This window comes from Burkholderia aenigmatica (genome assembly GCF_902499175.1).
Taxonomy (GTDB): domain Bacteria; phylum Pseudomonadota; class Gammaproteobacteria; order Burkholderiales; family Burkholderiaceae; genus Burkholderia; species Burkholderia aenigmatica.
The window spans coordinates 1-57,671 of sequence record NZ_CABVQC010000059.1 but is presented as its reverse complement, the minus strand read 5'-3'; the positions used below and the strand labels follow the sequence as shown (position 1 = coordinate 57,671).

Annotated in this window: 48 protein-coding genes and 1 pseudogene (1 of these 49 running past the window's edge); 19 read left to right on the top strand and 30 right to left on the bottom strand. The window is 62.5% G+C overall.

Annotation, left to right across the window (positions count from 1 at the left end; all coding sequences use genetic code 11):
• From BDO18943_RS31945 to BDO18943_RS31935, 3 genes are all read left to right on the top strand, one after another.
• Positions 1–178: the 3' portion of an acyl-CoA synthetase gene (locus BDO18943_RS31945; protein ID WP_321533716.1), read on the top strand. It extends 1,508 nt beyond the left edge of the window; the window shows 178 of its 1,686 coding nt (coding positions 1,509–1,686); the start codon falls outside the window, past its left edge; the stop codon is at positions 176–178.
• Positions 179–662: 484 nt separating this feature from the next.
• Complete coding sequence (locus tag BDO18943_RS31940; protein WP_175025427.1) at positions 663–1,799, top strand: acyl-CoA dehydrogenase family protein; 1,137 nt, start codon at positions 663–665, stop codon at positions 1,797–1,799.
• Positions 1,800–2,065: 266 nt separating this feature from the next.
• Entirely contained in the window at positions 2,066–2,698 is a 633-nt protein-coding gene (locus tag BDO18943_RS31935) for a helix-turn-helix domain-containing protein (protein WP_175025426.1), read from the top strand.
• Positions 2,699–2,841: 143 nt separating this feature from the next.
• Here the strand turns inward: BDO18943_RS31935 and BDO18943_RS31930 are convergent, their stop codons facing one another.
• The 5 genes from BDO18943_RS31930 to fadB form a co-directional block, all read right to left on the bottom strand.
• The gene (locus tag BDO18943_RS31930) at positions 2,842–3,990 is read right to left on the bottom strand and encodes an acyl-CoA dehydrogenase family protein (RefSeq protein ID WP_175025425.1); all 1,149 of its coding nucleotides are present in this window, start codon (positions 3,988–3,990) and stop codon (positions 2,842–2,844) included.
• 62 nt (positions 3,991–4,052) lie between these two features.
• The gene (locus tag BDO18943_RS31925) at positions 4,053–5,054 is read right to left on the bottom strand and encodes an NADPH:quinone oxidoreductase family protein (RefSeq protein WP_175025424.1); all 1,002 of its coding nucleotides are present in this window, start codon (positions 5,052–5,054) and stop codon (positions 4,053–4,055) included.
• Positions 5,048–6,034 (bottom strand): NAD(P)H-dependent flavin oxidoreductase, encoded by a 987-nt coding sequence (locus tag BDO18943_RS31920; RefSeq protein ID WP_175025423.1) that lies wholly within the window; start codon positions 6,032–6,034, stop codon positions 5,048–5,050. The genes BDO18943_RS31925 and BDO18943_RS31920 overlap by 7 nt, the downstream gene beginning before the upstream one ends.
• Before the next feature lie 220 nt (positions 6,035–6,254).
• Positions 6,255–7,502 (bottom strand): acyl-CoA dehydrogenase family protein, encoded by a 1,248-nt coding sequence (locus tag BDO18943_RS31915; RefSeq protein WP_265328611.1) that lies wholly within the window; start codon positions 7,500–7,502, stop codon positions 6,255–6,257.
• A gap of 9 nt (positions 7,503–7,511) precedes the next feature.
• On the bottom strand, positions 7,512–9,674 hold the full coding sequence (gene fadB / locus BDO18943_RS31910) for a fatty acid oxidation complex subunit alpha FadB (RefSeq protein WP_175025422.1): 2,163 nt from the start codon (positions 9,672–9,674) through the stop codon (positions 7,512–7,514).
• A 524-nt stretch (positions 9,675–10,198) separates the two neighbouring features.
• Here fadB and BDO18943_RS31905 point away from each other — a divergent pair.
• Positions 10,199–11,179, top strand: a complete 981-nt coding sequence (locus tag BDO18943_RS31905) for a LysR family transcriptional regulator (RefSeq protein WP_175025421.1) — start codon at positions 10,199–10,201, stop codon at positions 11,177–11,179.
• A 76-nt stretch (positions 11,180–11,255) separates the two neighbouring features.
• On the opposite strand, the gene BDO18943_RS31900 is transcribed toward BDO18943_RS31905, so the two are convergent.
• The 8 genes from BDO18943_RS31900 to BDO18943_RS31865 all read right to left on the bottom strand — a co-directional run bounded on the left by BDO18943_RS31900 (position 11,256) and on the right by BDO18943_RS31865 (position 21,095).
• On the bottom strand, positions 11,256–11,558 hold the full coding sequence (locus tag BDO18943_RS31900; protein WP_175025432.1) for an H-NS histone family protein: 303 nt from the start codon (positions 11,556–11,558) through the stop codon (positions 11,256–11,258).
• 349 nt (positions 11,559–11,907) lie between these two features.
• On the bottom strand, positions 11,908–13,575 hold the full coding sequence (locus BDO18943_RS31895) for a tannase/feruloyl esterase family alpha/beta hydrolase (protein ID WP_175025420.1): 1,668 nt from the start codon (positions 13,573–13,575) through the stop codon (positions 11,908–11,910).
• A 93-nt stretch (positions 13,576–13,668) separates the two neighbouring features.
• Positions 13,669–14,937, bottom strand: coding sequence for an MFS transporter (locus BDO18943_RS31890; protein ID WP_265328610.1), 1,269 nt, complete (start codon positions 14,935–14,937; stop codon positions 13,669–13,671).
• A gap of 367 nt (positions 14,938–15,304) precedes the next feature.
• On the bottom strand, positions 15,305–16,510 hold the full coding sequence (acdA, locus tag BDO18943_RS31885) for a 3-sulfinopropanoyl-CoA desulfinase (protein ID WP_175025418.1): 1,206 nt from the start codon (positions 16,508–16,510) through the stop codon (positions 15,305–15,307).
• A gap of 8 nt (positions 16,511–16,518) precedes the next feature.
• A complete protein-coding gene (locus BDO18943_RS31880) occupies positions 16,519–17,700 on the bottom strand; it encodes a CaiB/BaiF CoA transferase family protein (protein WP_235996243.1) in 1,182 nt (393 codons plus the stop codon).
• A gap of 258 nt (positions 17,701–17,958) precedes the next feature.
• On the bottom strand, positions 17,959–19,200 hold the full coding sequence (locus BDO18943_RS31875) for a MalY/PatB family protein (protein ID WP_235996242.1): 1,242 nt from the start codon (positions 19,198–19,200) through the stop codon (positions 17,959–17,961).
• Between the two features lie 34 nt (positions 19,201–19,234).
• A complete protein-coding gene (locus BDO18943_RS31870) occupies positions 19,235–20,524 on the bottom strand; it encodes an amino acid permease (protein ID WP_175025416.1) in 1,290 nt (429 codons plus the stop codon).
• 121 nt (positions 20,525–20,645) lie between these two features.
• A complete protein-coding gene (locus BDO18943_RS31865; protein ID WP_321533714.1) occupies positions 20,646–21,095 on the bottom strand; it encodes a PaaI family thioesterase in 450 nt (149 codons plus the stop codon).
• 381 nt (positions 21,096–21,476) lie between these two features.
• Between BDO18943_RS31865 and BDO18943_RS31860 the strand changes: the two genes are divergently transcribed.
• Positions 21,477–22,406 (top strand): LysR family transcriptional regulator, encoded by a 930-nt coding sequence (locus BDO18943_RS31860; protein WP_321533712.1) that lies wholly within the window; start codon positions 21,477–21,479, stop codon positions 22,404–22,406.
• 183 nt (positions 22,407–22,589) lie between these two features.
• Complete coding sequence (locus BDO18943_RS31855; protein ID WP_175025414.1) at positions 22,590–23,186, top strand: cysteine dioxygenase family protein; 597 nt, start codon at positions 22,590–22,592, stop codon at positions 23,184–23,186.
• Positions 23,187–23,609: 423 nt separating this feature from the next.
• Here the strand turns inward: BDO18943_RS31855 and BDO18943_RS31850 are convergent, their stop codons facing one another.
• Entirely contained in the window at positions 23,610–24,197 is a 588-nt protein-coding gene (locus BDO18943_RS31850; protein WP_235996244.1) for a TetR/AcrR family transcriptional regulator, read from the bottom strand.
• Between the two features lie 220 nt (positions 24,198–24,417).
• Here BDO18943_RS31850 and BDO18943_RS31845 point away from each other — a divergent pair, with 220 nt between their 5' ends.
• Positions 24,418–25,167 carry an SDR family oxidoreductase gene (locus tag BDO18943_RS31845; RefSeq protein WP_175025412.1) on the top strand — a complete coding sequence of 250 codons (750 nt, stop codon included), beginning with the start codon at positions 24,418–24,420 and terminating at the stop codon, positions 25,165–25,167.
• 229 nt (positions 25,168–25,396) lie between these two features.
• On the opposite strand, the gene BDO18943_RS31840 is transcribed toward BDO18943_RS31845, so the two are convergent.
• Positions 25,397–26,764 (bottom strand): tyrosine-type recombinase/integrase, encoded by a 1,368-nt coding sequence (locus BDO18943_RS31840; protein ID WP_175025411.1) that lies wholly within the window; start codon positions 26,762–26,764, stop codon positions 25,397–25,399.
• Between the two features lie 302 nt (positions 26,765–27,066).
• On the opposite strand from BDO18943_RS31840, the gene msrB reads away from it, so the two are divergent.
• From msrB to BDO18943_RS31820, 4 genes are all read left to right on the top strand, one after another.
• Entirely contained in the window at positions 27,067–27,597 is a 531-nt protein-coding gene (gene msrB, locus BDO18943_RS31835; protein ID WP_122950303.1) for a peptide-methionine (R)-S-oxide reductase MsrB, read from the top strand.
• 35 nt (positions 27,598–27,632) lie between these two features.
• On the top strand, positions 27,633–29,504 hold the full coding sequence (locus BDO18943_RS31830) for a cytochrome c biogenesis protein DipZ (RefSeq protein WP_175025410.1): 1,872 nt from the start codon (positions 27,633–27,635) through the stop codon (positions 29,502–29,504).
• Positions 29,505–29,561: 57 nt separating this feature from the next.
• Positions 29,562–30,305: a peptide-methionine (S)-S-oxide reductase MsrA gene (msrA, locus tag BDO18943_RS31825; protein ID WP_175025409.1), complete on the top strand. Its 744-nt coding sequence runs from the start codon at positions 29,562–29,564 to the stop codon at positions 30,303–30,305.
• A gap of 239 nt (positions 30,306–30,544) precedes the next feature.
• Positions 30,545–31,660, top strand: a complete 1,116-nt coding sequence (locus tag BDO18943_RS31820) for an aromatic ring-hydroxylating oxygenase subunit alpha (RefSeq protein WP_175025408.1) — start codon at positions 30,545–30,547, stop codon at positions 31,658–31,660.
• A 34-nt stretch (positions 31,661–31,694) separates the two neighbouring features.
• Here BDO18943_RS31820 and BDO18943_RS31815 read toward each other — a convergent pair whose 3' ends face one another.
• The 8 genes from BDO18943_RS31815 to BDO18943_RS31780 form a co-directional block, all read right to left on the bottom strand.
• A complete protein-coding gene (locus BDO18943_RS31815; protein ID WP_175025407.1) occupies positions 31,695–32,132 on the bottom strand; it encodes a cytidine deaminase in 438 nt (145 codons plus the stop codon).
• A 60-nt stretch (positions 32,133–32,192) separates the two neighbouring features.
• Positions 32,193–33,509: a thymidine phosphorylase gene (deoA, locus tag BDO18943_RS31810; RefSeq protein WP_175025406.1), complete on the bottom strand. Its 1,317-nt coding sequence runs from the start codon at positions 33,507–33,509 to the stop codon at positions 32,193–32,195.
• A gap of 39 nt (positions 33,510–33,548) precedes the next feature.
• Positions 33,549–34,823, bottom strand: a complete 1,275-nt coding sequence (locus BDO18943_RS31805; RefSeq protein ID WP_175025405.1) for a NupC/NupG family nucleoside CNT transporter — start codon at positions 34,821–34,823, stop codon at positions 33,549–33,551.
• A 355-nt stretch (positions 34,824–35,178) separates the two neighbouring features.
• Positions 35,179–36,636 carry a dihydropyrimidinase gene (hydA, locus tag BDO18943_RS31800; RefSeq protein ID WP_175025404.1) on the bottom strand — a complete coding sequence of 486 codons (1,458 nt, stop codon included), beginning with the start codon at positions 36,634–36,636 and terminating at the stop codon, positions 35,179–35,181.
• A 61-nt stretch (positions 36,637–36,697) separates the two neighbouring features.
• The gene (locus BDO18943_RS31795) at positions 36,698–38,206 is read right to left on the bottom strand and encodes an NCS1 family nucleobase:cation symporter-1 (protein WP_175025403.1); all 1,509 of its coding nucleotides are present in this window, start codon (positions 38,204–38,206) and stop codon (positions 36,698–36,700) included.
• A gap of 102 nt (positions 38,207–38,308) precedes the next feature.
• Positions 38,309–39,628, bottom strand: coding sequence for an NAD-dependent dihydropyrimidine dehydrogenase subunit PreA (gene preA / locus BDO18943_RS31790; RefSeq protein ID WP_175025402.1), 1,320 nt, complete (start codon positions 39,626–39,628; stop codon positions 38,309–38,311).
• A gap of 64 nt (positions 39,629–39,692) precedes the next feature.
• Entirely contained in the window at positions 39,693–41,030 is a 1,338-nt protein-coding gene (locus BDO18943_RS31785) for an NAD(P)-dependent oxidoreductase (RefSeq protein ID WP_175025401.1), read from the bottom strand.
• A 135-nt stretch (positions 41,031–41,165) separates the two neighbouring features.
• Positions 41,166–42,446: a Zn-dependent hydrolase gene (locus BDO18943_RS31780; protein WP_175025400.1), complete on the bottom strand. Its 1,281-nt coding sequence runs from the start codon at positions 42,444–42,446 to the stop codon at positions 41,166–41,168.
• Positions 42,447–42,802: 356 nt separating this feature from the next.
• On the opposite strand from BDO18943_RS31780, the gene BDO18943_RS31775 reads away from it, so the two are divergent.
• A complete protein-coding gene (locus tag BDO18943_RS31775) occupies positions 42,803–43,495 on the top strand; it encodes a TetR/AcrR family transcriptional regulator (RefSeq protein ID WP_175025399.1) in 693 nt (230 codons plus the stop codon).
• Between the two features lie 101 nt (positions 43,496–43,596).
• Here the strand turns inward: BDO18943_RS31775 and BDO18943_RS31770 are convergent, their stop codons facing one another.
• From BDO18943_RS31770 to BDO18943_RS31760, 3 genes are read right to left on the bottom strand one after another with little or no spacing between them, the layout of a single operon-like run.
• Positions 43,597–44,787, bottom strand: a complete 1,191-nt coding sequence (locus BDO18943_RS31770; RefSeq protein WP_175025398.1) for an acetyl-CoA C-acetyltransferase — start codon at positions 44,785–44,787, stop codon at positions 43,597–43,599.
• Positions 44,788–44,805: 18 nt separating this feature from the next.
• Positions 44,806–45,573 carry a 3-hydroxyacyl-CoA dehydrogenase gene (locus BDO18943_RS31765; protein WP_175025397.1) on the bottom strand — a complete coding sequence of 256 codons (768 nt, stop codon included), beginning with the start codon at positions 45,571–45,573 and terminating at the stop codon, positions 44,806–44,808.
• A gap of 22 nt (positions 45,574–45,595) precedes the next feature.
• Positions 45,596–47,263 carry an acyl-CoA synthetase gene (locus BDO18943_RS31760; protein WP_175025396.1) on the bottom strand — a complete coding sequence of 556 codons (1,668 nt, stop codon included), beginning with the start codon at positions 47,261–47,263 and terminating at the stop codon, positions 45,596–45,598.
• Positions 47,264–47,407: 144 nt separating this feature from the next.
• Here BDO18943_RS31760 and BDO18943_RS31755 point away from each other — a divergent pair, with 144 nt between their 5' ends.
• Both BDO18943_RS31755 and BDO18943_RS31750 read left to right on the top strand, forming a co-directional pair.
• A complete protein-coding gene (locus BDO18943_RS31755; RefSeq protein WP_175025395.1) occupies positions 47,408–48,427 on the top strand; it encodes an AraC family transcriptional regulator in 1,020 nt (339 codons plus the stop codon).
• 140 nt (positions 48,428–48,567) lie between these two features.
• Positions 48,568–49,821: an SMI1/KNR4 family protein gene (locus tag BDO18943_RS31750; RefSeq protein WP_175025394.1), complete on the top strand. Its 1,254-nt coding sequence runs from the start codon at positions 48,568–48,570 to the stop codon at positions 49,819–49,821.
• Positions 49,822–49,833: 12 nt separating this feature from the next.
• Here BDO18943_RS31750 and BDO18943_RS31745 read toward each other — a convergent pair whose 3' ends face one another.
• From BDO18943_RS31745 to BDO18943_RS31730, 4 genes and pseudogenes are all read right to left on the bottom strand, one after another.
• The gene (locus BDO18943_RS31745; protein WP_175025393.1) at positions 49,834–51,243 is read right to left on the bottom strand and encodes a purine-cytosine permease family protein; all 1,410 of its coding nucleotides are present in this window, start codon (positions 51,241–51,243) and stop codon (positions 49,834–49,836) included.
• Between the two features lie 304 nt (positions 51,244–51,547).
• Positions 51,548–52,939, bottom strand: a pseudogene (locus BDO18943_RS31740) (aspartate aminotransferase family protein).
• Positions 52,940–53,020: 81 nt separating this feature from the next.
• A complete protein-coding gene (locus BDO18943_RS31735; RefSeq protein ID WP_175025392.1) occupies positions 53,021–54,526 on the bottom strand; it encodes an aldehyde dehydrogenase in 1,506 nt (501 codons plus the stop codon).
• Positions 54,523–54,900: a hypothetical protein gene (locus tag BDO18943_RS31730; RefSeq protein WP_175025391.1), complete on the bottom strand. Its 378-nt coding sequence runs from the start codon at positions 54,898–54,900 to the stop codon at positions 54,523–54,525. Before BDO18943_RS31730 ends, BDO18943_RS31735 begins: the two co-directional genes overlap by 4 nt.
• Before the next feature lie 10 nt (positions 54,901–54,910).
• Here BDO18943_RS31730 and BDO18943_RS31725 point away from each other — a divergent pair, with 10 nt between their 5' ends.
• The 5 genes from BDO18943_RS31725 (at position 54,911) to BDO18943_RS31705 (ending at position 57,542) form a co-directional block, all read left to right on the top strand.
• A complete protein-coding gene (locus tag BDO18943_RS31725; RefSeq protein WP_175025390.1) occupies positions 54,911–55,510 on the top strand; it encodes a hypothetical protein in 600 nt (199 codons plus the stop codon).
• An 89-nt stretch (positions 55,511–55,599) separates the two neighbouring features.
• Positions 55,600–55,971: a nuclear transport factor 2 family protein gene (locus BDO18943_RS31720; RefSeq protein ID WP_175025429.1), complete on the top strand. Its 372-nt coding sequence runs from the start codon at positions 55,600–55,602 to the stop codon at positions 55,969–55,971.
• A 108-nt stretch (positions 55,972–56,079) separates the two neighbouring features.
• Positions 56,080–56,544: a GNAT family N-acetyltransferase gene (locus BDO18943_RS31715; RefSeq protein WP_175025389.1), complete on the top strand. Its 465-nt coding sequence runs from the start codon at positions 56,080–56,082 to the stop codon at positions 56,542–56,544.
• A 55-nt stretch (positions 56,545–56,599) separates the two neighbouring features.
• Positions 56,600–57,064 carry a DUF6714 family protein gene (locus BDO18943_RS31710; RefSeq protein ID WP_175025387.1) on the top strand — a complete coding sequence of 155 codons (465 nt, stop codon included), beginning with the start codon at positions 56,600–56,602 and terminating at the stop codon, positions 57,062–57,064.
• A gap of 76 nt (positions 57,065–57,140) precedes the next feature.
• Positions 57,141–57,542 carry an ankyrin repeat domain-containing protein gene (locus BDO18943_RS31705; RefSeq protein ID WP_175025388.1) on the top strand — a complete coding sequence of 134 codons (402 nt, stop codon included), beginning with the start codon at positions 57,141–57,143 and terminating at the stop codon, positions 57,540–57,542.
• Positions 57,543–57,671 lie beyond the last annotated feature (129 nt).

The following is a 57,671-nucleotide window of genomic DNA, read 5'->3' as shown; positions in this document are numbered from 1 at the left end:
AGGCTATGCAGGAACGACGGAGCTCGAGAAGGAGATCATAGACTTCGCGAAGTCACGAATTGCCTCGTACAAGGCACCCAAGAGTGTTGACTTCGTCGATGCATTGCCGCGGACCCCAACCGGAAAACTGCAGAAGGGCGAATTGCGAAAGCAGTATCTTGCTCGCGAAAACTCCTGATGTACCAGACACGCCCGCAACCTCTTCCCGATTTTTTTCGAGTGGTAATGGGACGAATTCCAAGGAAGAGATTGGTGATCAAATGAGTACAGGAGCGAAATCCCTGCATGCGCTTGTCGAGCATTGGCTGGGACAGCCCTCAGCCACGCAAACCAGAGTGGTTCGCGTGGCCGGGCGCGGCAGTCGACGATGCGTGTACGTCGAGCTCACCAGTCCGGGGCAACTCTTGAGGATGTACTTTTTCCGCCACCCCGATCGGGTGTGGCGGGTATTCCCGCCTTCGCTCAAACGGCCAGCCATGCGCGTTTGATGAAGCGCGCGTGAGCTTGCGCCGCCGCTACCCCGTTCACCCGAAATCGCCAATCAAACATCGGTCATTACATTAGTAATCCGATGTGATTTTTCGGATGTGAAATCTGCCACGCAGACGTGGGTCGTAGAACGTCTGCCCAAATTAAAATTCGACTAAAACACGGAGCCAGGAATGATGCTGAATGATGAGCAGGAGATGATTCGCGACTCCATGCATGCTTATGCCCAAGAGAGGCTTGCGCCGAATGCGGCAGAGTGGAGTCGCAACCACACGTTTCCGTCCAATGCACTGAAGGAACTTGGCGAACTCGGTGCACTGGGCGTCGTGGTCCCCGAAGAATGGGGTGGCACCGGTCTGGACTATCTTTCCCTGGCCGTCGCGCTGGAGGAAATCGCAGCAGGCGATGGCGCTACATCCACAATCGTAAGCGTTCAAAACTCACTCGTATGTGGCATCACGCTCAAGTACGGTTCGACGCAGCAGAAAGAAGAATGGCTGCCCGCGTTGGCGCAAGGGAAGTCCTTGGGGTGCTTCTGCCTGACAGAACCACACGCGGGATCAGACGCGGCAGCAATCCGAACGACCGCAGTACGCGACGGCGACGACTGGGTTATCAACGGCGTGAAGCAGTTCATTACGACGGGAAAGAACGCTGACGTAGCGATCGTGTTTGCTGTAACCGACAAAGGAGCCGGCAGGCACGGCATATCCTGCTTTCTGGTGCCGACGCATACGAAGGGCTACATCGTTGGCCGAATCGAGGAAAAGATGGGGCAGCATGCCTCCGATACCGCGCAAATTCTGTTTGAAGATTGCCGGGTTCCCGCATCCGCCTTGATGGGGAACGCGGGTGACGGTTACCGCATCGCATTGTCCAATCTGGAGGCTGGAAGAATCGGCATCGCTGCGCAGTCGGTCGGGATGGCGCGCGCTGCATTCGAGGCAGCGTTGAACTACGCAAAAGAGCGAGAGGCCTTCGGCAAGCCCATCATCGAACAGCAGGCAGTTTCATTCCGGCTTGCCGACATGGCAACGTCACTCGACGCAGCCCGCTTGATGGTATGGCGTGCGGCGAAGCTGAAGGATGGCGGTTTGCCATGCCTCAAAGAAGCATCGATGGCCAAGATGTTCGCGTCCGAGGCGGCCGAAAGCATTTGTTCGAATGCGATTCAGATCCATGGTGGCTACGGCTACGTGTCGGATTTTCCGGTCGAACGAATCTATCGCGATGTCAGAGTCTGCCAGATTTACGAAGGGGCCAACGACATCCAGCGCCTGGTTATCGGCCGGGCGCTCGCAGAGGAGTAACCTCGATCGGCTCTCCCGGAAAATTCTGCTGGTCAGGCTTGGCCAGCAGAATATGACTATCGGTACGTTGCCACCTCGAGCATTCTGCAAATCGGACACGCAGAATCCTTGCAGGATCTTTATAGCGCTCCGCCCCGCCGGACCAGAGGCGTGACGGACGACGCAACGCTCGTCGATCTTCCAACATGATTCACACCGCTCATTCGCCGACAGTGGTTGATGCGAACTCGCCCCCCGTCCGAGGACTGCCCACGCGTGGCGGTCGCTTGCTGCGCCTCTACAACCTGCGTCTGCCGTTTCCCATCCATTTGAGCGCTCGGCGTGGACATCACCTGCTCGCCGGTGAGCGGCGCCGTGGTGTACTGACACAGGGGCGGTCAGCCGTCCTCGGGCCGTATCGTACCCTTCACTACGAAGGCGCAACCGCTATTGATCCGAGAATCGGCTACGAGTTACATCTCACCATTGACAGGCACGTCGAGCACGTTGCGGCAGACTCGTGGGACACGACCGCGGCGCCCGTCCTCGCAGTCCGAGTAGCCCGTGCGGTATTCAGTGATCCTGCCTTGGAGTGGTCGGTTCCGTTCACGGCGGAACGGATGCAGATGAGCCCTCGAGATCTGACCGGACAACTGTTCCGTGAAAATAACGCACTCACAGCGATCGTCCGTGAACAACGCTTGATGCGTGCACTACTGGCATTGCTGGAGTACCCGAAGACATGCGATGACTTGCACGCACTTGCATACCAGCTCGGCTTCGCATCGGCGGCACGTCTGAACGACACATTCGATGAGCATTTCGGCAGCAGCGCGACGCGCGTCGCCACGCTCGCATGGTATCCGGCACTGACATGGTCATTTGGGGGCCGGCCACGTTCGCGCGACTCGGTTGGCTGACGGGTTCGTGGAGGATCATACTCAGCCGAGCCGTCATCGCGAGCTCGAGTCGGAAACACAAAAGGCCCTACGAACTTGACCAGTTCCCAGGGCCTCGCTTGCAGTTCGTACGCCGTGCACGATGCTCGGCGCAACATGCACGATCACAATGCGCGTGCGATCACTTCCTTCATGATTTCGCTCGTGCCACCGTAGATGCGTTGAACGCGGGCATCCGTGTACATCCTCGCTATCGTGTACTCGTTCATATAGCCGTAGCCGCCGAACAACTGCAAGCACGCATCAACCACTCTACCCTGAGTCTCCGATCCCCAGAGCTTCGCCATCGAAGCTGTTGCGGTATCCAAACGACCAACCAGCAAGTCCTGCACGCAGCGATCAATGAAGGCGCGCCCGACCTGGATCTCCGTGGCAATCTCGGCAAGCTTGAATCTGGTGTTCTGGAAAGCGGAAATTGCCTGTCCGAATGCCTGCCGATCACGCACATAGGCCAGTGTTTCCTCATACGCACCCTCCATCGCTGCCAGGGCCATCACGCCGATGAGCAACCGTTCGTAGGGAAGATCCGCCATCAGTTGGTAAAACCCCTGTCCAGGCAGTCCGCCGAGGATCTGGTCCTCACCGACAAGCACGTCGTCGAAAAACAGCTCGGCGGTGTCTTGCGCCTTCATGCCGATCTTGTCCAGCAACCGTCCGACCCGGAAGCCGGCGCAATCGGCTGTCTCCAGGAGGAAGATCGAAATGCCGCGAGCACCCTCACCCGACTCCGTCTTCGCCACCACCAGGACAAGGCCAGCGAGAAGGCCGTTCGAAATGAACGTCTTGGCGCCATTGATGCACCATCCGTCCTGCCCGCGCTGGGCCCGAGTACGAATACCCTTCAGATCCGATCCGGCGCCCGGTTCAGTCATTGCAATCGCGCCGACCAGTTCGCCCGATATCAGACGCGGCAGGTAGCGACGTTTCTGCGCTTCGGTGCCATGGTTCAAGAGATAGTGAGCCACGATCGCGTGCACGGAGGCATTCATGCCCGAGAGTGCTCGTCGAGCCATCTCTTCATGGAATACGGCTTCGTGACGGAAGTCGCCCCCTGCACCGCCCCACTCCTCCGGGAGATCGGCGCACAGGATCCCAAGTGCTCCAGCTTTCCGCCACAAGTCATGCCCGACGTGTCCGCGATGGCGAGCCGCCTCGTCGTGCGGAAGCATTTCCTCTTCGATGAACCGTACGACGGTGTCGCGATACTGCTCGAGATCGGGATCACTCCACGAGCGGTTGAATTGAATCGTCATAGATGTGATTTTCCTAGTAGAACGCCAGCTAGCCAGCCAATTCGCCGCGGTCCTCGCTGCGGTCAGTCTTGAGCCTTCTGCAGATTCGCGCCCCAATCCAGAACGACTCGGCCCACTGTCGAAACATCCTGTGCTTGCCTGATCGCTTTTGCCCAATCGAGAGCGGGATAAACCTGCGCCACGCGCGGTCGAAGCTGACCGGCCGCCAGCATCGCAACCGCTTCGGCCAGATTGGCTCGCGCACGCTCAGGCTCGCGCTCCCGGAACTGGCGAATGTCCACCCCGACAAGCGAGGCCCCCTTGAGCAGCGGCAAGTTGGAGCGGATTGCGGGAATATTGCCACCGGCAAAACCAATGACCAGATGACGGCCACCCCATCGAAGGGTGCGAAATGCCGTCTCCGTGTACGAATCGCCAATCGTGTCGACCACGACGTCGACCCCTTCGGGCACGGCTGCCTGCACTGCAGTGCGCCATTCGGCCTGGCCAACGTCGACGACGTGATCCGCCCCTTCTTGCCGGGCAATGTTCATTTTTTCGTCGCCGGTCACACCGGCGACGACAGTCGCACCAAGCGCCTTCGCGACTTGCACGCAAGCCAGGCCGACACCTCCTGCCGCACCCAATACGAAAACGGTCTCCCCGACTTGAAGGGCTCCGCGGTGCTTCAACGCATACAGTGCCGTCGCATACGTAACGGGCAATGCCGATGCCGCGTGCATGTCCACATGTGGGGGCAAGACCTCCAGGGCACTCGCAGGGACATTGGTGCGCTCAGCCCACGCTCCGCCAACAGTCATTCCCACGACGTGCTGCCCGACTTGCAACCCGCCCTCGACGCCGGGACCAAGGGCCGCAACGACACCGGTGAACTCGGTGCCGGGCACCAGCGGCAGCGGCGGCTTTACCTGGTAGCCTCCTCGCGCAAAGAGCAAATCCACATACGAAATCGCGTTTGCCAGAACGCTGACCTGGACTTCACCGACACCGGGCGAAACTTCCGGTGCCTGCTCGAGCACCCACTGATGAAGACCGTCAAATCCGTGTACGCGCAGCGCTAGCATGATGCAGCTCCACTTGCCCGGCCGGATGCGCTCGCGAGTGCGGCCCGGCAATCGGCCACCATCCGCTCCAGTAATTCACCACAGGTCGGAATATCCTTGACCAACCCGACAGTCTGTCCTGCCCATACGAGGCCGGCGTCGACCTGGCCACTTTGCAACGCGGCGCGCCCCCGCTGACCAGAGACCAGAGGCTGGATGTCCTTGAACTCGCATCCGCCCGGACGGCGTTCGATCGAGACCACCTCGTCGGACACCTGGTTGCGCAGAACCCGACCGGTATTGTGCAGGGTACGGAAGATCAAGTTAGTCTCTCGCTCATTCGCGCACACCAGTGCACATTTGATGTCTTCGTGGATCGGTGCTTCGACGGTCGCGCAGAAGCGCGTTCCCATGTTTACACCCTCCGCCCCCAAGGCCAATGCTGCAGCTAGCCCACGGCCATCAGCGATGCCACCGGAGGCAATCACCGGGATACTCAGCGCCTGTGCCGCAAGCGGAATGAGCACCAATCCACCGACATCATCTTCTCCCGGGTGACCAGCACATTCGAAGCCGTCGATGCTGACAACGTCGACACCATTGCGTTCAGCCGAGAGTGCGTGGCGAATACTCGTGCACTTGTGGATCACCCGAACGCCCGCGGCCTTCAAGCGCGCGGTGAACTCCTTAGGGCTGCTGCCAGCTGTCTCGACCACCGGAATGCCCTTCGCGATCACCACGTCGAGGTACTCGTCATACGGAGGCGGCTTGACCGTGGGCAGAATGGTCAGGTTAACGCCGAACGGGCGGGCGGTCATCGTCCTGCAGCGGTCAATCTCGGCGCCCAATGCGTCCGGTGTCGGCTGAGTGAGTGCCGTGAGAATGCCCAACCCGCCTGCATTTGACACCGCGGAAGCCATTTCGGCGGTGCCAACCCATTGCATTCCGCCCTGAATGATCGGGTAGCGGATGTCGAACATCTCAGTGATACGAGTCTTCATCGTTCAACTTCCTTGAAAGCTGGTGTTACGTTTGATGAGGAAGGCATTCGAACCCCCTCAAAATCAGCGGCAATGCCGCGTACCTAAGCGACAGTGTTGGCCGTACCGACGAACACATCGGTACAGCCGGCCCGGGCTAGTCCCGAGGAATGATGTTTTCTCGCTCCATCACAGCCAGACCGTTGCCCGGGATGGCATGGACGCGACACACGGCGAGCCTTCAATGGTGGCGGTAGTACGGCGCCGTTGACCCGAGCTGTTCCTTGGCCTTCGCCAACTCGGCGCGAGCGATGGCGCGAAGGTGAACTTCGTCGGGGCCATCAAAGAAGCGCATTGCCCGCCCCCAGGACCAGAGGTAAGCCAGCGGCGTATCGGGTGTGATACCCATCGCACCAAATACCTGAATCGCTCGATCAACGACGCGTGTCTGAAGCTGTGCCGCCACGAGCTTGATGGCCGAAACATCCAGGTGTGCGGACTTGTTGCCGTAGGTATCCATCTTCCAGGCCGCCTGCAGAACGAACAGGCGGGCTTGATCGATTTCGACGCGCGAATATGCAATCCAGTCCTGAATGTTGGCGAAGTCCGACAAGGTCTTGCCAAACGCGCGACGAGAGAGCGCTCGCTCGCACATCAAGTCCAGCGCGACTTCACACTGACCAATCGTTCGCATGCAATGGTGGACTCGCCCCGGTCCCAAGCGGGCTTGCGCCAATGCGAACCCGCTATGCTCTTCGCCAAGCAAGTTGGACACCGGCACGCGCACGTTCTCGAACGCGATTTCGCAGTGCCCCTCTGGCAGATGGTGGCTCATGATCGGCACGTTGCGGACGATGCGCAAACCCGGGGTGTCCATCGGAACAAGCACCATCGAATGTCGGCGATGCTTGGCCGCGTCCGGATCGAAGTCGGTCACCCCCATCACGATAGCCAACTTGCAATTGGGGTGCATCGCGCCCGTGGTGAACCATTTCCGTCCGTTGATGACGTACTCGTCGCCCTCTCGCCTGATCGAGGTCTGGATGTTCGTCGCATCTGACGAAGCTACATCCGGTTCAGTCATGGCGAAGCAGGAGCGGATGGTCCCCTCGAGAAGCGGAACCAGCCATCGATCCCGCTGCGTTGGATTCGCGAAGAGGTGCAGCAGCTCCATGTTGCCGGTGTCCGGGGCGTTACAGTTGAACACCTCGGATGCCCACGGAACACGACCCATGATCTCGGCAAGCGGCGCGTATTGCATGTTGGTCAAGCGAGTACCTGGCTCGTTGTCGAGCAGACCCGGAAGAAACAAATTCCAGAGACCTGCGTCGCGCGCCTGCTGCTTGAGCGGTTCGACGATCTCCGTCGGAAAACAGCCGGAGTCCGCAATGCGCTGATACTCGTTGTCGAGAGGGAGTATCCGCTCATCCATGAACCGGCGCAGCGTTTGCTGCATTTGCTGAACGTCTTCGGGAAGCTGGAAGTGCACGTCAAGCCCTCATTGAGTAATCGAATAGAAGCGCTCGTTTGCCGACGCCATCGCGCGGAGTTGCTGGCTGGGCTCGTAGGCCGGCCCCAGTGCGCTCAGCTCGTCACAACGGCGCACCACTTCGGCAAGGCCCAGCCAGTCGGCATACTTGAGCGGGCCACCGGCATAGGCAGGGAAACCGAGACCAAGCCGCATCGCCAGGTCTACTTCCGCCGCGGTTCCGACCACACCTTCGTGCAACGTTCGCGCTGCCTCGAGCACCATCGGGAGCATCATGCGGTCGACGATCTGTTCGCGAGTAAATTCCCGGCGCCCCTCGGATTGCAGCTGCGCAAGCAACGCGTGTGCGTCCGTTGAAGATGTACGTCGCGGCTTGCCGCCGGCCGCACTCGCCTCGTAGTGGTAAAAACCCAGCCCGTTCTTTTGACCAAACCGACCATTACGCACCATCACTCGCAGCGCGTCGTCAGCGAACTCGGGCATGCGGTCCGCATAGCCGGCTGAAATGAGATTGTTGACATGGCTACCCGTGTCCATACCAACCACATCTTCCAGATAGGCCGGCCCCATCGGCCAGCCGAAGGACTCCATAACCGTGTCGACCTGCTCGAAGTCCGCGCCGTCCGCAACCAGCTTCAGGAAGCCCCGCATGTATGCGGTCAGCACCCGATTGACGAGAAACCCGGGGCAATCGCGTACGACAATGGCAGTTTTGCCCAGGGCAGTTGCGTAGGCCACTGCGGTCGCCACGGCCTGATCGGAGGTACGCGTGCCGCGCACGATTTCCACGAGCGACATCATCGGCACTGGATTGAAGAAATGCATGCCGACAAACCGGTCAGGACGCTTGAGCGGAGCCGCAATCTCGTCGATGCGGAGACTTGACGTGTTGGACGCCAGGATCGCCCCTTCTTTGAGCGCCGGCTCCAGATCCGCCAGAACCTTGCGCTTGATGTCCAGATTCTCGACAATCGCCTCGACCACGGCATCCGCCTCGCCGATTCCGGCAAGATCCAGCTGAGGCTGGACAGCCGACAGAATCTCGAGGCTTGCGGACTCGCTCAGGCGCCCGGTCTTGACCTGACGACCGACTTGCTTTTGCGCCTCGGCCATGCCTTGATCGAGTGCTCGCTGTTGCAGATCGTACATACGGACCGGGATCTTCCGCAGGGCATTGGTAATCGCTATTCCACCGCCCATGATCCCCGCGCCCAGCACCAGCGCACGAGACACTTTTTCCGCCCCTTTGGCGTAGTTTCGCGCGATCTTCTTGACAGCCTGTTCGCTCAGAAACGTCTGAACCATTGACGACGCAGCTTGAGTACGAGCGATTTCACCGAACACCTGCGCTTCCAAAGCCAGGGCGCCGGCACGGTCAAGGGCTGCCCCCCCAGCCATCATGTCGATTGCAGCCAGTGCAGCGGGTTGGTGTGGCGCGCCACGTTCGCCTGCAATCGCGCGAGCTTGCTCAAAGGCAGCCGCGGCCTGTCCTGCCTCCATCGACAACGGCTTGCGCTTGCGATCCTGTAGCGCCTGCCAGTCGACTTCGTTGGCGATCGCCCGCTCAAGCAAATAGATCGCGCGAGACCGCAGTTCATCCGGCGCTGCAATCTCGTCCACAACGCCGGCGGCAAAGGCCGCAGCCGGCTTGGCAGGTTTGCCGCTGGCAACCCAGTCGCATGCCACCGCAGCCCCTGCAATGCGCACCAACCGGACCGTGCCTCCGAATCCGGGGAACAGGCCTAAATTCACCTCCGGCACACCGATCTGAGCCTCACTCGACATGACTCGCATTGCGCCGGTCAGCGCAAACTCGAGGCCACCGCCCAATGCGAAGCCATTAATTGCCACCACGGAAGGCACCGGCAGGTCTTCGAACTGGACGAATGCTTCGTTGCTTCCCGCCACATCGGCGGCAATAGCCGCCGCAGGCTGAGCGAACTTGGCCCCGAATTCGGTGATATCCGCACCTACGATGAAAACGTCCTTCGCACTGGTTACCAGGACCCCGCGCAGGCTCGCCTGATTCAGCAGGTACTGGTTGGCCTGCCGCAATTCATCGATGGTCCGGCGGTCGAACTTGTTGATGGATTCGCCCTGACGATCGAAGCACAACTCGAAAATGCCGTTATCGCCCAGCGGCGAAACACGCAAGCTTTGCCCTTGAAACACGATGACTCCTACTGGCACCGACCAGAATGCAGTGAAGTCTAGAAGGCCATGCGCGGGGCGCCCATCGTCGGAAGCGACGAATCAATGAGCGCCGGAATCGACGAACGTGCAGTAGTGGCAACGCAGGAGCGTCAAGGAGTTGAGGCCGCCCGGCATCCGTACGCTGGCCGAAAGCAATACCTGGGCGACGCATCCGCCCTCCGCTGGCGTACAAAGCATGTTTTGCCCGAGAGGGAGGGCGACGTGGCTCCCGAACACGACCGACCTGAGCCTCGAGGTCGCGACCAGCGCTTTACATCCGATGAGAGCGAATGAGGACGCAGGTGTCATGGGTATTCGTTGGCAAGCGAATCTCGCCACTATAATTCTTGGCCATCGTGTTCTACATCTGCAAGCCGCCGCTTCACCGCTTCGTTCCTGCATCTCGGTTACACGCGTTAAATTCCAATGCATTCGTTGCGGGTCAGCGAGTTCGCAGATAGCGACGAGCCGTAGAGAACTCGTCTAGCCAAGGAAATGCCCCAATGGACCTCATACATAGCATGCGCGCCTTCGTGCGGGTAATTGAAACCGGCACGTTTACGAGGGCTGCGCAGACGCTGGAGCTGGCTACTGGGGCCGTTTCCCGTTCGGTCACTGAATTGGAGGCTCATCTTGGTGTGCAACTGATGATCCGGAGCACCCGCAAACTCTCGTTGACTGAGGCCGGCGAGCGGTTTCTCCCCCGTGCGCAGAAGATCCTCGCCGAAATTTATTCGGCAAAGCAAGACTTGATAACGGATCACGTCGACATCAATGGCACACTGCACATTCAGAGCTTTGCGAGCATCGCGCAGCACTATATTCTTCCGGCGATCGCAAGCTACAGAGAATCTCATCCGAAGGTCAATTTCGAACTGAGCCTGGCCCAGTCGATGCCGGACTTTTACGACGGTAAGACGGATATGGCAGTGGTGGCTGTACACGCGCTGCCCGATTCAGAGAACTTCGCGACGAAGCTAGGCACGACATTCAGCGTCCTCTGTGCATCGCGATCCTATGTGGAGCGCCACGGTGAGCCGAAAACCCCGGATGAGCTGACGAACTACGATTGCCTTCTGCTCAGCATTCCGACTTTCGCGGAAAACCAGTGGCTGCTCGAGGGTCCGGCTGGCAGAGTCACGAAAGAAGTTCGTGGTGCAGTGAAAGTGAACATCGCGGAATCGATGACCGTCGCGGTCCGTGAGGGGCTGGGAATTGGCATGCTTCCGGCACATTCCGTTCTCGACGGCCTACAGGATGGCTCGCTCGTTCGTATCTTGCCGGACCACGTACTTCAGAGCAAAGAGATATTCGCGGTCTTTCCGTCGCACCGATACATGGACAAGCGAACTCGCAAGTGGCTGGATTTTCTCAAAGTTCGCTTCCAGGACGCTCTAACAGCAGATCATGCTCGCCTGCAGACTCTAACGGGCATCGGTCGTCAGGGGCTTGCTAGCCGGTCGTCAGCATTCGAAATGCGTTAAGCCGTGGAGGCCGCGAGAAATTGGCCGTCTGCTGAGCGATGTCGCTACGCAGCCGGGCACTCGTTGGCACCGAGTCTTACTCCTGAATCAGGAATCGATTGCGATTCTTGGCATCCTTGATCCATGCCGGTGCGCGGCCACGGCCGGACCACGTCGCGCCCGTCTTGGGGTCCCGGTACTTGGCTTCCACTGGCGCCGCTACCTTCTTCGCCGCCACTCTGCCTCGCCGCCCTCCGAAGATGTCCTTTTCGGTAATGCCATATTCCGCAACCTTTGCACGGATATCCTCAACGACGGCTTGAAATTCGGCAGCACGCGCTGCTTCGGCCTTCTCGGCCAAAGCTTCCACTTGAGCTTTCAGCTCTTTGTAAGTCGCCATGTAGTCCTCCACTTGTTGTGTCGAGGACATCATAACTCCTTTGGCGGATTGAACTAACGTAGTCTCGATTCCGTGATTCATATGGACTGGGGATCGCTGTCACGGAATGCACGTGTTGCGCGTGATGTCACTTGGTCAGTCTGGTCCTTTCCAGAATGCTCCATCTGGCAACACATCGACGCTTAATGCCAAAGCAACGTTGCAGAGCATGGCCGCGGCCACAGTTCAATGAAGGAGAATGGCGACACGCCCGAAGCGCTCCCCGGCCGGCAGGTCATGGTTGGTATGCTGCCGCGACGGACGAGGATTGGTAGTTGATTTCATCGGATATCGGGCGACGTTGATTCTCTCAGTCATCGACGCAGACGAAACTCGATGCACTATCTGCATCGTCGATTCCCGTGTACTTCGGAAATTGTGGGTACTCGCACAACGGCCGGGTACGTCCTTTCGTGGCAGCATTGCCATCCTTCACAACCGGATTGATCGGCGCCTGTCCCGATTCGACCCAGACGTCCAGTGCCGTCAAGGAGTCCCATTGCAACGCAAAGGTACCGTTCGCATGACCAAAACCCGGTTGAACGTAGTAACGGACAAAACTTTTGACCGATTCGCCATAACGCGCAGCAACCTGCTTGTAGTACATCGTGGTCTGGGCGGGCGGCACCAGCATATCGGTTGTTCCCTGCACCAGAAGCAGCTTCCCGCCTCTCTTTTGGAACGTATCAAGGTTCGGGTCGGTCGCGTCCAGGAGTCTGGATAGTTGCATCACCCGCGGCTGCCACGTTCGGTAGTCGAAGCCGACGCTCGTGCCGTTCGGGTTTTGCTCGATGAAGTACTTGACGACTGGATTGAACGAATTGAAATAGGCGGTGCGGGCACCTTCAGTTCCAACTGGATCGAAAAGGGTTCCAGCGACATCAGCTCCTTGAAAGACCGGGTATGGACCAATGCTCGTGACTCCGTTGGTCAACGGTAACGCAAACTTCATGGGTGTTGCGGCCGTCATCAACGTCTTGATCTGGGCGTCGGAAAGGCACGTATCTCCGGTGTCCCCTCCGCCTGAGCAGCGCAGATTGGCGATCGAGAATTTCGCCTCGCATGCTGCGTTGTTGCTCACGATTCCGTCCTTCACACCGTCCAACCCATCGCATGCCTCGAGAACCCTGGTTTTGACCAAAGCCTGTTTTGCGGGATTAAGAGCGCCTTCCCTGCTCGAGTACGCGGCATTCCACATGCGGAGCCATGACAGCACCATCGCCTGATTCTGGTTCGCGGGATAGTAGGCGACAATTCCGTCGTAATCGTTGCCATAGCGCTGAGCGGCCACCAAGCTCTCGTGGCCGCCCTTTGACCCGCCGATGTGGTACATCCGATGTGGTGCGGTGTTGTAGAAGGTTTTGATGAGGTAAAGCGCCGCATCGTGAGTGCGCTTAACGCTCTCCCCACCGTAATTCGCCAGAGCCTGCGCATTCAGGCCAAACGCGCCATCGACGGTTGTACCGGCGTCACTGCCGAATGTGACGTAGTTCATGGATATCGGCTGCTGTTCGTCCGATGGCCAATTCGGCACACCGCCGATTAGTCCGCCCAGGCCAGATACCAAGAGGCCGTCAAACCCGGATCCGCCCAACTGCAACGCCTTGAAGTTCCAGGTAGTGGGAAGATTGACTTCGAAAGTAATCGCAGGATCAGCCCGATTGGGGGCAAGCACTTTCCCAAGAACCTTGCAAAAGCTCGGCAATCCAGTGGCTCTGTCGGCTGCAATCAACGACGCCGACGTGACTATGGCGCCCTGCGTAGGCAATGCGATAGCGCTAGCAGGGACGTCGCTACTGGCCATTGACGAGCATGCGTCAGCAACACTCCGTACCTGCATTGTCGTCGGCGTTGTGATGTTGCTGGCCGGACTTCCACAAGCCGCAAGGGCTAAAAGCGTTATGGCGGCAAAAATGCTGATTGCGGCCCCTGCTCTATGGAAACGGCGTGTCACCGTGTATTCCTCGTTCATTTTCATCTGCTGTGCTGAAGTATGCCGGCAGGCATTACGAGCCGCAGCAGACATGTTGCTACGACGCACAGAGGGCCTGCGCTTGTTCAAGCTCGAATCCTACGTACGTTCGAAGTCGCGCTTGTGAACGATGGACGATTGCGATTGATGCGACTCGGCCTCGCTTGACTGGCTACTATTTCGTAATGCTAAGGCAGCAAGAGATGCAATGATCCCGCCCGCAGCGAGCGGCATATACGCCCATCCCCAATGATGGGTCCAATCGAGTGTTGCCCCGAATGTCATGGGCGCGAACGCCCCAACGCCAAACCCGAGAATCGATCTGACGCCCATCACCCGTCCCAGATACGCAGCGGGCACCTCGTCAGTCATGGCGGCCGAAAGTACGCCCGAGTCGGCAAGAATGAAGAAACTGCCGGTTGCGACCAAAGCGATCACCCAGCCAGGTCCCCATTGTTCTGACCAACCCATAAGCATGGAACACAACGCCCCCATTGCGCCAACGCAAATGAGTACGCGTGCTCGCCCCCATCGATCGGACAGCGTACCGACTACTCCCGTGGCGACCATGCCAGACAGGTGTATTGTGCCGGCTACAATCAGGCTCGTCGTCATCGCTCCCAAGTTGCACGCACGAAGTGCGGTCGCCAGCAGGGTTGGGGTCCAGGCCCAACTTCCCAGCAGTTCCCAGCAGTGGGCGACATAACCGACCAGAAGGCACAAGGAGGTCGTGCCAAACACGCTCCGCCACTTGATGGGCTCCGAAGATGCCGACACCTCGATACTGTGTCGTCGATTCTCCACGCCTTTGAGAGCGATCTGGCCAAATACGGCACCAGCCAATGCACCTATCGCGCAAATGGTGAACCCTGCCGCCGCACCGTAAGTAGTCGCGGCCCACATCGAAAGAAACACCGAAAGCAGATAACCCATCGATGCTGCAGCCAGAATCTGTCCCATCCCGCGACCGCGCTCCGCCGCCGGACTCAGTTCCGCAACCAGGAGCAGCACCGGGGCGTAAGCCCCCCCTTGTGTCAGACCAACAAGCACGATCAGGGGCAACGCGGTATGAGGTGAACGGGCGAAAATCGCAAAGATAATCAACGCAGCAGCGCCCGCCCACGTACTGGCCAAGTACACACGTTTAGCGCCCAGACTATCCGAAAGCCACGCGGTAACGAGGAGTGCAAGTGCGTTGGAGAGATTGAACGCGGTCTGGATCGACCCTGCAGTTGCTGCGTCCATGTGCCACGCCGAGCGAAGTATTGGCAATGCTCCGGCAAATGCCATCGTACCCATGCACGTGCCGACACGACTGAGGCACAGAAGGAACTGACGATTCACGCCCACCTCCCTGTAGCGGTACATCCTGGTTGTACAGAGCGATATGCACGATGGCTAAACTGAAAACGAGACACGATAATCGTAAAAATTTTGAATTGCATGACCCATTGCGCATGGACAAGCCCGCGCGTTAACGGTCGTGGGTGATGACATATGCCATCGGAATACTGCTTTGCATTGCAAGCCGTTCGCCGGCTCTCCACCGTCACTTCAGTGAGGTTACCTCCTCGAATTTCGACAACTTGTGATGCACATTCAGTTTGCGTCCCGGGCGGACTCGACACCGAGGTCGATAGTCCGCCCGCACATTCACGAACGCCGAAGCTCGGAGGCAAGATCTTGAGCACACCAGGCTTCGGTTCGCGTCGTTGATAACGTAACGTGTGTCGGTTTAAGCGTTACTGCTTTGAGCCGCTTTCAGAAAACCTTCACGCGTCTGCGGCAGCTTCATGCCCAGCAACGTGGCAGCGACCTGCGTGCGCAGAATCTGCGCGGTGCCACCTGCGATGGTAAACATGCGCGCATCCCGTACGTGCCGCTCCATCGGATTGTGACGACCATACCCGGACGACCCGTAGAACTGCAGCGAGTCATTGGTGACCTTGTTGGCCGTTTCTGCCGCAAAGATCTTCGCCCGCGCTGCCTTGTCGATATCCGGAAAGTCCACACCACTGGCGGCGGCAGAACGCAACAGCAGCCGTGCCGCCTCCAGCTGAGTCGACATATCGGCAAGCATCCACTGCAACCCCTGGAATTCGGCGATCGGTCGGCCAAACTGATGCCTGGATTTGAGGTAAGTCATGCCTTCCTCGAAGGCGCCTTGAGCGATACCCAGGGCAACCGTTCCCGCGCCGACACGCTGGGCGTTGTAGGCTGTCATCAATGACGCGAAACCACGCTTGAGACCACCGGGAGGCATCACAAGCATCGACTTGTGTACCTTGAGGTCACGGAACTCGAGATGAGTTTCCGGAATGCCACGCACGCCCATGGCGTAAAGCCTGCGGCCAACGACGAGTTCGGCGGGTGAGTTGCCGTCTCGCACGCAGATGAATGCACCGATCCCCTGTTCGACACCGTCATCGAATACCCGCGCGAAGATGAGGTGCAGCTTCGAAACTCCGCCCCCGGTAATCCAGTACTTCTCCCCATTCAGGATGTAGTCATCCCCTTTCTTGTCGGCACGCGTCGTCATCTCGCTGGCGGCGCTGCCGGCATTAGGCTCCGAGATGCAGATCGCCGGCTTGTCCCCCGCCAGGACGAGATCGGCCGCAACCTTCAGTTGGGCTTCGGTACCGTACTTGGCAATGGCACCGATCGCGCCCATGTTTGCCTCGACGGTGATTCGGCCCATGGTCGCGCACGCCTTGGCCATCTCTTCAATGACGACCACGGTATCCAGGTACGAAAGACCGCGTCCGCCCAGACTCTTGGGCAGCGTCATACCCATGAATCCGGCATCACGCAGTGCTGCGACGTTGTCCCACGGATACTGTTCGGTGAGGTCAGTATTCGCGGCAGTCGGAGCGAATACGGATTGCGCCAGCTCGCGTGCTTGCGCCTGGAGATTCAGTTGTTCGGGAGTGAGGTCGTACATGGTGTCTCCTAAAACGTTTGATTGTTTTCAAGCCAATCCATCAGTACTTCTTCGGCATGCTCGTCGAGCCGCGGCGGTGGACGCCTATAGCTCGGCGGTGTTGCAGACATCTTCAACGGGTTTGCCAAGAGGTGAATCTCCCCGTCCATTGCCCATTCGCACGGCATGTGCACCTCAGCGCCTCGGGCTTTGACATGGGGGTCGGCGAACACATCTTCCAGATTGTTCACCGGCCCGCACGGCACCCCGACAGCCTCGAGCTCTTGCAGCCACGTCGCGCGATGCTTACTTCGCAGCGCGTTGTCCACGAGCTCACACAATTCAACTCGATGTCGGATCCGCATCGGGTTTGTCGCAAAGCGTTCATCGGACGCGAGCGCGTCAATTCCGGCGACCTCGCAAAACCGGCGGAACTGAGCGTCGTTTCCAACAGCGAGGATCATCGGCGCATCTGCTGTCGAGAAAACCTGGTACGGGACGATGTTCGGATGACCGTTCCCCAGACGCTGCGGTACCTGCCTGTCAGTCAAATAATTTGTTCCGGCATTGACGAGCCACGAGATCTGCGTATCGAGAAGCGCAATGTCGATATGTTGACCTTGTCCGGTTTGCTGACGATGGTGCAAGGCAGCGAGGATTCCGACAGTCGCATACATACCGGTCATGACATCGGCAATCCCCACGCCCACCTTCATCGGCTCCCCATCCGGTACGCCGGTAAGACTCATGATCCCGCCCATCCCCTGGATCAGAAAGTCGTATCCGGGTCGGGGGGCGTACGGGCCCGTTTGCCCGAAGCCGGTCACAGAGCAATAGATCAAGCGAGGATAGCGATCCTTGATTTGCTCGTATGCCAAGCCGTACTTGGCAAGTCCACCGACCTTGTAGTTCTCCACCAGCACATCTGCCTGTGCAATCAGCCGATGCACAAGTTCCCGACCCGAATCGGACCCGATGTCGATTGCGATCGACCGCTTGTTGCGATTGGCCGAGAGGTAATAAGCACTTTCATCGGTTTCCTCACCAGACGTCCCCCGAACATACGGCGGCCCCCATTTGCGCGTGTCGTCCCCCTCATTGGGCTTTTCGACCTTGACGACATCTGCGCCCAGATCTCCGAGAAGTTGAGCCGCGCTCGGCCCTGCCAGGATCCGGGACAGATCCAGGACCTTGATTCCTGCCAACGCCATATTCCGATCCGCCGTCATGCAGCACCACCAATTGAGCGTTGCTCGGCAAGCGGAACAGTACAGCCAGCTGACCACTTGGAACCACGTGAAAAGACAACCCGATCCATCGTCTTCCTCCTCACTCCAGTGACTTAGTTGATATCGTATAACTCACGTTTCTCACAAACAATTGAATCCAATTTCAACTTCACTTCGCAAGCTGGCCCTCGAGCAACGTAGTTGAGGAAACTGGCCACGCCGCCCACAAGCTGATGCAATTTAGCGTTCTGCAAGTGCTCTCGCGATGCGGTCGATCGCCAAGTCCACCGTTTGCCGCGAACAGCCGAGATTTGCCCGCATGAAGCCGCGCCCCTCCACACCAAACTTGGGCCCCTTGTCGAGCCACACTTGCGCCTTGACGAGCATGAAGTTCTCCAGCTCTTCGGGCGTCATCCCCAAACCACGGCAGTCCATCCACGCGAGGTATAGCGACTCCATTTCAATCACTCGCACGCCCGCATCAAGTGCATTGATCCGATGGGCAAAGTGCTTCTGGTTCTGAGAAACGTAGGGGACGAGTGCGTCCACCCACTCCGCTCCGTGCGCGAAAGCGGCTTCCGTCGCGACCATTCCCAGCAGATTGATGCGCGTGTTGTGGTTCCTGTCGATTGTTCGCACAACTTCATCACGCTTGGCCTTGTCGGCAATGAACATATTTCCGCATTGCAGTCCCGCCAGATTGAAAGTCTTGCTCGCGGACGTGCATGTGATGGTGTTATGAGCGAACCGAGCGTCGAGCGACGCAAACGGCGTATGCTTCCTGCCTGCCGCAAGCACAAAATCGCAATGAATCTCATCGGCCAGCACAAGCACGCCATGCTTTAAACAAATTTCGCCCATGGTGCGCAGTTCATCCTCCGTCCACACATTGCCCGTGGGGTTGTGCGGATTCGAGAGGATGAAAATCTTGGTGTTCTCGCGAATCGCGTCCTCGAACACCTTTGCGTCAAAACGGTATCGGATCCCATCGAACTGCAGCGGCGCTGCGGCGACGTGGCGACCATTGATCGCGACGTCATTGTGAAAGTGGACGTATACAGGCGGCTGAATCAACACTGAGTCGCCGGGCTGCGAGAACGCCTGTACGACGATCTTGATCGCGGCAACGACGCTGACGACAGGCACCACCCACTCCGGACGGACGTCCCACCGGAAGCGCTTTTGCTGCCATCCGGTCACGGCATCGAGGTAACCCTTCGTCGGCCCGGCAGCATAGCCATAGACACCGTGCGACACCGCTTCGTACAGTGCCTCGTTCACTGCAGGTGGCGACTTGAAATCCATGTCGGCAACCCACATCGGCAACGGCTTAACTCGTGCCTGCTCAGCGCTCATGAAACCGGCCGGGTCGCCCCACTTCATAGAATTGCTTCGACTGCGGTCCACAACGATGTCGAAGTCAAATCGAGTCGTGTCGGAAGGGGAAATATTCGTAACTTGAGTCATAACTTTCAACCTCATTCGGTCTTTCCTAACCTGGAAACCCGCGACGGAGTCAGTAGCCCATCGCCTTGAGTACGGGTGACAGGCTCACAACAACACCAAACAAAAACACGAAAACCACGCGGTAAGAGCGGTACTTTCTAAGCACGGGCACCTTGCACACAAGCACGCAGGGAATGATGAATGACGCGATGCCGTAGATAGGAGATGCAAGCTGTTGCAACAGCAAAATCGAGAAACGCGTTTGTACCCAAATCCACAAGCCGAGAACGATGAACACACACACGCAAACGGATACCACGCGGGAATCGATACGCTCTTGCGGAACGAAGCGCGTGATGATGTTCATCACCACGCCTTTGATCGATTCCTCGAACCCCAGGTAGATCCCGAGAAAAGCGGTGAGAATCGCGAACACGTTGAGCGCCGTCGTCATGTACAGCACACCGTTCCCTGGCATTACGCTACCTGCCAACGCCAGGGCCGAAATGTTCTGCGCCTTGGCCGAGAGAGCCTGTTCGTGTGAAATGGAGAGTGAAAACGACGTAGCAAAGAAGAGAACCGCGACAACGAGTACCGCGTAGGCGATGCGGCTAGCTCGAATTGCACGGTACGTTGCAACCCGTGGATCTTTCTCTACCCTTCGAAACGCAACGTTCATCGGACTGAGGATCTGCACGAACAGAATAGAAAACAACGTGAACGGGACAGTCAATATGGTGTCCACAACGAAGCGCTTGAGCTCGGGCAGTGGCGGCAAATTCGCACGGATATCCCAATGCGGAATCATCACCACGCCAAGAAGGACAATCACACCCAGCTTGAAGATCACCAGCGGCCCAGACACCTTGAAGATCAGTTTCTCGCCCTGTGCCGCTATTAGCACCAAACCGCACAGAATCGCCAGCGAGAACAGCGGTCTGTCGGAAAGTAATCCCTTCGTTATGCCAAAGCTTTGCAGGTACTTGGCCGTGTCAAAGGTGACTGCCAGCGAGTACGTGAGCATGCCTTTGACAAGCATGAGGAAATACACGATTGCGAGAACGATGCCCCAATTTTTTCCGAAGTACTGCGAGATGATTCCTGCATAGTTCTCGCATTCTGCACTCTCAGACAGGGTCTGCAAGTAGAGCTTCTGCATCATGTACAACGCCGGGTATGCGATCGCCACCGATGCAGCAAACACCCACACGCCGGTGATTCCGACTTGAACCGGCAAAAATACTATGCCTGCTCCGATCGCCATGCCGATGCACAGGATGACCCACCCCATGTCATATCGGGTAAACGGAATCTTTCCAGCGGATTCAACGGACAATCCAAAATCAGCCAAATCGCTCAATGTTGTCTCCTTTATTTATGAGCGTGACAATGCATTTATAAACCAATGTTTAGCACCGACACTCTCAGTATTTCTTATTATTTTTATGAAGCAGGCTTTAGACGCCCGCGATCAAATTTGGTCAAGCACCGCTTCGTTCCGACAGCCGAATTGCCAGCATTTCGCCGACGGCGCATGTGACGCCATTCGCCGTCAATGCCATGTCGATCCATGCCTTGCGCCCTTCCAGCGAACGAAGCCTGCCGGTCACGACGAGTTCGACTCCGAGAGGAGTGGGCTGCTTGAAGTCGACCTTCAGCGATGCCGTCACGAAGCGAATTGGCTGCTGCCCCTCGCCAATCTCACGTCCCTCACTTCGATATGCGAAAGCTGCGGCCGACGCAGCGCCATGACAATCGAGTAGCGACGCAATCATCCCGCCGTAAACGTGATCCGGTACGCCCCCGCTGTATTGGGATTCGGGAGTGAACCTGGCGACCGTCTCGTCGCCAACGAGGTGACTCTTCAGGTGATGACCGTGCTGGTTTTGAGGTCCACAACCGTAGCAGTGAGCAAATTCCGGGGAGTACAAGTCCTGTATTGCGCATGTAGACATCTGTCTGCCTCCATTTTTTGAATTGAGACTCCGGCAGCAACCCAACGGCCATTGACGACGCGGCTGCGATTGGCTGTTTCCGGATCCTGCAGTTATCGTATATTTCATCAAGTTCATTAACAATTGAAATTTAGATCAAGTCAGACAATAGAACATAAACTCAGAGATTGTGCGTCGCTGCTGCACCTCAGCTCCGCTGGTCGCTGTTTTGTCCACGCCAACCGAGCTGCCGCGCGACGGCTCATCTCATTTGGCCCCAGAACATAGGCTTGTCATTCGCGCTGGCAAATGCAAGCATCGCGGTCCAACTTGCAAGCACGCGGATACACAAATAGGATTCATGTATTCGAAAATGACTTGAAGGCAGATTCAATGGTTCGTCGATCTGGCATAACCGCCCCCACCCTCAGGCAACTCGAGCTTCTGCTGGCCCTGACTTCCTCTGACGGAATCGCCGGCGCCGGAGCGAAGCTCGGCATGTCGCCGTCAGCTACCAGTCACGCATTGCGCGCGCTGGAGACGGCACTTGGCACGGAATTGATCGACCGGAATGCCTCTGGCGTCGCGTTGACCTATACCGGAGAACACGTTCTCCCTCACGTGCGAGATGTCTTTGCGTCCCTGCAGTTGGTTCAGGCGACAGCGCTGGCCGGTGCAGAACTGAAGACCGGCTTGCTTCGCTTGGGCTCGTTTGGTGCGAGTTCCACGATCAGGGTTCTTCCCGCGCTGATAGAACGCTTCAAGGCCCGATATCCCGGCGTCGACGTCATGGTTACTGAGAAGCCAGATGAACAAACGTCACGAGATTTGATCGAGAGGCGGCTCGAACTCGCGGCAGTCACGCTTCCGAAGTCCGACTTCGATTCGCAAACGCTCGCCGTTGATGAACTCGTAGCAGTCTTGCCTTCCGACCACCGGCTGGCAAAGCTGGAGGTCGTACCACTCAAGGAACTGACAGTGGATCCTTTCATCCTGACTCGCGCCGGTTCACAAGCGCTGGTCACGAAGCTGTTCGCCAGGAACAACCTACATCCTCGGGTGGCCTATGAACTTCTTCAGTTGATGTCGATACTCGAACTGGTCGCGAGCGGAAAAGGCGTTTCTGTTCTCGCGAAGCTCGCCCTTCCAGACCAGTACAACGGCACGGTCTTCCGCCCTATTTCGCCAAGTACTTCGCGACGTATCGGTTTGGTATGCCTGAACGAGAACCGCCTTTCACCGGTCGCCCGTGCGTTTTGGCAAGAGACTCGTCGACATCAAGCGAGCCTCAAGCCAACGACTCGCTGATCACGTGACAAGATGACAAGATTGGCACACCGGTCACCTGATGCTTGAAATTAGATTCAATTGCTCATGACGATTGATTAGAGAAGAATCTCTCAACGCGGAATGCCTGTCATGATGCCAATACAATGCGTACCAAAGAGCTCGGTGGGCGCCGCGACAACGTCCAACAGCCGGAGACACCCGATGCAAGTTTCATCTCCCCGTTTCAATCGATTCGTCCGCGACTTCACGCAGCTCGTTGACAACTTTTCGGGCAACGAGCATCAAATCTTGGGCGCGGGGCGAGCGCTCCTTGCTGACATCGTCCGCCACGATGACTGGCTTCCTGACGAATACGCGCAGCCGCATCCTCAGTACTATCAGCAGTACCTGCTCCATGCGGACCCAGCCAACCGCTTCTCGGTGGTCAGTTTCGTTTGGGGACCCGGTCAGAAAACCCCGATCCACAATCATACGGTCTGGGCACTGATCGGCATGCTGCGAGGCGGAGAGCGAGCCGAGTCATTCGAACTGGGTCTGCCGAACCAGCCCATGCGATCACTCGGGGTCGACTATCTCGAGCCAGGCGTCGTCGAAAGCATTTCACCGCTCACGGGCGATATTCACCGAGTCTCTAACATGTATGAGGACCGCGTCTCGATCAGCGTCCACATCTACGGAGGTAACATCGGACGGATTTCGCGTTACGTCTTCGATCCTGACACGAGTGTGCTCAAACCCTTCGTTTCCGGGTACTCCAACGAAAGTGAGCTTTCACCGCAAGCGGTCAGCAATTCGTGAGTGTCTGGGGGTCATCATAGTCTGCACGTTAGGCTGCGAGATGAGATCTGCCACGAATGGCCCCTTCACCCCGCATCGCCCAAACCTTCGTGTCGCGGTCGACACTACGCGGACTCGTCAGATGCGGGCTAGGCCCTCCACCGCCGCACATGCGGCCTCGTCACTAGCCCGTCTTTTCTACAAGATCAGACAGAAGCCGACCTCCATCCGCACAACGCGGAATGGACATGACACGGTTTGACTGGCGCCATCACCTTCATAGATTACCGAAGCATGCCGTGCATGGACGCGGCGCACGCTCATCACCTCAAGAATGCGGAGTCGTGGAACACGCTTGACCGCGGAGTTGATGCTGGCCCCCGTCTCGCCATGGCCGTCGCCGCAATGAGGTCACTGGATTTTGACCCGAAGTTACCGCGCCTCCTAACTTGACGCCTCTTTCGACACAGACTCGAAAGCGGGTAGATTCGCACCATATCGCAATCCATCGACAAACAGAGAGACCAACCTGCGTGCATCGGGTGGCTCTGGGCATTCAAGTGGGGCGCAGAGCGCACCCACGGCGCATAGGAGCTCGTCTGGTTGAATTCCCTCGCGAATCTCGCCCGCGCTTGTCGCTGCATCAAGAAGCCTCTGGACGACTGGACGGAGTCGTTCCAGGAAATACAGCGGCAAAGCCTTAAAGGCCGGGTCCCCAGAATTAAGGGCGGCAGCAAGCCCGCGCCTCTTCGTTACGAATTCGACATAGCGCTCGATCCATCCCACTAACGCCTCGCCCGCTCGGTACGTAGCGGCCAAATCGCTTCCCGCGTCCGCACAGGCATCCACTTCGCTGCACAACGCAGCCACTACAAGGTCCGAACGTTTTGGAAAGTGGCGATAAATAGTGCCAATTCCCACGCCGGCCTTTTGCGCGATTTCGCGTACCGGGGCATCAACTCCGGACGAGTCGAAAACCTCTAGCGCCGCCCGGAGAAGCGCCTCTATGTTTCGTTGAGCATCGGCCCGCACTGCGCGCGGCGGATGCTCGGTAGCGGATTTGCTCGTCCTGAGATTCAATTCAACCTTCCCCTTGATAAACGGAACAATGTTCCGTATAGTCGGTAACCGGATCGTCGTTCCGGTTACATTCTAGCTGACTTGGATCCATTCCTGCCGATTGTCCGAGCGGACCATCGGCCACAACTCATCGCCCCACCTCGGGCGCTACTCATAGAATCGGAGAAGGATTATGGGCAAATTGGACGGTAAGGTCGCTGTGATCACTGGTGGCAACTCAGGGATGGGACTTGCGACGGCTAAGTTGTTTGCTCGCGAAGGCGCAAAGGTTGTTATTACCGGTCGCGACCAAGCGACACTCGATGCTGCAGTACAAAGCATCGGAAATGGCACTACCGCGGTACGCAGCGATATTTCCAAGATGTCGGACATCGAGGCGCTTCGCGCCCACGTCGCAGAACAACATGGTCGCGTCGATGTCATCTTCGCGAATGCCGGCGCAGCGCGCCCCAACATGTTTGAATACATGTCGGAAGAAGAATTCGATTTCACCATCTTGAACACGTTTAAAGGGACGTACTTTACGGTGCAAAAGCTCCTGCCGCTCATGACCTCCGGCGGCTCGATTGTTCTCAACACCACGACCCTGACGACAAAGGGCATGCCATATGTCAGCGTCTATTCGGCGGGGAAAGCTGCCATTCGCTCCCTAGCGCGATCACTTGCTGCGGAACTCACCCATAAAGGCATACGAGTCAACGCCATGGCACCTGGCTACATCGATACGGATCAAGCTCGCAAATCGGGAGTAAGCGAAGAGATGATCGAGCAAACGAAGATTCAGGCGCACGCCCAAATTCCGATGCATCGTAGCGGCACCGTTGATGAAATTGCAAAGGCTGTCCTGTTTCTCGCCTCGGATGATTCGTCCTACATAACAGGTAGTGAGCTTTGCGTCGATGGCGGCTGGAATCAGGTCTGACTTGGCTTCCCGGAACCTCTTAAGACTGCCGGATTGCATGCACTCTTGACGGTTCCCGCATCAACGAGTTGGCGGCGCCCATTCCGATGGGCGCCGACGAGTTGGGGTGGGTCATCACCCCCAGCAACCTGCGGAAATCGGAATGAAGAACGCGTGCAATGTAACCCTGATGATTCTTATTATCATTCTTACAAATTAATTACTTAAACTGAGGAGAAGCCCCCACCGTTTACGGCGCGAACAGAAGACGTACGTTTCCCGTACCCATGCCAAGCAATACCGAAAGTCGGTCGCCCCACCTCAGCCACGCGTCTCGCATCTGGGCGTCGTAATCGAATCTCAGATAGATGCGATCAAGCGGATCGTTACGCGCGTGGTTCAGACATCGATGCACGATGCTCTCAGCAATACCAAGCGACTGCATCATCGTTCCGCAGGTACGACGCAGGTCATGGCATTTCCATTGACCATCCGAGACAATAAGCGTATCCGTTGCTGTCGTGCGACCTTCGGTCGATGCACCCTTCCCGCGTTGCCGGTCACGGATTGCCTTGCACGTTGTATGGATAGTGACGTGCGGAATCTTGCCCTGTTGCGACGGAAATACGTATTCGCGACGCACATCGCCCTCAGACAATACAGCGCGCACAATCTGCTGTGCGGCAAACTGCGCAAGGACGAAATCGGAGAGATGAATCGTAATCGCCGTGCTTGACTTCGTGCGTTCCTTTGGAATCGTCCACGTCCGCGCCTTGAAATCAAGATCAGCCCATCGAGTCACAAGGGTTTCACCGACACGCGTTCCGCAAGCAAGCATCACCCATACCGCTGACTCAATGGAACGCGGAAGCCGTGCAGCCGGCATAAGTTCACCCAGCGCGCGAATTTCGTCGTCCGACAGCGTGCGATGGCGTTCGTTGTCACGTACCGGGTCGTAATCACCTGCAACGACATCCTCTTTTGCGAGCGCGAGCACATCACAATCGATCAGCAAGCGTTTCCACGGCTGATTGCGCTCGCCCCATCGAATCATTTGCTGGACGGCCCCCAACACCTCGACTGCGCGCCGGTTGTATCCCGCGTCGGAAATCGTGGTAAGCAGCGGCAGAACGTTCGAGGCAAACACGCCTGTAATCCTGTGTGTACGGAGGGCCGGCAGCACATGTTTTTCCATCGCACCTCGAAGCATCCTACCGCCATCCTTGCGTCCTTTCTTGCCGCGCTTCTTGTTGACGGTCGCGAACCACGTATCGAACAAATCGCCGAACGTGAGTTCCGCTGTCGCCGCCTTTTCAACCTTCGCCTGGCGTTCACGCTTCTTCGCATCGAGATAGTCCACACCGTCGCGCGCTTGTGAACGAATCGTCGCCGCGGCTGCGCGTGCATCCTCCAGCGACAACTGCCCTTCAGTCATGGTGCGCCCCCACGCCTTGCCGAGCGGCTTGTCCCGTTGCTTGCCATTGATGCTGACGCGAACAAGCCAGGTTTTCGAGCCATCCGGGCCGATGCGCAGGAACAGCCCGCGCCCATCAGAGAGGAAATACAGCTTCCCGATCGCCTTTGCGGCCTCGATTTGCTTAACCGTCAGAGCACCCATGATCGCCCTCCTTTGATATCGCAACCAGGTCGGCCCGTGCATCTCTAAGCAGAGCCTACCCCACATCGCGAACACTAAAAAAACACTAAAAAGTTGCGGCTCGTGGAGGATTTCCGCAGAACTTGGCGGACCAAAACCTCCCCGCAAACCCTTGTCAGACGGGGCTTTGACGGATTTCGACGGACCTGGCCGGATTCCCCAAAAAACAAATCACAATTCATTTAACTTTCCGTGAGGACTTCGACACCGGCCGCTGACTACGATGGGCGCATGTTTTCGGTACCTGCCGCCAGGAGCCCATCATGCCCACCCGCAGACATCTGCTGTTCGCCGGCGCCACCGGCCTCGCCGTGCTCGCGACTCTGTCGTCCGTCGGCCGCCGCGCGCTGGTCGGCCGCGCGTTCGCCGCGCCGCCGGCCACCCCGCAGACGGCCGCCCCGTTTGAGGTCACCCTCAGCGACGCCGAATGGCATCGTCGGCTCACGCCCGCCCAGTACACGATCCTGCGCGAAGCCGGCACCGAGCGGCCCTACACCAGCCCGCTGAACGACGAGCACCGGCAAGGCACGTTCGCGTGCGCCGGCTGCAACCTCGCGCTGTTCTCGTCGGCCACCAAGTTCGACAGCCATACGGGCTGGCCGAGCTTCTGGAAGCCGCTCGACCACGCGGTCGCCACCACCACCGATGCGTCGTTCGGGATGATCCGCACCGAAGTGCACTGCCGCCGCTGCGGCGGCCATCTCGGCCACGTGTTCGACGACGGCCCGCAGCCGACCGGCCTGCGCTACTGCATGAACGGCCTCGCACTCGCCTTCCACCCGGCGGCCGCCTGATCCGGCCCCACTCCCGACCGACTGGAGACCGCACCATGCTGCTCATCGTCCTTGCCTACCTTGGCGGCGTGCTCACGATCCTGAGCCCGTGCATCCTGCCGGTGCTGCCGTTCGTGTTCGCGCGCGCCGACCAGCCATTCGTACGCACCGGCCTGCCGCTGCTCGCCGGCATGGCGCTCACGTTCGCCGTCGTCGCGACGCTCGCCGCCGTCGGTGGCGGTTGGGTCGCGCAGGCCAACCAGGCCGGCCGCTGGGTCGCCATCGTGCTGCTCGCGGTATTCGGCCTGACTCTGCTGATGCCGCGCCTCGCCGAACACCTGACGCGCCCGCTCGTCGCCGCCGGCAACCGGCTCACCGGCTTCGCGCAACGCGACGGCCGCCCCGCCGGCCCCGCGTCGTCGCTGCTGCTCGGCGTGGCGACCGGCCTGCTGTGGGCACCGTGCGCGGGCCCGATTCTCGGGCTCGTGCTGACCGGCGCCGCATTGCGCGGTGCCAGCGTCGGCACGACGCTGCTGCTGGTCGCGTATGCGGCCGGCGCGGCGACGTCGCTCGGCGTCGCGCTCGTGATCGGCGGCAAGGTGTTCGCCGCGATGAAGCGCTCGCTCGGCGCCGGCGAATGGATCAAGCGCGGGATCGGCGTAGCGCTGCTGGCCGGCGTCGGCGCGATCGCGCTCGGCCTCGATACGGGCGCGCTCGCCCAACTGTCCACCGTCACGACGGGCGGGCTCGAGACGAAACTCGTCGACCGGCTCGGCGGGCGGTCGAACGGCGCACCGGCGGCGATGGCCGCGACGGGCAACCCGGCGAACAACTCGGCGAATGGCGCCGCGAACGGTTCAGGTGGCGCGATGATGGCCGCGACAGCCGATGCCGCGCAGGCCGGCGGCGCGATGATGCGCGCGGCGGACGCGACGCATGCGCCGGCCGCGCTGCCCGTCGAAGGCAAGCTGCCGTCGCTCGACGGTGCGGTGCAGTGGCTGAACTCGCCGCCGCTGACGGCGGCCGGCCTGCGTGGCAAGGTCGTGCTGGTCGATTTCTGGACCTACTCGTGCATCAACTGCCTGCGCACGCTGCCATACACGAACGCGTGGGCACGCAAGTACGCGCCGTACGGGCTCGTCGTGATCGGCGTGCACGCACCGGAGTTCGCGTTCGAGCGCGACATCGGCAACGTGAAGAAGGCCGTGCACGACCTCGGCATCGACTACCCGGTCGCGATCGACAACGGTTACTCGATCTGGCGCGCCTTCAACAACGAATACTGGCCGGCGCACTACTTCATCGACGCGCAAGGGCGGGTTCGCCATCACCACTTCGGCGAAGGCGAATACGCGCAGTCGGAACGCGCGATCCAGTCGCTGCTCGCGGAAGCCGGTCATCCGGAAGCGCTGAACGTGCCGCTCGGGCTGGCCGGGGCGCCCGCGAAGGGCGCGCTCGCGGCAGCCGACAGCGCGGACGTGCGCTCGCCCGAGACCTACGTCGGCTACGCACGCGCTGAGGATTTCACGTCGCCGGGCGGCGTCGTGCGCGATGCGGCGCACCGCTACGACGCGCCGGCGCACCCCGACCTCAACGACTGGGGCCTCGTCGGCACGTGGCAGGTCGGCGCCGAACGCGCGTCGCTCGCCGCGCCGTCCGGACGGATCGTCTACCGCTTCCACGCCCGCGACCTGCACCTCGTGCTCGGCCCGGGCGCGAACGGCCAGCCCGTGCGGTTTCGCGTGACGCTCGACGGCGCGGCGCCCGGTGCCGCGCACGGCGCCGACGTCGACGCGCAGGGCTACGGCACCGTCACCGGGCAGCGCCTGTACCAGTTGGTCCGGCAACCCGGCGCGATCGCCGATCGCACGTTCGCGATCGAGTTTCTCGATCCCGGTGTCGATGCATATGCATTCACTTTCGGTTGATCGCGTGCGCCGCCACCCGGCCGCCGTGTTCCCCGCCCCATTCAACAGGAGCAAAAGATGATCCCGATCTCCCCACGCGGTTCCGCGCCGCAACGGCGCACGGCGATGCTGCGCCGCATCGGCGCCATCGCCGTCGCGGCCGCCGCCGTGTTCGGCTACCAGCGCATCGTCAATTCAGCCGAGCCGATGCGCACCGTGCCCGCGCCGACGCTCGACGAAACGCCCGGCGCATCGCACGACGAGACGGCCGTGCTCGCCGGCGGCTGCTTCTGGGGCGTGCAAGGCGTGTTCGAGCACGTGAAGGGTGTGAAGCAGGTCACGGCCGGCTATGCGGGCGGCGCGTCCGAAACCGCGCACTACGCGCTCGTCGGCTCGGGGCTGACCGGGCACGCGGAATCGGTTCGCATCGTCTACGACCCGACCCGGATCACGTACGGCCGTCTGCTGCAGGTGTTCTTCTCGGTCGCGCACGATCCGACCGAGCTCAACCGGCAGGGCCCCGACGAAGGGTCGCAATACCGGTCGGCGATCTTCCCGACCACCGCGCAGCAGCGCGCGGTCGCGACCGCCTACATCGCGCAGCTCGGCACCGCGCACGTGTTTCCGGCGCCCGTCGTCACGCGCGTCGAGGACTACAAAGGGTTCTACCCGGCCGAGGCCTATCACCAGAACTACCTCGAACTGCATCCCGACGCGCCGTACATCGCGTACAACGACATGCCGAAGATCGCCGGGCTGAAGCAGTTCTTCCCGGCGCTGTACCGCACCGACGCGGTACTGTGGCGCGATGCGCGCTCGTGACCGTCACGCGGCCGCGTGACGGGGGGACGCCCGCCGCGCGGCCGAGGCCCGTACGGCCACGCACGGCCACCCAGCGCCGCCTTCGGCCCGGGTTGCGCTGCATCAACGAACCCGCGGCTGCCGTGCCGGGGCAAACCCGCATCGCGTCCGCCGCGACAGGCAACTTCGCGTAGACTTCTCCAGATCCCCGCCGCGTCATGCGGCGCCCGGAATCCCAGTCCAGCCTGGAGACGTCACGCATGCGCGCAGTGCCCTTCCCCGACAGCGGCACCCTTGGAGAACCCTCTTCCGGCGCGGCCGTGCGCGACCTGCGCCGCGTGCCGATTCATCCCGATCACTGGTACCCGCTCGCGTGGTCGCGCGAGCTGAAACGCGGCAAGACGCTCGGCGTGCGCTTCGCCGGCGATCCGATCGTGCTCGTGCGCACCGAATCCGGCGCCGTGTACGCGCTCGAGGATCGTTGCGCGCACCGCCAGGTGCCGCTGCACGCGGGCGTCGTGAGCGGCGAGACGCTGCGCTGCTGCTATCACGGCTGGACCTACGCGTGCGACAGCGGCCGCTGCGTCGACGTGCCGTACCTCGGCCGCGAGCGCCTGCCCAACGGCGTGCGCGCCTATCCGTGCCGCGAAGCGCACGGGCTGATCTTCGTGTTCCCGGGCGACGCGATGCTCGCCGACTCGCAGCCGTTCCCCGCGCTCGATTCGGCGGACAACCGCGCATACAAGACACGCCGCTTCGGCCGCGAGGTCAAGTGCCACTACTCGTTCATGCACGAGAACCTGATGGACATGAACCATCAGTTCCTGCACCGCAAGCAGATGGGGCAGATGCGCGCGCGCGCGCTCGGCCGCCGGCGCGGCGACGACTGGGTCGAGGTCGACTACACATTCGCACGGCTGGAAGGCAAGCAGCCGGTCGGCGAGGCGCTCGTGTTCGGCGCCAGCAAGAAGACGGCCGAGCAGTCCGACAAGAGCGTGATGACGGTGCGCACCGGCTATCCGTACCAGACGCTGCAGATCCGCTCGACCGAAGGCACGCTCGTCATGGACCTGTGGATCGTCTACGTGCCGCTCGACGCGGAACAGCGTACCAACCGCACGTTCGGCGTGCTGTCGATCCACAAGCCCGGCATCCCGTTCGCACTCGATCTCGCGTGGCCGCTGCTCGTCTGGTTCACCGAGCGCATCTTCCGCGAGGATCGCTGGATCGTCGAGCGCGAGCAGGAAGCGCACGATCGCCAGGGTGCCGACTGGAACCACGAGGTGTTTCCGGTCATCAACGAGTTGCGCGACCTGCTGCGCCAGTGCGGCGCACGCACGGTAATCCCGATCCGCGACGCGCGCGACGGCGCGTGATGCGTGCGGCGCGTGACGTGAGGCACGCGCGCCGTTACAACCGGAACGCGCCCGGCAGCAATGCGTGGGCCGTCGTGACCTCGACGGCCCCTTTCAGGTTGGCCAGGATCACTTCGATGTCGGGCGTGCCGATCTCGATCATCACCTGACGGCACGCGCCACACGGCGCGATCGGGCCATCCGTGTCGCCGACGACCGCGAGCCGCGTGAAATCCCCCGGGCGATAACCGGCGGCGATGGCCGAAAACATCGCCGTGCGCTCCGCGCAGTTGCAGAGCCCGTAGGACGCGTTCTCGACATTGCAGCCATGAAAAATCGTCCCGTCGCGCGCCTGCAGCGCCGCGCCGACCTTGAAGCGCGAATACGGCGCATACGCGCGTTCGCGCGCCGCCTTCGCCGCTTCGATCAGTTCGTGTCGTTCCATCTCGTCATGCCTCCGATTGTGTGCCGGGATGGTTCGGCGCAGCCGCATCCCGGCCGTCACGATACGCCCGTGACGCGAAGCGATCCCTGTGTCTGCCCCGGCGCTCGGTCAGCCGATCCGCTGATAGAGGGTTGGCGGCGCGTCACCCGTCTCGCCCAGCACGTAGCTGCGCTGGATCGCGTCCACCGCGTGCGCCGCGGCGGCGGCGTCGCGGGCATGCACGTAACCGAGCGGCTGGCCGGCTTCGACACGTTGCCCGATCTCCGCGAGCGCCGTCAGGCCGACGCGGTAGTCGATCGCATCCGCCGCGCGCGTGCGGCCACCGCCGAGCGCGACGACCGCCAGCCCGAGCGCGCGGCAATCGACCCGCTGCACCACGCCGCTCGCGCGCGACGGAACCGGTACGATCACGTCCGCCCGCGCAAGATGACGCGCGGGCGCATCGAGCAGGTCCGCGGGGCCGCCGAGCGCCGCGACCATGCGCGCGAAGCGTTCCGCCGCCGCGCCCGAATCGAGCGCGTGCTGCAACTTCGCGCGCGCTTCCGCGACATCGCGTGCCAGCCCGCCGGTGACGAGCAACTCTGCGGAAAGCGCCATCGTGACATCATGCAGGCGCGCCGGTCGCGACTTGCCCGTCAGGTAGTCGATCGCGCACGCCACTTCGAGCGCGTTGCCGGCGCACGGTGCGAGCGACTGGTTCATGTCGGTGAGGATCGCGGTCGTCTTCATGCCGGCGCCGTTGCCGACGTCGACGATGCTGCGGGCCAGTTCCGCCGACTGCTCTGCAGTCGGCATGAATGCGCCGGAGCCGACCTTGACGTCCATCACGAGCCCGTCGAGTCCGGCCGCAAGCTTCTTCGACAAGATCGACGCGGTGATCATCGCGACCGACTCGACGGTCGCCGTCACGTCGCGAATCGCATAGATGCGCATGTCGGCCGGCGCCAGCCGCGCGGTCTGCCCGATGATCGCGACGCCGACGTCGCGCACCGTGCGGCGAAACGCGTCCGTATCGGGCGTCACGTCGTAGCCGGGAATCGCGCTCAGCTTGTCGAGCGTGCCGCCGGTATGGCCGAGCCCCCGCCCCGAGATCATCGGCACGTAGCCGCCGCACGCGGCCACCATCGGCCCGAGCATCAGCGACACGACATCGCCGACGCCGCCGGTCGAATGCTTGTCGATCACCGGCCCGTCGAGATCGAGCGCGCGCCAGTCGAGCACGTCGCCCGAGTCGCGCTGCGCGAGCGTCAGCGCGACGCGCTCGTCGGTGCTCAGGTCGTTGAAGAACACGGCCATCGCAAACGCGGCCACCTGGCCCTCGGTCACGCTGCCGTCGGTCACGCCGCGGACGAACGCGGCAATCCCGTCACGATCGAGCGGCTGCCCGTCGCGCTTCCGGCGAATGAATTCCTGCGGTAAAAACATCGTTGCCTCTCCTCGGTCGGTCGGAGTCTGCTGCGCGGTTCAATGCAGCGAGAAGAACAGGCCAGCGATCGCGGCGCTCATCAAGTTCGACAGCGTCGCGGCCGTCAGCGCGCGCAGGCCGTGCCGCGCGACTTCCGAGCGGCGCTCGGGCGCGACCGCGCTGAAGCCGCCCGCGAGAATCGCGATCGACGAGAAATTCGCGAAGCCGCACAGCGCGAACGACACGATCGCGAGCGTCTTCGGGTCGAGCACCTGCAGGCCGGCCGCCGCGACGTGCGCGCCGCCCTTCAGGTACGGCGACAGGTCGCCATACGCGACGAACTCGTTGAAGATCAGTTTCTCGCCGATGAAGTTGCCGGCCAGCGTCGCGTCGTGCCACGGCACGCCGATGATCCACGCGAGCGGCGCGAACAGGTGGCCGATGATACCGACCAGCGTGATCTGCGGAAAGCCCGCGAACGCGGCCACGCCGCCGACAATGAGGTTCATCAGCGCGATGAGCCCCACGAACGCGATCAGCATCGCGCCGACGTTGATCGCGATCCGCAGCCCGACCGACGCACCGGACGCCGCCGCCTCGATCACGTTGGCGGCCCGCTTGTCGTCGAAGTCGAGCCCGTCGACCACGACGCGGCTCGGCTCGACCGTCGGATACAGCAGCTTGCCGAACAGCAGCCCACCGGGTACCGCCATGAACGACGCGGCGAGCAGGTATTCCATCCTCACGCCGAGGCCGGCGTAGCCGACCAGCACCGAGCCTGCGACCGACGCCATGCCGCTTGCCATCACCGTGAAGATCTCGGCACTCGTCATGTTCCGCACGAACGGCTTCACGAGCGCGGGCATCTCGCTTTGCCCGAGAAAGATCGTCGCCACCGCCGAGCACGCCTCGATGCGGCTCACGCCGAGCAATTTCGACAGCGCCGCACCAAGAATCGCAACGATCCACTTCATTACGCCGATGTAGTACAACACCGCGATCAGCGCAGTCACGAAGATGATCATCGGCAGCACGCGCAGGCCGAAAACAAACCCGCCGTCGCCGAACAGCTGGAACATCCGGCTGTCGACCAGCCCGCCGAACACGAACGCGATGCCGTGATTGCCCATGTCGAGCACGCGATTGACGCCGCTTGCGGCCGCCGCCAGCACCGCGCGGCCCGACGGCACGAACAGCACCAGCGCGCCGATCGCAAGCTGGGTGCACAGCGCGGCGATCATGGTCCGGCCGCTCACCGCGCGCCGGTTGTTCGACAGCAGATAGGCGACCAGCAGCAGGAACAGCATACCCAGGAGACTGCGCAGAATATCCACCTCGTACTCCTTGCTCTCGATGTTGTTGGACTGTTCGGCGGGCGGCCCGGCCCGGCACGCCTGCGCAACGCCGTCGGTGGATATTACTCGCCGGCATGCATGCCGACAACGCAAACAAAATGGCCGCGTTTGCGCGGCGTCGCGTGTTGTGTCGACTTGCTCAGTTCTTCTATGTACCGGGAGATCGGCAAGACGAGATCACGCTCGATTCGTCCCAGATATTGAGAGAATTGACGGGATGCGGAGAGGAAGCAGGTTCGGGCCGGAGCGGTGCCGGCCCGAATGGAAAAGCAGGTTCAAATTCAAATGCAGGGCGTGCCGTTCGCACCGACACGCCCCGCGCGAGATGCACCGTTCAGCCGGCGCGCTCGACCGGATGCGGTTCGCGCAGCCGGTTCGCGATCCGCGCGGCCTCGTAGTAACTGGCCGCGGGCGGGCGCTTCAGATAGCGGCCCGCGCCGCGCACGGCGCGCAAATCGCCGTCGGCCCACGCGAGCGCGCCGCGCGTGAGCGTGTGGGTCGCGACGCCCCGCACCGTCATGCCCTCGAACACATTGAAGTCGACCTGCTGGTGATGGGTCTTCACCGAGATCGTCTTCGTCGCGGCCGGATCCCACACGACGAGGTCGGCATCGGCGCCCACCTGCACGGCGCCCTTGCGCGGATACAGGTTGAAGATCTGCGCGGCGTTCGTCGACGTGATCCGCACGAACTCGTTCGGCGTGATGCGGCCGTGATTCACGCCGTGATGCCACAGCACCGACATGCGATCCTCGACCCCGCCGCAGCCGTTCGGGATCTTCGTGAAATCGTCGCGCCCCATCGCCTTCTGCGATGCGCAGAACACGCAGTGGTCGGTCGCCGTCGTATGCAATTGCCCCGCCTGCAGCCCCCGCCACAGCGCCTCGCGATGCTCGGCCGAGCGGAACGGCGGGCTCATCACGTGCGCGGCCGCGCGCGTCCAGTCCGGATCGCGATAGACGGCCTCGTCGATCACCAGATGGCCCGGCAGCACTTCGCCGAACACGCGCAGCCCTTCGCTGCGCGCACGCGCGATCGCATCGACCGCATCCTTCGCGGAGACATGAACGATATACACGGGCACGCCGAGCACCTGCGCGATGCGGATCGCGCGGTTCGCCGCCTCGCCCTCGACCTCCGGCGGCCGCGACAGTGGATGTGCCTCCGGCCCCGTCATCCCGCGCGCGAGCAGCGCCTTCTGCAGCTGGAATACGAGCTCGCCGTTTTCCGCGTGCACGGTCGGCAGCGCGCCGAGCTCGAGCGAACGCGAGAAGCTGTTCACGAGCACCTCGTCGTCGGCCATGATCGCGTTCTTGTACGCCATGAAGTGCTTGAAGCTCGACACGCCATGCTCGCGCACGAGCGTGCCCATGTCGCGGTGCACGCTGTCGTCCCACCACGTCACGGCCACGTGGAAGCCGTAGTCGGCCGCCGCCTTCTCGGCCCAGCCGCGCCATGCGTGGAACGCGTCCATCAGCGGCTGCTTCGGGCTCGGGATCACGAAGTCGATGATGCTCGTCGTGCCGCCCGCGAGCCCGGCGGCCGTCCCCGAGTAGAAATCGTCGCTCGCGGTCGTGCCCATGAACGGCAGTTCCATGTGCGTATGCGGATCGATGCCGCCCGGCATCACGTACTGGTCGTGCGCATCGACGACGGTTGCGCCGGCCGGCGCGTCGATCTGCTCGGCGATCTGCAGGATCGTGCCGCCGTCCTCCGGGGCTGCGCAGAGCACGTCCGCGCGATAGGAGCGGTCCGCATCGACCACGGTGCCGCCGCGAATCAGGATTGCCATTGGGTTGCCTCCTCGTTGACTGTCGGGTGCCGCATCACACACGTCACATGCATCGCGCGCGTCATGCGCGCGCGATCTGCGCGTGCTGTCCGGCGCGCCACTTCATCCAGGTACCGTACACGCATGACGCCAGCACGAGGCCGACGAACCACGCGTACGTGTAAAGCGTGTTGAAGAACGCCGGCACGTTCGGAAACGACGCCGGAAAGGCCGTGTGCAGGAAGCCTGGCAGGTTCGGCAGCACGCCGATCGCGAGCGCGGCCAGCGCAGCCGGATTCCAGCCGCGCGCGTAGCTGAAGCCGCCGCGCTCGTCGAACAGCGCGCGCGTGTCGAGCCGCGTGCCGCGAATCAGGAAGTAGTCGACCATCAGGATCCCTGCCACGGGCCCGAGCAGCGCCGAATAGCCGACGAGCCAGGTGAAGATGTAGCCGTCCGTCGTCGCGAGGATCTTCCACGGCATCATCACGATCGCGATCGTCGCGGTGATCATCCCGCCCGTGCGATACGAGATCGCCTTCGGCCACAGGCTCGAGAAGTCATAGGCTGGGCCGACGAGATTCGCGGCGAGGTTGCAGCACATCGTATCGAGCGTGAGGATCACGAGCGCGATGCCCACGCCGATGCCCGTCATCCGGCTCGTCAGGTCGATCGGGTCCCAGATCGCGTTGCCGTAGATCACGACGGTCGCCGACGTCACGACGACCGATACCACCGACAGCAACGCCATCGGCAACGGCAGCCCGATCGACTGCCCGATCACCTGGTCGCGCTGCGAATGCGCGAAGCGCGTGAAGTCGGGAATGTTCAGCGCGAGCGTCGCCCAGAAGCCGACCATCGCGGTCAGGCCCGGCCAGAAGGTCGCCCAGAACAGCCCGGCCTTCTTGCCGCCCGCCGCGAACTGCGACGGCGCAGCAAGCATCGTGCCGAAGCCGCCCGCCTTCGACGTTGCCCACCACACCAGCGCCACGCACATCACCACCTTGATCGGCGCGGACCAGCTTTCGAGCCAGCGGATCGAATCGGTGCCGTGCCAGATGAAGTAGAGCTGCAGCGCCCAGAACACCAGGAAGCACGCGAGCTGCCCGACCCCGATGCCGACGATCGGCAACGCCGCGCCGTGCAGCGCGTTGCCGGTCAGGATGTTCAGCAGCGTATAGATCGCACTGCCGCCCAGCCAGGTCTGGATCCCGTACCAGCCGCACGCAACGATCGCGCGCAACAGCGCCGGCAGCTTCGCGCCCTGCGTGCCGAACGACGCGCGCACAAGCACCGCGTACGGAATTCCGTGCTTCGCGCCTGCATGGCCGATCAGCAGCATCGGCACGAGCACGATCAGGTTGCCGAGCAACACGGTCATCACCGCCTGCCACGGCGACATGCCTTCCTGGATCAGCCCGGCCGCGAGCATGTACGACGCGATGTTCATCACCATCCCGACCCATAGCGCCGCGAAGTGATACCACTTCCACGTGCGTTGCGCCGGCGTCGTCGGCGCGAGGTCGTCGTTGTACAGGCTGCCGCCCGGCGCCGCGGCGCTGTCGGGATCGGCGGGATTCGCTGCGTGATTCATCTAGCGCACTCCACGAGAAACGTCAGCGCCGGCATCATCCGATGCCGGCCCCGGTGGAACGAAAAACGGCGGCGCAGGATGTCCCGCGCCACCGGACGCCGGTCAGGCAGCCTTCTTCGCGTGCTTCTCGGGTGCCGCCGCCGCGCCTGCACTCGCACCCGCCTCCGCGCTCGCCGGATTGTTCGGATGCGTGGTCCAGTTCGCATAGTCGCCCGAATCGACGCGCTCCATCGTGATGCATTGCTCGACCGGACACACATGCATGCAAAGATTGCACCCGACGCATTCCGAATCGACCACTTCGAAGTGGCGCACGCCGTCCTTCGTCGCCGTGATCGCCTGGTGCGACGTGTCCTCGCATGCGATATGGCACAGCCCGCACTGGATGCAGCGGTCCTGATCGATGCGCGCCTTGATGTCGTACTTCAGGTTCAGGTATTTCCAGTCGGTCACGTTCGGCACCGCGCGGCCGCGGATGTCGTCGAGCGTCGCGTAGCCCTTCTCGTCCATCCAGTTCGATAGCCCGTCGGCCAGATCCGACACGATCCGGAAGCCGTAATGCATCGCCGCGGTGCACACCTGCACGCTGCCTGCGCCGAGCACCATGAACTCGGCCGCGTCGCGCCAGTTCGAGATGCCGCCGATGCCCGAGATCGGCAGGTTCGGCGTTTCCGGATCGCGCGCGATCTCCGCGACCATGTTCAACGCGATCGGCTTGACCGCCGGGCCGCAATAGCCGCCGTGCGTGCCCTTGCCGTCCACGGTCGGCATCGGCGCCATGTGGTCGAGATCGACCGCGACGATCGAGTTGATCGTGTTGATCAGCGACACGCCGTCCGCGCCGCCCTTGTACGCGGCGCGCGACCCCATCCGGATGTCGCTGATGTTCGGCGTGAGCTTCACGAGGCAAGGCAGCTTCGTGCCCTCCTTCACCCAGCGCGTGACCATCTCCACATATTCGGGTACCTGTCCGACCGCCGCCCCCATTCCACGCTCGCTCATCCCGTGCGGGCAGCCGAAGTTCAGTTCGACCGCGTCGGCACCCGTATCCTCGACGAGCGGCAGGATCCATTTCCAGTCGCGTTCGTTGCACGGCACCATCAGCGACACGATCAGCGCGCGGTCCGGCCAGTCGCGCTTCACCTGCGCGATCTCTCTCAGGTTCACGTCGAGCGGACGGTCGGTGATCAGCTCGATGTTGTTCAGCCCCGCGATACGCTGACCGTTCCACTGCACCGCACCGTAGCGCGAACTGACGTTGACGACGTGCGGATCGAGCCCGAGCGTCTTCCAGACGACGCCGCCCCAGCCCGCCTCGAACGCGCGGTTCACGTTGTAGGCCTTGTCGGTCGGCGGCGCGGAGGCAAGCCAGAAGGGATTCGGCGAAGTGATGCCCGCGATGGTGCAGCGAAGGTCGGCCATGTTCGGCTCCGTGAGAGTGGGGTCGTGTTCGTTGTGCTCGTGGTGTCTGACGCGCGTGATGCGGTCACGCAGCCTTCGCGTCGCGTTCCGCGAGCGCCGCGTCGATCGACGCAGCCGCGCGCTTGCCGTCCTGCACGGCCTGCACCGTGAGGTCGACACCGCCCGTCGCCGCGCAGTCGCCGCCGGCCCACACATCGGGCCAGGCGGTGCGCCCGTCCGCGTCCACCGCGATGCGCGCGCCGTCCGCCGTCAGCAACGCGGCGTCGACACCGTCGGGCGTCAACGTCTGGCCGATCGCCTTCAGCACCATGTCCGCGTCCACGGTGAAACGCTCGCCCGATACCGCTTCGAACTCGACACCCGTCACCTGCCCGTCCGCACCCGCCATGCGCACCGGTTTCGCGTGCGTGACGAGTGTGACGCCGCTTTTCTGCGCAAACTCGCGCTCGGCCCACGTCGCGCTCATCGCATCCACGCCGCGCCGGTACACCATCGTCACGCGCTCGGCGCCGAGCTTGCGGCTCTGCACCGCCGCATCGATGGCCGTATTGCCGCCGCCGATCACGACCACGCGCCGCCCGACCGGCACGTTCTCCAGCGCATCGGCCTGCCGCACTTGCTCGATGAAGTCGACCGCGTTCATCACACCGGCCAGTTGCTCGCCGTCGATCGAAAGCGCACGCACGCCGCCGAGGCCCATCGCGAGAAACACCGCATCGTGCTGCTCGCGCAGCGCGTCGAGCGTCATGTCGCGGCCAAGCGCGACGCCGGTTTTCAGCGTGATGCCGCCCACCGACAGCAGCCACTCGACCTCACGCTGCGCGAAATCGTCGACCGTCTTGTACGCGGCGATCCCGTATTCGTTGAGGCCACCGGCCTTCGGGCGCGCGTCGAACAGCGTGACGCGGTGCCCGGCGAGCGCGAGCCGGTGCGCGCACGCGAGCCCGGCCGGGCCCGCGCCGACCACTGCGACATGGCGGCCCGTGTCGGGCGCGCGCATGAAGCGCACCGCGCCGGTCTCCATCGCCCAGTCGGTCGCATGCCGCTGCAGCGCGCCGATCGCAACGGGCTGCGCATCCTGATGGTTGCGCACGCATGCGCCTTCGCACAGGATCTCGGTCGGACACACGCGAGCGCACATCCCGCCGAGCGGATTCGCCGACAGGATGTCGGTGGCGGCGCCCTTCAGGTTGCCGTTGCCGATCTTGCGGATGAAGCTCGGGATGTCGATCTGCGTCGGGCAGGCCTGCACGCACGGCGCGTCGTAGCAGTAGTGGCAGCGGCTGGCGGCGGCCGCTGCGGCAGTCGGATCGAGCAGCGGCGCGATATCGGTGAATTCGCACGAGAGTTGCGTGGACGACAGGCGATGCGCGGCGATATCGCCGGTTGGCTGGGTGCTCATACGCGTTCCTTCGACTGGGTGGAGACAAAGCCGTCCCCGCCGGCTGTATATGCACAGTCGGGGCGGTCGTTCTTAGGAATGCTACGGTCAGGCTGTCAGGCATTGAGCAGCCTGCCGGCTGCTACGGTCTCTGCGTCATGAAGCCGGCTCGCACGCGCGCGACAGCATCGCGTGCAGCAGCACGTTCGCGCCGGCCTCGATCCATGCGGGCGTCGCGTCCTCGATCTCGTTATGGCTGATGCCGTCGACACACGGCACGAACACCATCGACGTCGGCGCGACCTGCGCGAGATAGCACGCATCGTGGCCGGCACCCGACACGATGTCGCGATGCGAGAAGCCGAAGCGGTCGGCCGCGCCGCGCACCGCTTCCACACAGGCAGGATCGAACGCGACAGGCTTGTAATAGAAAATCTGCTCGAGATCGGTCTCGAGCCCGATCTCGCCCGCAATGCGCGCCACACCATCGCGCAACGCAGCATCCATCTTCGCGAGCACGGCGTCGTCCGGATGACGGAAATCGACGGTGAAGAACACACGGCCCGGAATTACGTTGCGCGAGTTCGGGTGTACCTGCATCATGCCGACCGTCGCGCAGCCGAACGGCGCATGATCGAGGCCGATCCGGTTGACGAGATCGACCACGCGCGACGCGCCGAGCAGCGCGTCGCGGCGGCGCGGCATCGGCGTCGGCCCCGCGTGCGCTTCCTGGCCGGTGAACGTAATCTCGTACCAGCGCTGCCCCTGCGCATCGGTCACGACACCGATCGTCTTGCACTCCGCTTCGAGAATCGGCCCCTGCTCGATATGCAGTTCAAATGCCGCATGCAGCTTGCGCCCGCCGCACGGCACGTCACCCGCGTAGCCGATCCGCGCCAGCTCCTCGCCGATCGTCTTGCCGTCCACATCCTTGCGCGACAGTCCGTATTCGAGCGAAAACACGCCCGCGAATACGCCGGATGCGACCATCGCGGGCGCGAAGCGCGAGCCTTCTTCATTGGTCCAGATCACGACCTCGACCGGATGCTCGGTCTCGATGCCGTGATCGTTGAGACTGCGGATCACCTCGAGGCCGCCGAGCACGCCGTAGATGCCGTCGAAACGGCCGCCCGTCGGCTGCGAATCCGCGTGCGAGCCCGTGACGACCGGCGCCGCATCGGCTACGCGGCCCGCGCGGCGCATGAACACGTTGCCCATCGTATCGACCGTCACCGTGCAGCCGGCGGCCTTCGCCCAGCCGACGATCAGGTCGCGGCCGGCCTTGTCGAGATCGGTCAGCGCGAGGCGGCACACGCCGCCCTTCGGCGTGGCGCCGATCTTCGCGACTTCCATCAGGCTGTCCCACAACCGCTTGCCGTCGACCTTGATCGACGTGTCGAAAGCTGCCCGCTTCACTGTTTCCGATACCGCGTTCATTCGTATCGCTCCTGTGGGGTCGGTGATGTCGTCAGCCCGGTCTGTGCCGGTGCATGTCATGCCTGTTTCGGCGCACACCTGCGCTTGCGTGGCGCATGCCTGCGTCGCTTGCAAAGATCGTCCGACGAATCGGACCGAAAGGTTTCCGCCGTTCATCGAATCCTGTCCGATTGGACAGGTTTTAGACGATCAAAATGACCAAATCAATGACTTTCTTGCGTGAATGAATGGAGCGAGAACCGTGCCATCGCAACGCAGCATGGCGATGAATGCGCGATGTCCGCACACGTGCGCTCGATGCGGATCAGCAGCTAGAATGAAGCCCAACGCGGCACGCCCGCCGCGCGAGGGCAACGATGAGACATGACGAGGCGGCAACCGAAGCCACCGACAGCGACGAAACGCCCGCGCCTTTGCGGCGACGCAAGGCGCACATCCGCGAGTCCAACGAAGCGCATCTGCTCGCCTGTGCGGAGGCAGTGTTCGCCGAACGCGGGCTCGACGGCGCGAGCACCGCGATGATCGCGGAGCGCGCCGGCCTGCCGAAAGCGAACCTGCATTACTACTTCCCGACGAAGCTCGCGTTGTACCGCCGCGTGCTCGACGACCTGTTCGAGGACTGGCATCGCGCGGCCGGCACATTCGAGGCCGACGACGATCCCGTCGAAGCGATCGGCGCCTACGTGCGTGCGAAGATGGCGCTGTCACGGCGGCGACCGCTCGGCTCGAAGGTCTGGGCCAACGAGATCATCCACGGTGCGGAGCACATGCAGGACATCCTGTCGGAACGCGTGAAGCCGTGGTTCGATACGCGCGTGAAGGTCATCGATGGCTGGATCGCGCGCGGGCTGCTCGCGCCGATCGACGCGCATGCGCTGATGTACCTGATCTGGGCCACCACGCAGCACTATGCGGATTTCGATGCGCAGATCCGCGCGCTGAGCGGCAAGCGGACGTTCACGCAGAAAGCGTTCGACGAGAAGACCGAAAAGGTCGTGCAGCTTGTGATTCGCGCATGCGGGGCGGTGTCGCCGCGCGCGAAGGCATAGCGCGACAACGCGATCTGCCAAAAGAAAAACGGGTATCGCGCGGAAGATTCCCGCGCGATACCCGTCGCCCGCGTTGCAGCGTGCGTACTATGCGTCGTGCGTCAGGCGACGCGCTCGATCGCAATCGCCGTCGCCTCGCCGCCGCCGATACACAGCGACGCCACCCCGCGCTTGAGGCCGTAGTTTTCCAGCGCGGCCAGCAGCGTCACCATCACGCGCGCGCCCGATGCGCCGATCGGATGGCCGAGCGCGCACGCGCCGCCGTGCACGTTGACCTTGTCGTGCGGCAAGTCGAGATCGCGCATCGCGGCCATCGCGACCACCGCGAATGCCTCGTTGATCTCGAACAGATCGACATCGCGCAGATTCCAGCCGGTCTTCTCCGACAGCTTGCGAATCGCGCCGATCGGCGCCGTCGCGAACAGGCCCGGCTTGTTCGCATACGTCGAATGCCCGACGATCACGGCCTTCGGTGCGAGGCCGAGCCGCTCGGCTTCCGAGCGACGCATCATCACCAGCGCCGCCGCGCCGTCGGAGATCGACGACGAGTTGGCGGCCGTCACCGTGCCGCCTTCGCGGAACGCCGGCTTGAGCGTCGGAATCTTGTCGAGCTTCGCCTTGCCCGGCTGCTCGTCGATCGACACGACCGCTTCGGCCTTGCCGGCCTTCACGGTCACCGGCGCGATCTCCGACACGAAGCGCCCTTCCGCGATCGCACGTTGCGCGCGCATCAGCGATTCGATCGCGAACGCATCTTGCGCTTCACGCGTGAACTGATAGGACTGCGCGCAATCCTCCGCGAACGTGCCCATCAACCGGCCCTTGTCGTACGCGTCTTCCAGCCCGTCGAGGAACATGTGGTCGAGCACCTGCCCGTGACCCATGCGCATCCCCGCGCGCGCCTTCGGCAGCAAGTACGGCGCATTCGTCATGCTCTCCATCCCGCCCGCGACGGCCACATCCGCCGAACCCGCCAGCAGCAGGTCATGCACGAACATCGCAGCCTTCATCCCCGAGCCGCACATCTTGTTGACCGTGGTCGCGCCCGCCGCGAGCGGCAGCCCGGCCTTCAGCGCAGCCTGCCGCGCCGGCGCCTGGCCCTGGCCCGCCGGCAGCACGCAGCCGAACACGATTTCATCGATACGCTCGGCCGGCACGTTCGCGCGCTCCAGCGCCGCGCGAATCGCTACCGCGCCAAGGTCGCTCGCGCTGGCTGCCGCGAGGTCGCCCTGAAAACCACCCATCGGCGTACGCGCCGTACCAACGATTACGATCGGATCCTGAGTCGTCATGATTCGCTTCCTCCAGTGTCAGCGCGGTGCCATGCGCAACGCGCCATCGAGACGGATGACTTCGCCGTTCAGCATCGTGTTCTCGGCGATGTGGCGCACCAGCGCCGCAAATTCTTCCGGGCGGCCAAGCCGCGGCGGGAACGGCACGCTCTTGCCGAGCGCGTCCTGCACGTCCTGCGGCATGCCGGCCATCATCGGCGTCGCGAAGATGCCCGGCGCGACCGTCACCACGCGAATGCCGAACCGCGCGAGTTCGCGCGCGATCGGCAGCGTCATGCCCACCACGCCGCTCTTCGACGCCGCATACGCAGCCTGCCCGATCTGACCGTCGAACGCCGCAACCGACGCGGTGTTGACGATCACGCCGCGCTCGCCTTCCGCATTGGCGTCCTGCTTCGACATCGCTTCGGCGGCCAGCCGGATCATGTTGAACGTGCCGACCAGATTGATCGACACCGCCCGCGCAAAGCGGTCGAGCGAGTGCGGGCCATCGCGGCCGACCACCTTCTCGCCCGGCGCGACGCCTGCGCAGTTGACAAGCGCGTCGATGCGGCCGAACGCGTCACGCGCGGCGGCGACAGCCGCCTGGCCGTCGGCTTCGCTCGTCACATCGGTCTTCACGAAGCGCGCGGCCGCGCCGAGTTCATGCGCGAGGCCCGCGCCGGCCTCTTCGTTGACGTCCAGCAGCACGGCCTTGCCGCCATCCGCGACGACCATGCGCGCCACCGCGGCGCCGAGGCCCGAACCGGCGCCCGTGATCAGAAAAACGTGATCCTTGATATCCATTCGCAGTCCGTACAGGTTATGTTCAGGGTTGAGCGGCCTTCTCGGCTTCCATCTTGCGCAACACGAAGCGCTGGATCTTGCCGCTCGGGGTTTTCGGCAGCGCGTCGACGAAGTCGATCGCGCGCGGATAGGCGTGAGCGGACAGCCGTCGCTTCACGTGCAGGCTCAGTTCCTCGGCCAGCGCCGGCGTGCCGTCGAAGTCTTTCGACAGCACGACGAACGCCTTGACGATCTCCGTGCGCTCCGCATCGGGCACGCCGATGACGGCGGCCTCGCTCACCGCAGGATGCTCGATCAGCGCGCTTTCCACATCGAACGGGCCGATCCGGTAGCCGGACGACGTGATCACGTCGTCCGCGCGGCCGATGAAGCTCACGGTGCCGTCCGGCTCCAGCTCGACGTTGTCGCCGGTCCGGTAATAGCCGCCCGCGATCGCCGGCGTGTCCTGTTGCCAGTAGCCGTGGAACCACAGCAGCGGCGAGCGCGCGATGTCGATCGCGAGGTTGCCGGGCTCGCCGGGGCCGAGCTCGCGGCTCGCTTCATCGAGCACCGCGACACGGTAGCCCGGCATCGCGAAGCCGGCCGAACCGGCGTGGACGGCATGCGCGAGGCCGTGGTGGTTGTTCACGACCATCCCGAGTTCGGTCTGGCCGTAGTGATCGTAGATCGGCGCGCCAAGCGCCGCGTCGAACCAGCGCACGACTTCCGGATTCAGCGGTTCGCCCGCGCTGCTGACCACGCGCAGCTTGCCCTTCAGCCGCGCCGCCGCTTCCGTCCCGGCCGCCATCAGCATCCGGTAGGCAGTCGGCGAGCCGGCGAGGCTCGTGATCCCGAGCCGTTCGATCACGTCGTACGTGCTGTCGACCGTGAAACTGCCCTCGTAGAGCGTGGTCGCGTGGCCCAGCAGCAGCGGGCCCGTGATCGCATAATAGAGGCCGTACGCCCAGCCCGGATCGGCGATGTTCCAGAACCGGTCGCCGGCACGCAGGTCGACCGCTTCGCGCATGTACGCGCCGAACGCGAGCAGCGCGCGCAGCGGCACCGGCACGCCCTTCGGCAAACCTGTCGTGCCCGACGTCGACATCATCATGAACAGGTCCGTCCCCTTGCGCAGCACCGGTTCGAACGCGTCGGACTGCACCTCGAGCACCGCACGGTAATCGATGTCGCGCGCCGGCAGCGTCTCGCCGGGCTCGCGCACCGTCGCGACGGGCGGGCAATCGGCGATCTCGTCGAGCTTCGCGCGATTCGCGACGTTGGTCACGACCAGGCGCGCGTCGCTCATGCGCAGCCGGTGCTCGATCGCTTTCGGGCCGAACGCGGTGAACAGCGGCTGGTAGACGGCGCCCGCGCGCCACGTGCCGAGGATCGTCGCGACGAGCTCGGGCGTGCGCGGCAACAGGCCCGCCACCACGTCGCCCGGCTTCACGCCCTGCGCGACCAGCAGGTTCGCGACGCGTGCCGACAGCGCCTTCATCTGCGCAAACGTGTAGCGGTGATGCTGCCCACCCGCGTCGATCCAGTCGAGCGCGATCGCGTCCGCGGATGCGTGCCGGTCGCAGCATTCCACGCACGCGTTCAGGCCGCGCTCCAGGTCGCCGTGCAGTTGCTTCGCGGCGGTCTCGATACTGAACCGGGCCACGGCGTCGGCGTAGGCCGGCACCGCCCGGGCGGTAGCTCCATCAGGCATGCGTGTCTCCTGTGCGTTATGGCCGCCGGCGAGCCAGGAGCGCGCCGGGGATAGTTCGATAGTAGACAGCCCGTACATTGCAATCAATGACAAACAGAATCTAGAATCGTGATCGCTTTTGCCATGTCGGGAGGATGCAGGAAAATGGGGCCGCAGATGATTTCGCCGGATTTCGTCGACGACGCGCTCGCGTGCCTGCGCCGGCAAGGCCTTCCGACGGAGCCCGTGCTGCGCGCCGCCGGCCTGCCGGCCGCCGTGCGCGAGCCCGTCACACCGCAGCAGTACGGCCGGCTGTGGCTCGCGATCGCCGGTGCGCTCGACGACGAGTTCTTTGGCCTCGCCGCACGCCCGATGCGGCGCGGCAGCTTCACGCTGCTGTGCCACGCGGTGCTGCACGCGGGCACGCTCGACAAGGCGCTGCGGCGGGCGCTGAAATTCCTGCGCGTGGTGCTGGACGAGCCGCACGGCGAGCTCGTCGTGGCCGACGGGCAGGCGCAGATCGTGCTGACGCAGACGGGCGCCCCCTACCCGGCGTTCGCGTACCGGACGTTCTGGTTGATCCTGCTCGGTGTCGCATGCTGGCTGATCGGCCGGCGCATCCCGCTGCAACGCATCGACTTCGCGTGCCCGAGCCCCGACCAGCGCAGCGACTATCACCAGTTCTTCGGCGTACCCGTGCATTTCGACCGGCCCGACAGCCGGCTCGCGTTCAATGCCGCGTACCTCGCGCTGCCGACGATCCGCTCCGAGCAGGCGCTGAAGACCTTCCTGCGCGGCGCGCCCGGCAACCTGCTCGTCCGCTACCGGCACGATACGGGCTGGGTCGCGAAGACGCGCGCGCAGCTGAAAACGCTACCGGCCGCCGAGTGGCCCGACTTCGATACGCTGGCCGTGCGCCTCGGCACGACGCCCGCGACGCTGCGGCGGCGTCTGCGCAGCGAAGGTCAAAGTTTCGCGGCCATCAAGGACGAGTTGCGCGGCGCGCTGGCGCAGTCGCTGCTGCGCGGGCACGCGCTCAGCGTTGCGGAGATCGCAACCGAGCTCGGCTTCACCGAGCCGAGCGCGTTTCATCGCGCGTTCCGGAAATGGACGGGCGCGAGCCCCGGTGCGTTCCGGCGGGACGTGCATGCGGCGGAGGGGGAGCCCGGGCTGGCAAGTGGATGATGCGGCAGGCGGTCGCCAACAGGCGCGCACCGCCGACACGGAAACGCTCACGCGACGCTGATACGATGCGACCTACCGCTGCCGTTCGTCATTCATGAACGACGGCAGACACCCAATCCATCACCAACGCTCCCGCTCCGATGCAAGCAACCGTCTTTTCCGATGCTGAACTGACCGACCTGCGCGCGCACGGCATCGTGCTGTTTGCCAGCCGCGTGATCTACGACGCGCAGCCGCCGATGCCAGCCGACCAGATCTCGGCCGTCCAGGTCTGCTGTCACGGCGACATTCCGCCTGCGCTGCTCGAGCTGTGGCGCATGACGGCCGGTGGCAGTCTCGACTACGACCTGACGCTCGAGATGAACGGTCATGTCGAAGCGATCGGCTGGAGCGAGCTGTTCTACAACGACAGCGACGGTTACCGCGACCTGCGGGGCTGGATCGACCACGAACTCGAACTGGCCGAGGAATCCGCCGAAGCGAACGCGCGGCCGTGGAGCGGCAAAATCGATGTGCTGCCGTTCGGCGGATGCGAGTATTGCGACCGGATCTACATCGTGACGGAACCCGATGCCAAGGACCACGGCCACGTGCTCGCGTGGAAACAGGGGCTGCCGCCCGCATGGCGCGGCGCGATGCATGAAGACGGCCTCGCGACGGTCGCGCCCGATCTGCATGCGGCCTTTGGTGCGCTGCAACTCAACGCCGATCCGCTGGAACCCGGTAGCGAAGGCGGTACCGGCAGCATGTTGCTCGAATATGTCGATGAACGCCGCACCGATCATGGCCTGTCGGCACCGCTGGCGGACAAGCTGATCGCGTTCTATCGCGAAGCCGTGATCGACTGGCGCACGCCGCTCGCCGACGGCACGCTCGCCGCGCAGCCCGTGCTCGCGCGTCACGCACTGCAACATGCGATCGACCGCGACGACGCGGCACTCACCGCGCAACTCGCGACGATCTTCGCGGATCTCCGCACCGCGCTCGCCGGCAGCTCGATTCCGGCCGACTACGCGCTGCGACGTCAGAAATTTGCAGCGGCGGCCGCGTTGCTCGAATCAGGCGCACCGGTCGAGCCCGATTCGCTGGTGTCCGTATCCGGCGACATACCGCCCGCGCTGACGCGTGCGCTGCTCGATGCTGGCGTGCAGCCGGATGCCGACGCGATGGCGCGCTGTATCGCCGGCGGCGGTGCCGACAGCGCGCGCCTGATCGGTGCGGCACTGTCGGCACGCGGCATCGATGCAGCCGCCGCCTGTCGCGCGGCGAGCGAGGCATTGCTGCTCAAGCTCACGACCGACATCGCCCGGGTCCGTTCCGGCAAGCTCAGCCACTATCTCGGCCTCGACGGACTCGAAGCCCACGTTGAACGCCTGCGGACATTCGTGCTGTAACGTGACACGGACTCAGCGGGACACTCCGTCGACGCTCGCGGCGACACCCTGCATCGGCCGCGAGAACAGCTTGCAACCCACGTAGTAGACGAGCGACGTCAGCGAGAGACCGACGATCCACGACACGTCCGCGCCGCCGAGCCGGCTCGCGAGTTCTCCCGTATAGAGATCGGTCGCCATGAACGGCGCCTGCGCGACGATGCCGATGAAGTACGAGCCGACGGCAATCGTATTGAAGCGTCCGTAGATGCCGCCGTCCTGACGGAAGAACGAATCGACGTCGTACTCGCCGTGACAGACGAGGTAGTAGTCGACGAGGTTGATCGCGGTCCACGGCACCAGCACATACAGCAGCAGCAGGATGAAGTTCGTGTAGCCGGCGAGGAAGTTGTTCTGCCCGAACAGCGCGATCGCGAGCGCGATGCCGCACAGGACGATCGCGGTGATCGCCCGCGCACGCGCCTTGCCCGACCACGACGGAAAGAGCGTTTGCAGCACGGTAATGGCCGACAGCGCACCGCAATACAGCTCCATCGCGTTGCTGGCCGCAATGCCGAACGACAGCACGACGATCACAAGCACGCTGATCCCTTGCGTGAGGCCCGTGAGGCCGCTCACGACATTGCCGTCCGGTGTCGCGAGACCCACCAGGCAGCCGAGCAGCATCGGGAAGAACGAGCCGAGCACGCAGCCCCAGTAGCTCGACCAGAACGCGGTGCGCGGCCCGGTATCGGGCGGCAGGTAGCGCGAATAGTCCGACACGTAAGGCGCATAGGCGATCTGCCACAGCGCGGCGACCGACATCGCGCCCAGAAAGCCGGACAGGTTCAGCGAATGCTTCGAGAACGTATCGGCGGGCAGTCCGTGCACGAAAATGATCCACACGAACGCCAGCACGAGTACGCTGCCCGAGCACCAGCTCAGCAGTCGCGCATACGCGTGGATCAGCTTGTAGCCGTAGATCGATCCGAGCAGGCTGATCAGGCCGATCACCACGACGCCCGCATCGAGCGGAATCTCGGCGCTCAGGCTGTGCAGCGCCTGCCCGCCGAACACGCAGTTCGACGCGAAGAAGCCGACATACATCACGACGACCAGCGCGACCACGAGCAGCGCGCCGAACGACCCGAACTGCCCGCGGGTCTGGATCATCTGCGGCACGCCAAGCTGCGGCCCCTGTGCGGAATGCAGCGCCATGAAGACCGCGCCGATCAGGCTGCCGACGAGCGTGGCGAGCGCCGCCCACCAGAACGGCTGCCTGAATACCGTGGTCGCGAGCGATCCGGTGACGATCGTCAGCATCATGATGTTCGACCCGAACCAGATCGTGAACAGGTCCTTCGCGCTGCCGTGCCGCTCGGTCAGCGGAATCGGCTGGATGGTACTTTCCTCGAGATGAGCAACGGACTCGCCCTGACTCATTTCGTCTCCTTGTTTCTGTTGTGATGTTCGCGGGTTCGGGGGGCTGACGGGTGAAGCGGAATGCCTGGTCTGCGCGAAGCGTGCGTCCTGCAATCAACCAGTCTTATTGTTTGCATTCCTGATCAATAGGCAGTCGGCAGCACATCGCTTTACCGGACTACCGCCCACCACGACCAATCTTCAACCTGTCGGATTGCCGCTCCGGTGGCTGAACGCAGCCGGCCCGTCGCCGCAGCGAAACCCGTGGTTCGGTGCGCTTCCGCCCGTCTGTCTGTCGCCGGACGGAAGCGCGTCGCTCAACCGGTCAGCAGTCGATCCCGAGCACTTCGCGCGCGGTGGCATCCACGGCCTTGCGCATCGTGCCGACCAGTTCGTCGATTTGCGCGTGATCGATCACCAGCGGCGGCGCAACGATCAGGCGGCCATTGGTCGAACGCACGATCGCGCCGAGTTCGAACCCGACCGTCCGGCTGTGCCAGGTCAGGTCGGCCTCGTTTGCAAAGCGCTCGCGCGTCGCCTTGTTCTTCGCGAACTGGATCGCGCCGACCGCGCCCACGCCCTGGATCTCGCCGACGAGCGGGTGACCGTCGAACGCATCACGCAGCGCCTTCTGCAGGTACGGCCCGGTATCCGTCTTCGTCCGCTCGACGAGGCCTTCGCGCTCGAGCACGTCAAGGTTGGCCAGCGCGACGGCGGCTGCGACCGGGTGCCCCGAATAGGTCAGCCCGTGCGCATAGACGCCGCCCTTGTCGACCAGCGCATCGCCGACGCGCCGGCTCATGATCAGGCCGCCCATCGGCACGTAGCCCGAGGTCAGCCCCTTGGCCATGCAGATCAGGTCCGGTTCGAAGCCGAAGTGACGGTGCGCGAATCACTCGCCGGTACGGCCGAAACCGCCGATCACTTCGTCCGCGCAGAGCAGCACGTCGTACTGACGGCAGATGCGCTCGATCTCCTGCCAGTAGCCATCCGGCGGAAAGATCATCCCGCCCGCCCCCTGGAACGGCTCCGCGACGAACGCGGCGACGCGCTCCGCACCGATCTCGAGGATCTTGCGCTCGAGCGACAGCGCCGCCTGCTTGCCGAATGCCTCGGGGCTCAGATCACCGCCATTCGCGTACCAGTACGGTTCGTCCACGTGCGTGATGTTCGGAATCGGCAGGTCGCCCATTTCATGCATGAACGCCATGCCGCCCAGCGACGCGCTGCCCACCGTCGACCCGTGATAGCCATTCACGCGACCGATCAGCACCTTCTTCTCAGGCTTGCCCATCACGTCCCAGAAGCGCCGCACGGTGCGAATCAGCACTTCATTCGATTCGGATCCCGAATTGGTATACACCACGTGACTGAAACGATTGCCGAGCAGCGCGAACAGGCGCTCCGACAGTTCGATCACCGACGGGTGCGTCGTATGAAAGAACATGTTGTAGTAGGACAGTTCCTTCATCTGCCGCGCGGCGGCTTCGACCAGCTCCGGCCGGCCATAGCCGACGTTGGTGCACCACAGCCCCGACATGCCGTCCAGGTAGCGGTTGCCGTCGTTATCCCATAGATGGACACCTTCGCCGCGCACCATCACGCGTGCGCCTTCCTCGTTCAGCGCCTTCTGGTCGACGAACGCATGCAGGTGATGTGCGGCGTCGCTGCGCTGATAGTCCTGCGTCGTACGATGCGGAAAGTGGGGCGCATTCATAGGCGAGTCTCCGGTTAGTTTTGTGAACAAAAAGTGTTGTCGTGTTGCGCGGCGCAACCGCTTACGGCCCGCCGCACCGAATCAGTAACTGATCCAGGTCGTCTTGAGGCCCGTGTACTTGTCGATCGCGTGCAGCGAAAGATCACGGCCGAAGCCCGACTGGCGGAACCCGCCGAACGGCGTCTGCGCGCTCAGCGCATCGACCGTGTTGACGGACACGGTGCCGGCGCGCAGCCGGCCCGACACACGGTGCGCGCGCGACAGGCTGCCGGTCCAGACCGACGCTGCAAGGCCATAGATCGAGTCGTTCGCGAGCCTGACGGCCTCGTCCTCGGTATCGAACGCCATCACCGACAGCACCGGCCCGAAGATCTCCTCGCGTGCGATGGCGTCGTCGTGCTTCACGTCGATAAAGATCGTCGGCTCGATGAAGTAGCCCTTGCCGTCGACACGCGGCGCGCCTCCGCCGATCGCGAGCGTCGCGCTATCGCGACCGCGTGCGATCCATTCACGCACGCGCCGATGCTGCTGCTCGTCGACGATGGCGCCCATCCCGCTCGACGGATCGAGCGGATCGCCCGGCATGAACGCGGCGGCATGCGCAATCAGCCGGTCGACGAACGCATCGTGAATCGAACGCTGAACCAGCAGCCGCGAGTTGGCGGAACACACCTCGCCCTGGTTGAAGAAAATGCCGAAGCACGCCTTGCGTGCGGCCAGGTCGAGATCGTCGGTATCGTCGAAGACCAGGTTCGGGCTCTTGCCGCCACATTCGAGCCACACCTGCTTCATGTTCGACTGCGCGGCGTACTCGAGGAATTTCTTGCCGACGACCGTCGATCCCGTAAATGCGAGCACGTCCACATCGGGATGCAGCCCGAGCGCGCGCCCCGCGGTCTCGCCATAACCCGGCACGACGTTCAGCACACCCGGCGGCAGGCCGGCCTCGAGCGCCAGCTCCGCGAGACGCAAGGCGGACAGCGGCGATTGTTCCGCCGGCTTCAGCACGACGCTGTTGCCTGCCGCCAGCGCCGGCGCCACCTTCCACGCGACCATGTCGAGCGGAAAATTCCACGGCACCACGGCGCCGACGACACCCAGCGGTTCGCGCGTGACGACCGCGAGGTTGCCGGGGTCGGTCGACGCGACTTCGCCATGCAGCTTGTCGACGGCTTCGCCGTACCAGCTGAACAGACCGCCCGCGGCGGGCACGTCGATGCTGAACGCATCCGCGACGCGCTTGCCCATGTTGAGCGAGTCGAGCAGCGCGAGCTCCGCGCCGTGTGATGCGATGAGTTCACCGAGCCGGCAAAGCACACGCTTGCGTTCGGCCGGCGCACAGCGCGACCACGCGCCGGATTCGAACGCGTAGCGCGCGGCACGCACTGCGTCGTCGACGTCCGCGGCATCACACGACGCGACTTCTGCGATGACGGCCTCGGTGGCCGGATTGATCGCGGCAAACGTCCGGCCGCTGCGGGCCGGCACGCTGCGGCCGCCGATATGCGCGAGCGTTCTCGGAGCGACTTGCGCCGCAAGACGTCTCCAGTCTGCGTGCTGATGGTTTTCTGCTGAAGTTGGGTTCATTCAAGACTCCGTTTTGACGACCAGGCATTTGTGCGTTGTTCTTTGCCTGCATTCGACCCGACGAAAGACGCCAGCGGGCGCGACCGAGGCCCATGACCGCCGAGAATCGCCGCAGTCGTCCGGTTGGCCAACTGTCGGTCATCAAAAAGAGATTTGAAAGAACAGTTTTTCTTCTCATTGAAGAGGTTATTTCTATTCATCCGGGTGTCGTGCAGTGGGTTTTCCTGCCACGTCACGATCCCGGTGCCGTTTGTTTGTGTGCGATCGCATCGGCTTTCCGGTGCGGTGCGACGTGACACCCGCTGCGACGCCTGGCCAGCACGACATTGCGCCCCGGCCCATCCGACCACATACTGGTCGGCCTGCGCGAACAAGGATGCGTCGATGGTGAATGTCGATCAGGGCGCCGCTTCGATCGTTGGCGTGATCGGAACGACCGTGTCCTTGCTGGCGGCGATTCCGTATGCGCTCGCGATCTACCGGCGCAGGGTTCGTCCGCATCTGTTCACATGGCTCGTGTGGTCGGTCGTCACGGCGATCGCGGCTGCCGGCCAGTTCGTCGCGGGTGCGGGGCCGTCCGCGTGGTGCACGGCGGCGATCGCCGTCACCTGCTTCCTGACGCTGGTGGCCAGCATCTTTCGAGGCGAACGCGGCTGGACACGACTCGACTGGCTGTTCCTGGGCGCGGCCCTGTCAGCCATTCCACTGTGGATGCTGACCGACGATCCGACGATCTCGATTTGCCTGGTCACGCTGATCGAGCTTGCCGGCCTCGGCCCGACCGTCCGCAAGACGATCCGCGATCCATGGAGCGAGAGCCTCGCGTATTTCGCGCTGTGCGTGCTCAAGTACGCGCTGGCGTTGCTGGCGCTGAGCACGTGGAGTGTCGCGGTCGCATTCTATCCGGCCGTCAACGTCCTCGCGTCGATCGGCATCTGCGTGGTGATGCTTGTCCGGCGTCAGTCGCTGTCGAACGCGCGCTAGACGATCTCCGTCGGTGCGGTATGTTGCTTGCTGTTGCTCGCCGGTATGAGTGGAACCACAAACCATCAGAGACGATACGAGGCCCTGAAATGGACGCAATCCGTACAGCCATCGAACCCAGCGAAGCCGCGCTTCGTGCCGCGATGCTGGCCAACGATATCGAAGCGCTCGATGCGCTGCTGGACGACGATCTGGTGTTCACCGTCCCAACCGGCCAGGTCATTTCGAAAGAAGACGACCTGGCCGCGCATCGCGCGAAGCTGCTGCGTCTCGACAGACTCGATGTGCAGGAAACGCACGCATGCGCGATCGGCGAGATGATCCTGACCACGACGAAGGCAATACTCGCCGGCCATTTCGGTGGCACGGCGTTCGAAGGCGAGTTTGCCTATACTCGGCTGTGGCGCCGATCGCATGCTGGCTGGCGCGTCGCCGCCGGGCACGCATCGCAGGTCAGGTAGCCGCGTCGAGCTCGCCCCCCTTCGAGTCGGCAAGTCGCGCCTCCGGAGCGGAGTCGATGCGAGCCGGACGATACCTCGCCGAAGGTGTCGACCATGACAGGAGACGAGATGCACAAACCATTTACCGTCCGCGCTGCCCGTACCACGGACGCGGACGAGCTCACGCGACTGGCTCGCATTTCGAAGGCTCACTGGGGCTATCCGAAGGACTGGCTCGACTTGTGGCAGAGCGACCTCACGATTGCGCCGGAGACGATCGATGGGTCGATCGGTTACGTCGCGGAATCCGGAGAGGCAATCATCGGGTTCTGGGTCAGGGCGTCATCGGAATCGGATCGTCCGACGCCCGGATGGCTGTTCGTTCATCCCGACCACATGGGCCGCGGTGTCGCCCGTTCACTGTGGGAAGAGGTCCGCAGGGAAAGCGCCGCGAGAGGGATCCGAAGCTTTGTGATCGAAGCCGATCCCAATGCGGTTCCGTTCTATCTGGCGCTCGGGGCTGAAAAGATCGGCGAAAAGGAATCGAGCGTCGTCCCGGGCAGGTTCTTTCCGATCTTGCGGATTGCGATCTGATATCTGACATCGCAGGCTCCAGGAGGACGTCAACCGTGCATGCAAACGGCCTAGAATGAGTTTGGACTTTTCATTGTTTCCGAACGATCCCTTCCCCAACGGGGAGCCGATCACCAACAGATCGGGAATCGAGTCGTGTGCCGTCGATGACTTCTTTCGAGGAAAGAGGCGCTTCGACAGAACGCTCAAGGAATTGCGAGAAGACTACGCGTGCGATGAATCCGCGTGCCTCGCTTTTATGGAGCCGGGGGCATTTGCGTTCTTTCTTCCGTTGTTCATGAAGATAGCGACCCACGAGTATGACCAGGCTGACAACATCCCAGACTCTCTCGTGTACAAGCTGCACCGAATGGCAACGGGTGAAGCGAACGACTGGCTCGAAGAAATATTGAAGGCATACTCAAAAGATCAACGAGACAGCATCATTGATTTTCTTGACGAGTTGAGTCGAATCGAGTGGCGGTATCAAGATCCTGACTTGGCGGCCGATACTGCCCGTCTATTGCGTGAAATGTTTTGATCAACGCTCTTCGATTCGATTCTGAATCAACTCGAAGTCCCATTCCGGTCGTTGTGAAGAGGATCAAGGTGTCGTGGTGAGCAAAAGAAACGACGGTTCAGAGCTGGCATCCGAGGAGCGTCTGAAAGCAATATTCGAAAAATACGCAACTCACCCCGAATTCCTGGGACTTGCGTTGATCGATCCCAATCAGCGTGGCGCGGTTGGTGACACCGTTTTACATCTCACGGCTCGAACAGGTGCGATTGAAGACATGAAGGTCCTCATCGATGCGGGTGCCGATGTAAACATCGCCGGAGATCTCGGCAATACCCCACTGCATCAAGCCGCCATGATCGATCAATTCGCTTCGGTCGAATTTCTCTTGAAATGTGGGGCCAAGACGCATCTGAAAAATGAATTCGATCAGACGCCGCTCGACGTTGCTGAGCTTAACGAGAATGCCAAAATAATCCGGCTTCTCAAGACTCGTCGATGAAGATTATTCCTGAATCGGGCCATTCCCAGCCCGCACGCGTTTCCGTCGCTCAAATGCAAAAACCCCCGCCTTTCGGGCGGGGGTTTCTGGCTTAGGGAGCCTGACGATTACCTACTTTCACACGGGAAT

Excerpts from the sequence above, each read along its gene's own strand:
- BDO18943_RS31775 (WP_175025399.1), top strand. The coding sequence starts at position 42,803 with ATGAGACATGACGAGGCGGCAACCGAAGCCACCGACAGCGACGAAACG.
- BDO18943_RS31715 (WP_175025389.1), top strand. The coding sequence starts at position 56,080 with ATGCACAAACCATTTACCGTCCGCGCTGCCCGTACCACGGACGCGGAC.
- BDO18943_RS31770 (WP_175025398.1), bottom strand. The coding sequence starts at position 44,787 with ATGACGACTCAGGATCCGATCGTAATCGTTGGTACGGCGCGTACGCCG.
- BDO18943_RS31840 (WP_175025411.1), bottom strand. The coding sequence starts at position 26,764 with ATGGGTGCTCTGACGGTTAAGCAAATCGAGGCCGCAAAGGCGATCGGG.
- acdA (WP_175025418.1), bottom strand. The coding sequence starts at position 16,510 with ATGTACGACCTCACTCCCGAACAACTGAATCTCCAGGCGCAAGCACGC.
- deoA (WP_175025406.1), bottom strand. The coding sequence starts at position 33,509 with ATGTTTTTACCGCAGGAATTCATTCGCCGGAAGCGCGACGGGCAGCCG.
- BDO18943_RS31925 (WP_175025424.1), bottom strand. The coding sequence starts at position 5,054 with ATGCTAGCGCTGCGCGTACACGGATTTGACGGTCTTCATCAGTGGGTG.
- BDO18943_RS31895 (WP_175025420.1), bottom strand. The coding sequence starts at position 13,575 with ATGAAAATGAACGAGGAATACACGGTGACACGCCGTTTCCATAGAGCA.
- BDO18943_RS31900 (WP_175025432.1), bottom strand. The coding sequence starts at position 11,558 with ATGGCGACTTACAAAGAGCTGAAAGCTCAAGTGGAAGCTTTGGCCGAG.
- BDO18943_RS31920 (WP_175025423.1), bottom strand. The coding sequence starts at position 6,034 with ATGAAGACTCGTATCACTGAGATGTTCGACATCCGCTACCCGATCATT.
- BDO18943_RS31930 (WP_175025425.1), bottom strand. The coding sequence starts at position 3,990 with ATGACGATTCAATTCAACCGCTCGTGGAGTGATCCCGATCTCGAGCAG.
- BDO18943_RS31785 (WP_175025401.1), bottom strand. The coding sequence starts at position 41,030 with ATGAGCACCCAGCCAACCGGCGATATCGCCGCGCATCGCCTGTCGTCC.
- preA (WP_175025402.1), bottom strand. The coding sequence starts at position 39,628 with ATGGCCGACCTTCGCTGCACCATCGCGGGCATCACTTCGCCGAATCCC.
- msrB (WP_122950303.1), top strand. The coding sequence starts at position 27,067 with ATGCCCACCCGCAGACATCTGCTGTTCGCCGGCGCCACCGGCCTCGCC.
- hydA (WP_175025404.1), bottom strand. The coding sequence starts at position 36,636 with ATGGCAATCCTGATTCGCGGCGGCACCGTGGTCGATGCGGACCGCTCC.
- BDO18943_RS31875 (WP_235996242.1), bottom strand. The coding sequence starts at position 19,200 with ATGAGGTTGAAAGTTATGACTCAAGTTACGAATATTTCCCCTTCCGAC.
- BDO18943_RS31755 (WP_175025395.1), top strand. The coding sequence starts at position 47,408 with ATGGGGCCGCAGATGATTTCGCCGGATTTCGTCGACGACGCGCTCGCG.
- BDO18943_RS31745 (WP_175025393.1), bottom strand. The coding sequence starts at position 51,243 with ATGAGTCAGGGCGAGTCCGTTGCTCATCTCGAGGAAAGTACCATCCAG.
- BDO18943_RS31855 (WP_175025414.1), top strand. The coding sequence starts at position 22,590 with ATGCAAGTTTCATCTCCCCGTTTCAATCGATTCGTCCGCGACTTCACG.
- BDO18943_RS31820 (WP_175025408.1), top strand. The coding sequence starts at position 30,545 with ATGCGCGCAGTGCCCTTCCCCGACAGCGGCACCCTTGGAGAACCCTCT.
- BDO18943_RS31795 (WP_175025403.1), bottom strand. The coding sequence starts at position 38,206 with ATGAATCACGCAGCGAATCCCGCCGATCCCGACAGCGCCGCGGCGCCG.
- BDO18943_RS31940 (WP_175025427.1), top strand. The coding sequence starts at position 663 with ATGATGCTGAATGATGAGCAGGAGATGATTCGCGACTCCATGCATGCT.
- BDO18943_RS31845 (WP_175025412.1), top strand. The coding sequence starts at position 24,418 with ATGGGCAAATTGGACGGTAAGGTCGCTGTGATCACTGGTGGCAACTCA.
- BDO18943_RS31765 (WP_175025397.1), bottom strand. The coding sequence starts at position 45,573 with ATGGATATCAAGGATCACGTTTTTCTGATCACGGGCGCCGGTTCGGGC.
- BDO18943_RS31890 (WP_265328610.1), bottom strand. The coding sequence starts at position 14,937 with ATGTACCGCTACAGGGAGGTGGGCGTGAATCGTCAGTTCCTTCTGTGC.
- BDO18943_RS31830 (WP_175025410.1), top strand. The coding sequence starts at position 27,633 with ATGCTGCTCATCGTCCTTGCCTACCTTGGCGGCGTGCTCACGATCCTG.
- BDO18943_RS31750 (WP_175025394.1), top strand. The coding sequence starts at position 48,568 with ATGCAAGCAACCGTCTTTTCCGATGCTGAACTGACCGACCTGCGCGCG.
- BDO18943_RS31815 (WP_175025407.1), bottom strand. The coding sequence starts at position 32,132 with ATGCGGCTGCGCCGAACCATCCCGGCACACAATCGGAGGCATGACGAG.
- BDO18943_RS31760 (WP_175025396.1), bottom strand. The coding sequence starts at position 47,263 with ATGCCTGATGGAGCTACCGCCCGGGCGGTGCCGGCCTACGCCGACGCC.
- BDO18943_RS31780 (WP_175025400.1), bottom strand. The coding sequence starts at position 42,446 with ATGAACGCGGTATCGGAAACAGTGAAGCGGGCAGCTTTCGACACGTCG.
- BDO18943_RS31880 (WP_235996243.1), bottom strand. The coding sequence starts at position 17,700 with ATGGCGTTGGCAGGAATCAAGGTCCTGGATCTGTCCCGGATCCTGGCA.
- msrA (WP_175025409.1), top strand. The coding sequence starts at position 29,562 with ATGATCCCGATCTCCCCACGCGGTTCCGCGCCGCAACGGCGCACGGCG.
- BDO18943_RS31725 (WP_175025390.1), top strand. The coding sequence starts at position 54,911 with ATGGTGAATGTCGATCAGGGCGCCGCTTCGATCGTTGGCGTGATCGGA.
- BDO18943_RS31720 (WP_175025429.1), top strand. The coding sequence starts at position 55,600 with ATGGACGCAATCCGTACAGCCATCGAACCCAGCGAAGCCGCGCTTCGT.
- BDO18943_RS31710 (WP_175025387.1), top strand. The coding sequence starts at position 56,600 with ATGAGTTTGGACTTTTCATTGTTTCCGAACGATCCCTTCCCCAACGGG.
- BDO18943_RS31905 (WP_175025421.1), top strand. The coding sequence starts at position 10,199 with ATGGACCTCATACATAGCATGCGCGCCTTCGTGCGGGTAATTGAAACC.
- BDO18943_RS31735 (WP_175025392.1), bottom strand. The coding sequence starts at position 54,526 with ATGAACCCAACTTCAGCAGAAAACCATCAGCACGCAGACTGGAGACGT.